This is a genomic window from Pseudomonas sp. ICMP22404, from assembly GCF_006227205.1.
Taxonomy (GTDB): Bacteria; Pseudomonadota; Gammaproteobacteria; order Pseudomonadales; family Pseudomonadaceae; genus Aquipseudomonas.
The window spans coordinates 684,326-741,417 of the sequence record NZ_VCNG01000001.1; the positions used below are offsets into that span (position 1 = coordinate 684,326).

Genomic DNA, 57,092 nt, shown 5'->3' on the forward strand with positions numbered 1-57,092 from the left:
GGGTAAAACACAAGCAAGCCTTGCTCCCACAGGGTAAAACACAGGCAAGCCTTGCTCCCACAGGGTAAAACACAGGCAAGCCTTGCTCCCACAGAGTAAACACAGACCTGTGGGAGCAAGGCTTGCCCGCGATGCTTTTACAGGGCAAAAGGCAGCGGTGTATGAACGTCCTGCCGCTGCGCCAACCGCTGCTGAAACTCCATCGGATCGTGGATCAACACGTCCTGTCCGGCAAAGGATTCGGCGGCGATCAGACGCGACAGCCAGAACCGCACGCACGCCACACGCAGCATGGTCTGCCAAAGTTCGGCTTCGGCGGCGGTGAAGGGGCGCAGCGCCGCGTAAGCGCCCAGCAACGCCCGCGCCCTCGGGCCGTCGAGCACACCGTCGTCATCCGAACACCAATCGTTCAGGGCAATGGCGACGTCATACAGCATCGGCCCGGAGCAGGCGTTGTAGAAGTCGATCAGCCCGGTCAGGTGCGTGCCTTCGAACATGGCGTTATCGCGGAACAGGTCCGCATGGATGTTGGCGCGGGGCAGCGCCAGGATGCCGGTCTTCTGCAGCGAAATTTCGTCCAATGCTGCCTGCAGCAGCCGACGAGGCTCGGTTTCGAGGTGTGACAGCAGCTTTGCGCCCTCCTCTTGCATCCAGTCCAGGCCGCGATCGGTCTTGCGCTTGATCATGTTGTCCCGGGTGGCCAGGTGCAGATGCGCCAGCAACTCGCCAACCTGGGCGCAATGCTGCACATTGGCCTGCTTGATATGTTTGCCGGCCAGGCGCGGTTGCAGCAGCGCAGGTTTGCCGGCCAGCTCCCTGAGCGCAACGCCGTCGGTGGTGCGCAACGCATAAGGCACCGGCAGGTCGGCCTCATGCAGCACGTCCAGCAGTTCGATGAAGAACGGCATTTCCTGCACCGGGCCGCGCTCCACCAGGGTCAGGACGAATTCGCCCTGCTCCAGGCTGATAAAGAAATTGGTGTTTTCGCTGCCAGCGGCGATCCCCTGGAAATCAAGCAGGCGGCCGAGCCCGTAAGGGGCAAGAAAGGTTTCCAGCTCGGGCCGAGCCAGGGGGGTGAACACAGACATGGTTAAAACTGCCAGTACGGGCGCCCTTCAGCGGGCGCCGGTTGAAATTAGGAAACTATTTCCACTCAAAGATCTTCCATGACGGGATCAGCATATCCGGTTGGTCCGAACGGATGAAGTTTGCATCAGTGCCGTCGGCGCGCACCAGGAAATAAGGCTTGCCGTGCTTGGGCGTGACCTTGATCGCATACAGGAAACCGTTTTGCCGGTACTCCTGGATGGTTTTATCGCCTTCCGTGCGAATGGTGACGTCCGGGTCCGCGGAAGGTGCCTCGTCCGCCGCCATGACGGTAAGCGGAGTGATCGCAAACAAGCCAGCCAGTAACAGGCGATTTAGTGTACGCATGATAACCTTGTCCCTTTGTCGTCAACGGTCCCGCTATTCTAGCCCCGGACCCGCCGAAAAGGTTGATCCTGCTCATGAGCCAAGCCCCCCTCGTCCTGGTGGACGGTTCTTCTTATCTGTACCGCGCGTTTCACGCGCTGCCACCGCTGACCACGTCCAAAGGCCTGCCGACCGGTGCGGTCAAGGGCGTGCTGAACATGCTCAAGAGCCTGCGCAAGCAGTACCCGGACAGCCCGTTTGCCGTGGTGTTCGACGCCAAGGGTGGGACGTTTCGCGATGCGCTGTACGCCGAGTACAAGGCCAATCGCCCGAGCATGCCCGACGACATGCGCGTGCAAATCGAGCCGCTGCATGCCAGCGTCAAGGCCCTGGGCTTCCCGCTCCTGTGTGTGGACAACGTCGAAGCCGACGACGTGATTGGCACCCTGGCCCGCAGCAGCGCCGCAGCCGACCGCCCGGTGGTGATCTCCACCGGTGACAAGGACATGGCTCAATTGGTCGACGGGCACATTACCTTGGTCAATACCATGACCGGTAGCTCGCTGGACGTGGCTGGCGTAAAGGAGAAATTTGGTGTCGCTCCGGAGCAGATCATCGATTATCTGGCATTGATGGGCGATTCTTCCGACAACATCCCGGGCGTTCCGGGGATCGGGCCGAAGACTGCCTCCGGCTTGCTGGTGGGAGTCAACGGCGGCCTGACCGAGCTGTATACGCAGCTGGACATCGTTCCCACGCTGCCGATTCGCGGCGCCAAGACCCTGCCCGCCAAGCTCGAAGAACATAAGGAAATGGCGTTTCTTTCCTACGAGCTGGCGACCATCAAGACTGACGTGCCGCTGGATGTTGGCCTCGACGATCTGCAAATGGGCCCACCGGACCACGACAAACTTGCCGAGCTGTACACCCTGCTGGAGTTCAAGAGCTGGTTCGAAGAAAACCAGCGGGACGCCAAGCGTGCCGGCCAGGAGATCGTCGAAGTGGCCGACGAACAACCGGGCGGCGACGAAGCGAAGTACGAAGTCATTCTCGATCAGGCGCGCTTCGATGCCTGGCTGGCCAAGCTCGAGCAAGCGCCGCTGTTTGCGTTCGTCACGGAAACCAACGGTGACGATCCGCAACATGCGCAACTGGTCGGGTTGTCGTTTGCCGTGGCGGCCCATGAGGCGGCCTACATTCCGCTGACCCATTCCTACATGGGCGTGCCGGAGCAGCTTGATCGCGACACGGTACTCAAGGCCCTCAAGCCCCTGCTGGAAAACCCCGACAAGCTCAAGGTCGGTCAGCATGCCAAGTTCGAGACCAATATCCTGGCCAACTGCGCCATTGGTGGCGATCAGAACAACGGCATCCTGGTTCAAGGCATTGCCTTCGACACCATGCTGGAGTCCTACGTGCTGGACTCCACCGCGACCCGTCACGACATGGACAGCCTGGCACTCAAGTACCTGGGCCAAAGCAAGACCGATTTCCAGGACATCGCTGGCAAAGGGGTCAAACAGCTGACTTTCGACCAGATTTCCCTGGAACTGGCCGGCCCGTACGCCGCTGAAGATGCCGACGTAACGTTCCGTTTGCACCAGGCCTTGCAGGAAAAACTGGCGGCGATCCCGAGCCTGGGCAAAGTGCTCACCGAGATAGAAATGCCGCTGATGCCGGTGCTGGCGCGCATCGAGCGCCAGGGGGCATTGGTCGATGCCAACCTGCTGGGCGTGCAGAGCGTCGAGCTGGGCGAGAAGCTGGTGGCCTTGGAGCGTGAGGCGTTTGCCATCGCCGGCGAGGAATTCAACCTCGGCTCGCCCAAGCAATTGGGTGTGATCCTGTACGAAAAGCTCGGTTTGCCGGTGCTCAGCAAAACCGCCAAGGGCCAGGCATCCACGGCCGAAGCGGTGCTCGCCGAACTGGCCGAGCAGGACTACCCGCTGCCCAAGGTGCTGATGCAGTACCGCTCGCTGAGCAAGCTCAAGAGCACCTATACCGATCGCCTGCCGGAGCAGATCAACAGCCGCACCGGCCGCGTCCACACCAATTATCAACAAGCCGTTGCCGCGACCGGACGACTGTCGTCCATCGATCCGAACCTGCAGAACATTCCAATCCGTACCGCTGAAGGTCGGCGGATCCGACAGGCGTTCGTCGCACCGAAAGGCTACAAGCTGCTGGCGGCGGACTACTCGCAGATCGAATTGAGGATCATGGCGCACCTGGCCAAGGATGAAGGTCTGCTCCACGCGTTCCGCAACGACCTGGACGTGCACCGGGCCACTGCCGCCGAGGTGTTCGGCGTCGAGCTGGAGGCCGTCAGCCATGACCAGCGTCGCAGCGCCAAGGCGATCAACTTCGGCTTGATCTACGGCATGAGCGCCTTCGGTCTCGCCAAACAGATCGGTGTTGATCGCAAGCAGTCCCAGGCCTACATCGATCGCTACTTCGCCCGCTATCCGGGTGTGCTGGAGTATATGGAGCGCACCCGCGCCCAGGCCGCCGAACAGGGGTTTGTCGAAACCATTTTCGGCCGTCGGTTGTACCTGCCGGACATCAACGCGAAGAACCCGGCGCTGCGCAAGGGGGCTGAGCGCACGGCCATCAACGCACCGATGCAAGGCACCGCGGCCGACATCATCAAGAAAGCGATGGTGGCCGTGGATCGCTGGTTGACGACCTCAGGGCTGGATGCCCGGGTGATTCTGCAGGTGCACGACGAACTGGTGCTGGAAGTACGGGAAGACCTGGTCGAACAGGTCAGCAAGGACATTCGCCAGTACATGAGCGCCGCCGCCACGCTGGACGTGCCGCTGCTGGTGGAAGTGGGCGTGGGCGACAACTGGGATGAGGCGCACTGAGGCGTGACGAACTTCCGAGGGGCTGCTTTGCAGCCCAGCGGGGATAAATCCCCTCGCCACAATGGAATGTCATTGCCTGCGAGGGGTGAGTAAGAAATTTCCTAAGGGCATTTCAAAAATAATCTGAACTAAACCCATGAAATGCCACTCAGAGATTCTGAATGGCTGGTGAAGCCCTTCAATGCTCCTATGTTGTGTTAAGTGTTGGCAGATATCTGGACCCCGCCCTAGCGGTCCGGAACTTGGACCCCGAACTTCCCCCTCCCCATACGAAGTCCGGGGTTTTTTTTGCCTGCGATTTGGCTTATTCGGCCTCTTCGCTGCCCTTGTCCGCCAGCTCCATCCAATCGGCCAGCACGGTGTAGGCTTCTTCCAGGCCCATGCGCTTGGGTGCCGAGAACAGCTGGATGGTGATTGCGTCGCCCCAGCCTTTGCGGATTTCCGACTGCACTTTGAGCAGCGTGTTCTTGGCCGCACCGTAGGTGAGCTTGTCCGCTTTGGTCAGCAGGATGTGCATGGGCATGCCGCTGGCGACCGCCCAATCGAGCATCAGCGTGTCGAAGTCGGTCATCGGATGGCGGATGTCCATCATCAGGATCAAACCCTTCAAACTCTCGCGGCTGCCCAGATAGGCTTCCAGGTGACGCTGCCAGTGTTGCTTGAGCGGAATCGGCACCTTGGCATAGCCGTAGCCGGGAAGGTCGACCAAACGGCGTTCATCGTCTAGCTTGAAGAAGTTCAACAGCTGCGTGCGCCCCGGGGTTTTCGAGGTACGTGCCAGGCTTGCGTGGGTCAAGGTGTTCAGTGCGCTGGATTTGCCGGCGTTGGAACGCCCGGCAAACGCCACTTCGTAGCCTTCGTCGTCGGGGCATTGATCGACTTTGGCGGCGCTGAGCATGAAGGTGGACTGTTGGCACAGGCCAAGGATGGGGTTCTTCAGTTGCATGGGATTTCCGATGTGGGCGGCGTCGGGAATGGACGCGGCAAGCTGTGTCGTTTCCGTTTCAGTGACGCCAGTATATAATGCCGCAGATTTTGTGTGCGCTTTGTCCCAGCGAAGGATGAGGCTCACGAGAGCGATCGACCTAAATTGCGCATCAGAACGCAGCTTGCTCTCAACCCTGAAAAGGTCGTTTTATGACGAAATGGCTGCTAGCTGCCGGTGTCCTGATACCGCTTTACAGCGCTCAGGCTACACAGGATCCGGAAGCTGTGTACAACCGTGTTTGTGGTGCCTGTCATTCCGGCCAACTCCCAACGGCGCCCCGCAAGGGCGATCAGGAAGCTTGGACGCCGAGGTTGGCGAAAGGTATGGGGACGCTGGTGCAACACGTGACCCAGGGTTTCAAGGCGATGCCGCCGCGTGGTTTGTGCATGGACTGCAGTGCCGAGGATTACCGAGCCATCATCCAGTGGATGAGCGAGTAAACCCGGTCCATAACTCTTTAACCCTTAGCCGTAGTTGGATTAGCTGATGAACAAACTGATCGTGAGTCTGCTGTTGACCTTGGGGATATCCGGCGTAGCCCACGCCGCTGGCGATGCCGCCGCCGGCCAGGCGAAAGCCGCCGTATGCGGGGCCTGCCATGGGCCGGATGGCAACAGCGCAGCGCCAAACTTTCCGAAACTGGCGGGCCAGGGCGAACGCTACCTGACCAAGCAATTGCACGACATCAAGTCGGGCAAGCGTACCGTTCTGGAAATGACTGGCCTGCTGACCAACCTGAGCGATCAGGATCTGTCGGACATCGCCGCTTACTTTGCCAGCCAGAAAGGCAGCATCGGCGCCGCCGACCAGAAACTGGTGGCCCGCGGTGAGAAGCTGTTCCGTGGCGGTGATCTGGACAAAGGCCTGCCGGCCTGCACCGGTTGCCATTCGCCGAACGGTGCCGGTAACGCCGCTGCCGGCTTCCCGCACCTGGGAGGCCAGCATGCCCAATACGTAGCCAAGCAACTGACCGATTTCCGCAAGGAAGAAGGCGGTCGTGCCAACGACGGCGACGCGATGACCATGCGCACCATCGCCCGCAAGCTGAGCGACGAAGATATCGCCGCTGTCGCCAGCTACATCCAGGGCCTGCACTAAGGTCTTTGAGCGGCGTTGCGGGAGCTGTACACCGCTTGTAACGTTAACGCTCGATTAATCTGTCGATGCAAGCATCAAAAGGGTGGCTTTGGCCGCCCTTTTTTGTGGCCGCTGCCGTTACACTAAGAACTTGAACCCGCCGTGGTCTGTCTGAAAGCACACCTCGCGAGGCCACCTATTTGTCCAGGAGTAAAGCATGCGTAATCTGATCATCAGCGCCGCGCTCGTCGCCGCCAGCCTGTTCGGCATCGGCGCTCAAGCCAACGCCGAGGAATCGAAGGCCCCTTACGTCGAATTGAGCAACCCGGTTCCGGTAGCCGTGCCCGGCAAGATCGAAGTGGTGGAGCTGTTCTGGTATGGCTGCCCGCATTGCTACGCTTTCGAGCCGGTGATCAATCCATGGGTCGATAAGCTGCCTTCGGACGTGAACTTCGTTCGCATCCCTGCCATGTTTGGCGGCCCGTGGGATGCCCATGGCCAGATGTTCCTGACCCTCGAGGCCATGGGCGTCGAGCACAAGGTTCACGCTGCGGTGTTCAACGCGATCCAGAAAGAACATAAGAAGCTGACTGACAAAAGTGACATGGCAGACTTCCTGGCAACCCAGGGCGTAGACAAGGAGAAATTCCTGGCGACCTTTGACTCTTTCGCCGTGAAGGGCCAAATCGTCAAAGCCAAGGAGCTGGCGAAGAAGTACGAGATCACCGGCGTACCAACCATGATCGTCAACGGTAAATACCGCTTTGATATCGGCTCTGCCGGCGGCGCTGACGAAGCGCTGCAACTGGCCGACAAGCTGATCGCCAAAGAGCGAGCGACGACCAAGGCTGCTGCCAACTAAGCGCGGCCCACGCCATGGCTCGCTGGAGCACCGAACGCATCGTTGGCCTGCATGAGCCGCGGGTCAACGAGCATCATGTCGCGTCCACTGGCCTGCCCGCCGACAGTCGCTTGCGGCTGCTCAGCTTCAACATCCAGGTGGGTATCAGCACCGAACGCTACCGACATTACCTGACCCGGGGTTGGCAGCATCTGCTGCCCCATCCCGGGCGTGCCGGTAACCTGCAGAAAATCGGCGACCTGTTGAAGGATTTCGACCTGGTGGCCTTGCAAGAGGTCGATGGCGGCAGCCTGAGGTCAGGTTACGTCAACCAGGTGGAGTATCTGGCCCAACTGGGTGCGTTCCCCTACTGGTATCAGCAACTCAATCGCAACCTCGGCCGTCTCGCCCAGCACAGCAATGGTGTGTTGAGTCGCCTGCGGCCCTGGGCGATCGAAGACCATCCGCTGCCGGGCCCCAAGGGGCGCGGAGCGATCCTGGCGCGCTTCGGCGAAGGTCCGGAGGCATTGGTCGTGGTCATGATGCACCTGGCCCTCGGGGCGCGTACCCGGACGATGCAACTGGCCTATATCCGTGAATTGATCGGTGGGTATAAACATCAGGTGCTGATGGGCGACATGAACACCCACGCCAACGACCTGTTGCAGACGTCGCCCCTGCGCGACCTCGGCCTGCTCGCGCCCCAACTCGAAGCGACATTCCCCAGCTGGCGCCCCCAGCGCTGCCTGGACCATATTCTGCTGAGCCCGACCCTGACCCTTGAGCGTGTCGAGGTCCTGGCCCAGCCCATTTCCGATCACCTGCCGGTTGCAGTCGAAATTCGTCTACCGGGTTCGCTCACGGCCGACGCATTTCCTGCGCTGAGTTCTGCCCCTTGCGGACCCGATGAATGAGCGACGACGCCGAACGCTGGAGAGAGAAGTACCTCAAGAGCATTGAGCAACAGGAAAAGCTGGAGCGCCGCTGGGATGCCCGGCTCGACTTGCTGCGCCGTGGCCTGGTGCGCAGCACCCTGGCCGCCGAGGGCACGGACCGGGCCGTTGATCAATGCATGAAAGAGATGCGCGAAGTGGTGCGCACCGATGACATGGATGCCGCCCTCGCCGCCCTGTTGCCACGCTTGGAAAAAGCCGTGCTGGATTCCGAGCAGCGCCGCGAGACCCGGGTCGAACAGATGAGCACCGCATTGACCGCGCTGGTCGCTCAGTTGCAGACCCTGCCACTGCCGAAAGACGTGCGTCGGCCGCTGAAAAAGTTTGCCAAACAACTGGAGGCACGTGTCGACCAGGCCCGGGAAATTCCCCTGTTGCTCAGCGAGTTGAGCAGCTTGCAGGGCAAGGCGCTGGATGCATTGGAGATGCCTGCCGAAGCGAGTCGTCCCGGCCTGCTGCAACGGCTGTTTGGGGGGCATGGTCACGAAGATACGATCCCTCAGTCGCAGGCGGCCGCTCCGGACAAGGGTGTGCTTGTACCCCCGGCGTCCTCGCCCGAAGCGCCCCCGCCCCCGCCCGTGCCGATGCAGCCGACAACCGTTGCTGCCCCCGTCATGCCGACCGTGGAGCAGACCCGGCCCGTCGATGAGCCCCCCGAACCGGTTGCCTTCATTCCGCCAATCCTCGACCCCGTTCCGAAGTCTGGCACCGACATCGCGCCGTCGGCCCCCGAACCAGAGAAAACGGCTGGGCCAGCAACCCCTGTCACGGAGCCCGCGGCTGCCGCGGCTGCGCTGGATAATCCCGATGAGCTGATGCCCGAGGCGCCATCACCCGTACTGGAGGAAGCACCGTCCCCTGACACAGAAGCTGATGAGCCTCCGACCACCGTCGAGCCGTTGCCCGTTGATCCGGATGAGGCCCATTACGCCCTGCCCGACTCCCCGGAGCCCTCCTACAGTTCGGTGGCGAAGCACATCGAAGACACCCTGCTGGGCCTGCTGGGTGACCTCACCCTGCCTGAGCGGCATCGCCCTCAAGCCGAGGCCATGGGGGAACGTCTTCGAAACGGTTTGAACTGGTACGAGTTATTGCCGATTCTCGACGACTTCGCGACGCTCATGTTGGCCATCACCGACAGTGGCCAGCATGAGTTCGAGGCGTATCTGCAGCGCCTCAATGATCGGTTGGAGTCGTTCCAGAGCAGCTTGCGCGCGGCCAGTGAAGGCCACGCCGACAACCTCTCGGCTTCCAGGGTAATGGACACCCAGATTCGTGAGCAGGTCGATGGTCTGCAAAGCAGCATGCAGGAAGCCGACGACCTGGAGGGACTCAAGCAGGTGCTGGAGAACCATCTGGAAGGCCTGCTCGGTACCATGGACCAGCACCAGAAGCAGCGTGACCAGCGCGAGCAAGAGGTTGCCAGCCGCCTCAAGAGCTTGGCCGAGCGCGTCGCGGTGATGGAGCAGGAAGCCCAGGTCGTGCGTGAAAACCTTGAAGAGCAGCGACAAAAGGCATTGATTGACCCGCTCACCGGGTTGCCCAACCGCGCTGCCTGGACCGAGCGGCTTGAACACGAGGTCACCCAGTGGCAGCGACACGGCAACAGCTTGCTGCTGGCGATGCTCGACCTCGATCATTTCAAGCGGATCAATGACAACTACGGTCACCTGGCGGGTGATCGGGTGTTGAAGATTATCGCCACCGTGTTGCGCAAACGTCTGCGGGGCAGCGACTTCATCGCTCGTTTTGGCGGCGAGGAGTTTGTCTTGCTGGTGCCCGATACTCCCCTGGCGTCAGGTGCCAAGCTGGTTGAAGGCCTGCGGGCAGCCATCGAAGCCTGTCCGTTTCACTTCAAGGGTGAGCCGGTGACGATTACCGTATCCGTGGGCATGACCGCATTCAAAGCAGGCGAATACAGCGATCTGGTGCTTAAAAGAGCCGATCAGGCGCTTTATCGGGCGAAATCTGCGGGGCGTAACCGAGTGGAGCTGGGCTGAGGTCAATTGTTCCATTTTGCTTAAATCGGAAGGCAAGCCGGATCCTTGCACAGTGATACGTTACACTGTTGCATTATTCGTCATCCGTAGACGCATGTGCGCCATGAAAATTGTCTCGATCATTGTCTTTTTACTGACCCTGGCCGGTTGTGCCAGCGGTCCACGGCTTGATACCAGCCATCCGTCGGTCAATCAGGACAGCCGCATCCAGTTCGTCGTGGTGCATTACACCTCGGCTTCCCTGGAGCGGTCCCTCGCGCTGTTGACCCATGGCGAGGTCAGCGCCCATTACCTGATCGCCGACGACAAGGACGCGACCATCTATAAGCTGGTGGATGAAAGCCGGCGCGCCTGGCACGCCGGGGAAAGCGAATGGCAGGGGCGGACCTGGCTCAACTCCAGCTCCATCGGCATCGAGATCGTCAATCCGGGCTATGTCGACAGCCCCACCGGGCGTCTCTGGTACCCCTACAGCGAAGCCCAGATCCAGTCCCTGATCGCGTTGCTCAAGGACATCACCCGGCGCAACGCGATCAACCCGATCAACATCATCGGACACAGCGATATCGCCCCCCTGCGCAAACTTGATCCGGGGCCGTTGTTCCCGTGGAAGCGCCTGGCGGAAGCAGGCCTGGGCGTCTGGCCGGACGAACAGGCCGTGGCGCGCCAGCAGGCCTTCTTCCTGACGCAGCTGCCGAGCGCCACCTGGTTCCAGACCGAGTTGGCCCGCCTCGGCTACCCGACGCCCCGGACCGGCGAATGGGACGTGGCCACCCACCATGTGCTGGCTGCCTTCCAGATGCGTTATCGACCGACCCGGTTCGACGGTACGCCGGACGCGCAAAGTGCAGCGATCCTGCAGGTGCTCAACCAGACAAAATAATGACGCCTGTCCGACGGTAAAGGCTAAATCCAAATCAGCGGCTATAACTCATTGGTAACTTTCGGATTATCAATCGATGAAGGCTGCCCGCGAAACCCTGCAAAGCTGGCTGCATCGCCCTCTTTTCCTGGCGACGGTAGCGGCTGCACTGAGTACGGCGCTGTTGCTGGCGGGGAGCCTGTTCGTTGTCATGCAACAGACCCAGCAGCGCGAAAGCGACCAGATGAACGCCCAGGGTGAACGTTTCCTGCAACGGTTGGAACAGCTTTTCGGGCAGTTGCGCGAAAGCCTCGATGACCTGCAAAACCAACCGCTGCGCGGATGCGACGAGGAAATGGTCGCGACCTTGCAGCAGCTCAGCTTCAATTACCGCTTCGTCTACGAGGCGGTGTATGTCGACGGTCGCGGTGCCTGCTCCAGCCGTCCGCGCCAGAGCGGATTATCAGTCGCTCGTGCGCCCGACTTACGGGGGCCGACCTACAGTTATTGGCTCAACACCACCACCGAGCCCGACGAAAACCGCGCTGTATTAATGCTGGGGCGCGGTAACTTTCGGGTCGCCACCTCCAGGGGACACCTGACTGACGTGGTAGACCTGCCGCCCGGCAGCAGCCTGCTGGTGGTCCTGGACCATGGCGAGCGTGCCGTTCCCGTGCTGGGTACCGACCAATATTGGCCGCCCACCGAGCCTTGGCCGCCGAAAAACCGCAATGCCCTGCAAGTGACAGCCACCCGTCTGATCTATCGCATGCAGACCGACAGTCCGGAGTATCAGCTGGTGCTGATTGCCCAGCGCAACGGCTTTCATATTCCAGCCAACGCCTGGTGGATGCTGCCCACCAGCCTGATATTGGGCCTGGCGATCGGCTTCCTGGTGTTTCTCCTGGCGCGCCAGCGTCAATCCATGGATGTCGAGCTGCATGGGGCCATCCGGCGGGGTGAGTTCCAGGTGCTGTATCAGCCGATTTTCGACCTGCGCAACCGCAACTGTGTTGGTGCTGAAGCCTTGTTGCGCTGGCGACGACCGGACGGCACCCTGACCAGTCCGGATCTGTTCATCCCGATGGCGGAAGATACCGGGCAGATCCGCCAGATCACCGACTTTGTCTTGCACCGGCTGTTCGACCAGTTGGGTCAGCTGTTGCGGGCCAATCCGCAGCTCTATATTTCGGTGAACCTGGCGGCATGCGACGTGATGGTGCCACGCATCGGCGAAGTGATCGCCGGCTTGCTGGCGCGGCATCGGGTCTCGGCGCGGCAGATTGCCTTTGAAGTGACGGAGCGTGGGCTGATCGATGTGCTGGTTGCCAGGGATAACCTGCAATCGCTGCGTGATGTGGGCCATCAGGTGCTGATCGATGACTTCGGCACCGGCTATTGCAGCCTGGCTTACCTGCAAACCCTGCCGGTGGATTGTCTGAAAATCGACAAGGCCTTTATCGATGCCCTCGGCCACGATGCCGCCAGCAGCGGCGTGGCCCCGCACATCATTCGCATGGCCCACGCGTTGGAGCTGAAGGTGATTGCCGAAGGGATAGAACACGAGGCCCAGGCGTCATACCTGTGTAGCGAAGGCGTAACGTTTGGCCAGGGTTGGCTGTTTGCCCATGCCCTCAGTGCCGTGCAGCTCATTGAGCTGATTACCCGCGGCCGACGACGGCTCGGACGGCGGCTGGACGATGAGGCTTAGACGCGAACGGCCTCAAACCGTCAGCGCCATGTAGAACTGGGTGCCCTGTCCTGGCCTTGAGTAGACACCCATGCGCCCGCCATGGAGCTGAACGATCTCCTTGCACAGCGCCAGCCCGAGGCCTGCGCCACCTTTCTTGCGTCCGACCTGGACGAACGGTTCGAAGATCCGCCCCTGTTGACCATAAGCAATGCCTTCGCCGTTGTCTTCGACGCTGATAATCACCCGCTCGCCATGGCGCCGGCCCTGCAGGCGGATCTGGCCGTGGTCGCCGGTGTGACGCATGGCATTGTCGATCAGGTTATCCAGCACCCGCTCCAGCTGCGCCGCGTCGGCGTGCAGGCGCGGCAGCGGGCCCTGGATCGCCACGAGCAACTCGATGCCCTTGGCTTGGGCCTGGGCGGCAAATCGCAGGCGGGCCGCTTCCAGCAGGTCTTCGATGGAGCAAGGAGCCAAGGTCAGCTTTTGCAAACCGTTCTGGTAGCGAGAGAAGTTCAGCAGGTCATTGATGAGCTGCATCAACCGCTGCATTTCTTCATTGACGGTGTCGAGCAGGTCCGCCTCGCGGGATTCTTCAGGGAAATGGACGCGCTCGCGCAGCAGGCCGAACGCCATGTGCATGCCGGTCACCGGTGTACGCAGCTCGTGGGAAGCGCGCAGCACGAACTCACTGCGTACCCGTTCGAAGGCGCGCTGTTCGGTGACGTCGTGCAACACCATCACCGCCCCGAGAATATGCCCCTGGGTGTGGCTGACGGGCGTGAGGCTGTAGGTCAACAATCGGGATTCGCCATCGACCTCGATGCTCAGATCGTCTGGTGCTCGCTCCAGCGTTCCGCCGCGTAGCACCAGGTGCAATTCCTCATCCAGCTCAGGGCGTCCAAGCGCCTCGCCCAATCCCTGTCCCAGGCGCTCCTCGTCCCAGCCCAGTTGTCGTTGGGCGACCGGGTTCAGGTGCTCCAGCCGGCCCTGGCGGTCGATCATCAACAAGCCATCGTCGATGCTATCGAGTACCGCTTGCAGGCGCTGCTGGCCGGCCAACAACTCATCGACATTGGTGGCCTGATGCTCACGCAGTGCCTGGGCCATGATTCCGAAACGACGGGTCAGCAGGTTCAGTTCAGGGGCAGAGGAAACCGGCAGCGTCACTTCGAAGTTGCCCTGGCCAATGTCGTCCGCCGCCGAAACCAGCGCTTCGATCGGGGTCCCGAAACGCCGGGCGATGCCATGGGCCGTGATGAATCCGATGACCAGCACCGCCACTCCCACCAGGCCCAGCAGACCGGAAATCAGCAATGCCCGGTCACGGGCGCGGGTCTGGGTTTCGCTGATGTTGTTCAAGGCGTGCCGATAGCCTTCGATCAGCCCGTTGCGCAGTACATTGAATTTCTCAGTGAGGTTCTGGATACCCGTGAGCTGGGATGTCTGTTCACGCGAGTCTGTAAAGGCTTCAAGGAATTCAAGGTAGTCGGCCTTGGCCTGGGTGAAATTCGCGGTTGGCTCCTTCAGGCTCTGCTCGTGGGCGATGCCCTCCTCCAGAAGGCTGAAATATTGCCGCTTGGAGTCTTCGAGCGCGGCCAGGTCAGGTTTGTCATCGAGCATGATCATCAACTGGTCGCCCAGGGTCTGGCGCAGCTTGAGACCCAGGTCCAGCAGGATGAAGTTGTCGCGCACCGATTGTTCCTGGGTGTTGGCCATCTGCATCACACTGACCAAGCCAAGCAGCAATCCCAGCAAAGCCACTGTTATCAGGGCCGAGATACTGAGAAACAGTCGAGTGCGCAGCTTCATCGCCAGTTTCATAAGGTACCGCTCACAGGTTGTATTGCTTGCGTTTGCGATACAGCGTGGAGGCATCGATGCCCAGGGTCTTGGCCGCCTGGTCCAGCGTATCGGCCGTGGCCAGCACGGCACCGATGTGGGCCTTTTCCAGTTCATCCAGGCTCAGCGCGGCGCCGATGCGCGGTGCGTTGTTGACCGGTTGCTCGGCCATGCCCAAGTGACTGATCTCAACTTTTTCCTGGGGACAGATGATGCTGGCGCGCTCCACCACGTTACGTAGCTCCCGGATGTTGCCCGGCCAGCGATAGCCTAGCAGCGCTTCACGGGCCTCATCGCTGAATCCTCGCGCCGGACGGGCATATTCCTTGACGAAGCGGGCCAGGAAGCGGTCCGCCAGGGTCAGGATGTCTTCGGTGCGCTCGCGCAGCGGCGGCAAATGCAGGGTAATGACATTCAACCGGTACAGCAGGTCCTCCCGAAAACGTCCGTCGCGGACCATGTCTTCAAGGTTCAGGTTGGTCGCTGCAAGGATGCGCACATCCGCCCGGCGGGTGACCGGATCGCCGACCCGTTCGTATTCCTTGTCCTGGATGAAACGCAACAATTTCGGTTGCAGTGTGAGGGGAAAATCGCCGATCTCATCGAGAAACAGCGTTCCGCCGTCCGCCTGGCTGACCCGCCCCAGGGTGCTCTCGCTGGCGCCGGTGAATGCGCCACGGCTGTGACCGAACAGTTCACTTTCCATCAGCTCAGTCGTCAGCGACGGGCAATTGATGGTGACGCAGGATTTTTTCGCGCGTTTGCTCCAGCCATGAATCGCCCGGGCCAGTTCTCCCTTACCGGTACCGGACTCACCCAGAATCAGGATATTGGCATCGGTGCTGGCCACTTGACGGGCGGTTTCCAGCACCACTTTCATCGCCGGACTATGGGAGTCGAGGCCGTCCTTGGGTTTGCGTATCTCGCCTTCCAGCGCCTCCAGCCTTGCCGACAACTGGCGGACCTCCAGTTGCTTGGCGGTCGCCAGGCGCAATTGGTCCGGGCTGCATGGCTTGACCAGATAGTCGGCGGCACCGGCCTGGATCGCGTCCACCGCAGTGTCGACCGCCGAGTGGGCGGTGACGATCACCACGCGCATCCACGGTGCCTGAATGCGCATCTGGGCCAGCACATCGAGGCCGTTGTCTTCACCCAGGCGAAGGTCGAGAAAGCACAGGTCGAATACCTGGCGCTGCAACAAGGTATCGGCCTGGGCGGCGCTGTTGGCGGTGGCGACGGTATAGCCTTCGTCTTCCAGGCAATAGCGGAACGTACGCAGGATGGCGGACTCATCGTCTACCAGCAGAATGCGGCCTTGATGCTCGGTGGCTGATTCCATTTTTCCTACGCTCCTTTAATGAATGATGTTGGTTAGTGTCAGAAAAATCGGGCAAGTTGCATGGTCGATTCTGAGCGAATATTACCTATAGAAAGCGTCGTGGTGAGCTGTGGCGTCCTAACGACCTGATTTGCGTATATTTTTTTCAATTCGTCCGGGATGAGTGACCGGACCTGCCCATTCCGACCGCTGTTCACGGTCGGCAATTCAAAAAGAATCCGATCACCTTTCCCCCCTTCAGTCGTGCAATACGCACGACTGCGTTCAAGGCCATCGTGCAGGATGCGCTTTAGAGTTTTTGCATATCAGATGTAACTACCTGATTATAAAAGAGTTTTTCTCGATAAATTTCTGGCATGCCGTCTGCAATGGTCTAGTCATCGTGGCGTTAGAGCGCCTCAACCAGATCACCACCCGGGGTGGGGAGGAATTCCAGGATGAATTTGCAACGTGCCGCCCGATTACCCATCACCTCCCTGCACATTCAGCAGGGGTTGTGGGCCGTTCTGGCATTGCTGGTGACCCTCGTGGTGGGCCAGCAACTGCTCCTCTGGCACTACAGCCAGCAGCCCGAGCCGGCGCCGGTGTCGATTCATCGCGCTCCTCAAACCCACTTCAGTGCCGTCAGCAGCGTCTCGGAAGCATCCTCCTCGATGCGGATGATGGATGTGGATCAGGCTCAGCCGATCACCGACCTGCCCCGCCAGGAACGCTGGGTGTTTTAACCCGGTGACCGTGCGTCCGACGCGTCCGGAACCATTCCAAGCAGTCCCTAACTAAATAGAAAAGCGTAAGGAGAATCACCATGTTGAGCTGGGCAATTACCTTCCTGATCATTGCCATCATCGCTGCAGTCCTGGGCTTCGGTGGTATCGCCGGCACCGCCACGGGCATCGCCAAGATTCTCTTTGTCGTGTTCCTGGTGATGTTCATTGCCTCCTTCTTCTTTGGTCGTCGCGGCCGAGGCTGACCATGAACGCTGCATTAAAAGGACTGGCCGCCGCCCTGCTACTGGGCGGCAGTGCCATGGCAATGGCTGCCAATGACGGACAGATGCGGGTCAATCAACTGCTTGAGGCTGACACGCAATACCGTGAAACCTGGCAACACGTCGTCAAGAAAGAAGAGCGCCTGCCGGAATGGGTAATGAATCTGTCAGGCGATTCGGAACAGATGAATGCTGTCGAGGAAGACGGCGACAAATATCTCGTAGGGCCGCTGTGTGAAACTCAGGCGACGTGCCGCAATGAGCGTTTGTTCGTGGCTTTCAGTTTCGACAAGGACAAGGCCTACGCCTTGCTGGTGGAGGTACCTGCCGGGTTGCCTGCCGACAAGTCGCCAAGTCGTCATGCCAACTACCGCTTCCTCGGCAATCCCGATGAAGGTATGCAAGAACTGTTAATGGAACAACTCAAGAAAGATCCCAACTGGTACTAAGTTCTGGATAACGGGAAAAGCAGCCTTGCTTTTCCCCTGCACAGCCCGAGGAGGGCCGATGCATGACCAGGGGGCCGGGACGTTCTGACCGTTCAGGGTCGGAGTGACCTACGGGCACAAGGGGTGCCTGCGAAAGGGCCGGGTCAGGAAAAAAGCTGCGACGCAGGTTCGCGAAATCGAGACGGCTTGGCGAACCTGCGTAGAGCTTAACGGGCAAGAAGCCTGTTCCAGAGCGGCTGGTTATTCGAGCTTCACAACCGCCCATCCTATGCGGCATTTTGTCCCGTCACCTCTCTCTTTTCCCTGACGTCTGACCGTATATCGGAGAGCTTTCCAGCTCTCGCCGTTGCCCTCGGCTCGTCCGTGGGTATCCGTTTTATCGGTTTTCCCGACAGATGAAATAAAGCCCGGCTACGCTGAAACCGCCGCTTCACGGCATTTATGCCTGCTGAAATGTCGCATTCGAACCGCTTGGGATGCGGGTTTTATTTTGAAAATCTCATGCCGATTCGGCATAGGGTAGGCGTTTACGGCATTAGACGTGCCCCCCTCGCATCGCAATAGTTGCGCCTTTTTTCGCCCGCCAGTAAGCCGCCAGCGCGCGCTCGGGGTGACCTTATACGGGGGCAGGAGCACGATTCGTATCACCATGGGTGGTTCGATTTGTTTCTGTCCGAGTCCAATCGAAGTAAGGGTAACGATATGAAGAAGGCAAAATTAAGCCTCGCCTGGCAGATCCTCATCGGTCTCGTGCTCGGTATTGCACTGGGCGCGCTGCTCAACCACTTCAGTGCCGAGAAGGCCTGGTGGATCAGCAACGTGCTGCAACCGGCGGGCGATATCTTTATCCGTCTGATCAAGATGATCGTGATCCCGATCGTGATTTCCTCGCTGATCGTCGGCATCGCCGGGGTCGGTGACGCGAAGAAGCTTGGGCGGATCGGCCTCAAGACGATCCTCTACTTTGAAATCGTCACCACCATCGCCATTGTCGTCGGTCTGCTGCTGGCCAACTTCTTCCATCCGGGCAGCGGCATCGACATGAGCACCCTGGGCACGGTGGATATTTCCAAGTACCAGGCCACCGCCGCCGAAGTGCAGCATGAGCATGCCTTCGTCCAGACCATTCTCAATCTGATCCCGTCGAACATCTTCGCGGCGCTGACTCGTGGCGAGATGCTGCCGATCATTTTCTTCTCCGTACTGTTCGGCCTGGGTCTTTCCAGCCTGCAATCGGACCTGCGCGAGCCGCTGGTGAAGATGTTCCAGGGCGTGTCCGAAAGCATGTTCAAGGTCACCCACATGATCATGCAGTACGCCCCGATCGGTGTTTTCGCACTGATCGCGGTGACGGTCGCCAACTTCGGTTTCGCCTCTCTGCTGCCGCTGGCGAAACTGGTGATCCTGGTTTATGTCGCCATTGCCTTCTTCGCTTTCGTGGTGCTGGGGCTGATCGCCCGCCTGTTCGGCTTCTCGGTGATCAAGCTGATGCGCATCTTCAAGGACGAACTGGTACTGGCCTACTCCACCGCCAGCTCCGAAACCGTGTTGCCGCGTGTGATCGAGAAGATGGAAGCCTACGGGGCTCCGAAAGCCATCTGCAGCTTCGTGGTGCCGACCGGTTACTCGTTCAACCTCGACGGTTCGACGCTGTACCAGAGCATCGCGGCGATTTTCATCGCCCAGCTGTACGGCATCGATCTGTCCATCAGCCAGCAATTGCTGCTGGTGCTGACGTTGATGGTCACCTCCAAAGGCATCGCCGGCGTGCCGGGCGTGTCCTTCGTGGTATTGCTGGCGACCCTGGGCAGTGTCGGTATCCCGCTGGAAGGCCTGGCCTTCATCGCCGGTGTCGACCGTGTCATGGACATGGCCCGTACCGCATTGAACGTGATCGGTAACGCCCTGGCCGTGCTGGTCATCTCTCGCTGGGAAGGCATGTACGATGACGCCAAGGGCCAGCGCTACTGGAATTCCCTGCCGCACTGGCGCAGCAAGGAACCGCTGCCGGCCGGCGAGCCTTCCAGTCGCTGATCCGAAGTGTTGGTGAGAGCAAAAATACCTGTGGGAGCAAAGCTTGCTCGCGATAGCGATCTGTCAGCCTCATTGAGCCAGCAGACTTTGCGCTGATCGCGAGCAAGCTTTGCTCCCACAGGGAATGCGCTGTGTAACCTGTCTGAACCCCGGAGAAATCCGGGGTTTGTCGTTTCTGCCAGCCCCGCTATCATTCGCGGCATCTTCCGGGGGATTTAACTGATGCTCAATGGCCTGTGGCTTGGCTTCTTTATCGTGGCGGCCGTCTCGGCGCTGATGCAGTGGCTGGTGGGTGGCAACGCCGGCATCTTCGCGGCGATGGTGGAAAGCATCTTCGCCATGGCCAAGCTGTCGGTGGAGGTGATGGTCCTGCTGTTCGGTACCTTGACCCTGTGGCTCGGATTCCTGCGGATCGCCGAAAAGGCCGGCATCGTCGACTGGCTGGCCAAGGCCCTCGGCCCGCTGTTCCTGCGCCTGATGCCGGAAGTGCCGCCGGGCCACCCGGCCATTGGCCTGATCACCCTCAACTTCGCCGCCAACGGCCTGGGCCTGGACAACGCCGCTACCCCCATCGGCCTGAAGGCCATGCGCGCCCTGCAGGACCTGAACCCCAGCCCGACCATCGCCAGTAACGCGCAGATCCTGTTCCTGGTGCTCAATGCCTCGTCGCTGACGCTGCTGCCGGTGACGATCTTCATGTACCGCGCCCAGCAAGGCGCGCCGGACCCGACCCTGGTGTTCCTGCCGATCCTGCTCGCCACCAGTTGTTCGACCCTGGTGGGGTTGCTGTCGGTGGCGTTCATGCAGCGCCTGCGCCTGTGGGATCCGGTGGTGCTGGCTTACCTGATCCCCGGTGCGCTGGCGCTGGGCGGTTTCATGGCGTTGCTGGCAACGCTCTCGGCCACGGCCCTGGCGGGCTTGTCTTCGATTCTCGGCAATCTGACGCTGTTCGGCCTGATCATGCTGTTCCTGGTGGTGGGCGCCCTGCGCAAGGTCAAGGTGTACGAAGCATTCGTCGAGGGTGCCAAGGAAGGGTTCGACGTTGCCAAGAGCCTGCTGCCCTACCTGGTGGCGATGCTGTGCGCGGTGGGTGTACTACGGGCTTCGGGTGCCCTGGATTTCGGTCTGGACGGTCTCCGGCACCTGGTGCAGTGGGCCGGCTGGGACACGCGCTTCGTCGATGCCTTGCCGACGGCCATGGTCAAGCCGTTCTCCGGCAGCGCCGCCCGGGCAATGCTGATCGAAACCATGAAGACGTCCGGCGTGGACAGTTTTCCCGCCCTGGTGGCGGCGACGGTCCAGGGCAGCACCGAGACCACGTTCTATGTGCTGGCGGTGTACTTCGGGGCCGTGGGCATCCAGCGGGCGCGGCATGCGGTGGGCTGTGCGTTGCTGGCGGAACTGGCCGGAGTGCTGGGGGCCATCGGGGTCTGCTACTGGTTCTTCGGCTGACACCGAGTTTCTGTGGGAGCGGGCTTGCCCTAATGCAAGTCTGTCAAGCCACAAACCTAATGTGGGAGCCAAGCTTGCTCGCGATAGCGACAGACCAGTCACATTGTTGCTGACTGACTTACCGCAATCGCGAGCAAGCTTGGCTCCCACGGGTTTTGCGTCGTTTGATTCTTAGCTGACGGGTATCAGGGCTCGTCCTGCTCATTCGGTTACGTTGAAACGCAGCACCCCAATCATCTGTCCGTTCTCTGTCAGTACCCGTACCTGCCATTTGCCCGTCGGGTTATCCGGGAAATTCTGCTTGTGGGTCCAGGCGCGGTAGCCTTCCTTGCGTCCGCCATGGATGTCCAGGGCGATGCGGTCCACTTCTTTGCCGTTGAACTGCCAGACGTGATAGATCCGCTCATCCAGCCCACGCGGCGCATTGATGGCGGTATAGGCATACAGGCCATTGCCGCGGATCTGCGCGGCGCTGACTTCCTTGAGACTGTCACCGGGTGTGCGGTCTTCCAATTGCGTGCTGATCGCCACTTCGGTCATCCACAGCGTGGCCGGTGGTACCCAGGAGCGCAGCACCCACCCGGCGGCGCCAATGCCCAGGGTGATGCACAGGATTGCCAGTGCGTTACGTACGGTGCGGATCGGAAAGATCGAGGCCAGGCTCGGGAACGACAACAGCATGGCGATGCCCAGCGCCAGCTTGAAGCTCTGGTCGGTGGTCAGGTGCATGATGATCGGCAGCGCCGTGAGCAGGGCGGCGAACAGCGTCAGCGTATGCAACGCCAGGAACGCCCAGCGTCGGGGCGCCAGCCATTTGTAATACAGCGGATCGGTGATCGAAATCAGCCCTGACGCCCCCAGCAACCCGGTGAAAACCAACTGGCTGCTGTTCCAGGTGGTGGTAATCAGGAAAAACGGCAGGACAAAGAACAGGCTTTCCTGGTGAATCATCTGCGTGGCGTAACGCAGCAACGGCTGCGGTATTTCCCGCTTGAAAATTCGCGTGAACAGCCGGGTCAGACTGTTTTCCAGCATCAGCCAGAGCCAGCTCACCAGCATCAGGATGGCGATCCAGGTGGCCAGGCCCTGTTGGCGGTCCACCAATATGAAACTGCCGGCGCCGGAGATGAAACCGCCGAGCGCAATGACCCCGGGATAGCGCTTCATCAATTCAAGAATGCGCTGGATGTAATGAGTCAGGGTCTGCATTAGGCGGTTCACAGTAAGTCGTAGGAAATATCCCTGACAGAGTATCGTCCGGACACCTGTATGGCGAGGCTCGCATCCGCCTCTGTGGTCAGGGACTGTGGGAGCAAAGCTTGCTCGCGACGCAGGCGACGCTATTCAGAAAGACTTCATCAACTTCATCGCGGGCAAGCCTTGCTCCCACCGGCCTTGCGTCTTCACGTCTTGTTGTCTCAAACCCGGCGACGCAACCGCCACACCACCAGCCCCAATAGCAACAACCCCAGCAAGCCGCTTACTCCCCACACTAGCTCGTCGTCACTGAGCAACGACCTCTCGATGCGCAGGTAGCCCGGGTCCTTGAGCAGTTCGCGCAGGGCCTGGTTGGCTTGTTCCAGGCTCACCGACTGCAAGCGCACGGCCGGGTTGGCGAAGCGGCCGTCTTCATAGTCGCCCAGGGCGCCCCAGTAATAATCGGCCAGGGCGCTGTTGCCTTGAACCGCCCAGGTCTGGTGGGCGATGGCTGCACGTTTGATGCGCATGAAGCTGTCCGGGTCCAGCCCGTCCTTGAGCAACGTCCTGCGCAATTCTTCGAGGGCCTGTTCGGCTTGCGGCAGGTCTTCGCGGGCGAGGTCCGCGTTCAGGCTGAGAAAGCCGACGCCGCCGAACACCTCACGTTCCACCCACGGGCCATAGGACAGGCTGCGGGCCAGGCGCAGCTGGCGATAGAGGGCCCAGTCCAGATAGTTCTTGAGCAGGTCGAAGGTTTCGTCGTGTTGTTCTTCCAGTACCGGCTCCGGGAACAGCCAGTGCAGCTTGGCACCATCGCCCACCAGGCTGCGGATCAGGTTGCGCTTGGTCACGGCGCTGTAGCGGATCTGCGGCAATGCCTCATGGGCGCTGGGCTCGACCGGCTTGAGTTTGCCGTAGGTGCGCTCCAGGTAGGCCGGCAGCAAGCGGTCGAGGTCGCCGACCACGATCAGCGTCATGTTGTTCGGTGCATACCAGGCTTTGCGAACCTGTTCGAGCCGGGCGAGGGTGTGGTGCTCGACCTCGGCCCGTTCCGCGCAGCGCAGGCCCAACTCCACCGCCAACTGGTTGCTGGCCTTGTGTCCCAGGTCCTGGCGGTCGAGCCAGCGTTGCAGGTGGGTGTAGTGGCCGCCGTCCTCGCGCTCGACCACCCGTTTCGCCGCCTCCAGGGCCTTTTCGTCGATGCGGGTACGGGTCAGCACCGCCAGCAGCAGGTCGAGGATCTTGCGCTGGTTGCTCGCCGGTGCCTCGATGACAAACGTGGTATCGGCGTTGTTGGTGAAGGCGTTCCACTCGCCACCCAGCGCCTGCATCCGCTCTTCCAAGGCACCTTCGCCGCCTTCATCGATCCCGCTGAACAGCGCGTGCTCGAGCAGGTGCGGCAGTTCCTTGTCGGCGCAACTGAAGTCATCCAGGCCTACGCCGACCACCAGCCGGATGGCGACGTGCCCGCGTTCGCTACCAGGCTTGAGCAGCAACTGCATACCGTTGGGCAGCGTGTAGCCTTCGACCTGGAACCGGTCGAGGGCCACCACAGGCAGCGAACCGAACAAGAAAAGAGCGAATAACAGACCACGCATAAACGGCTTCCCGGCGACTGACAGTCCAACCCTACTGACTGAACAATGCGCCAGATGTTCAAGGCGAGTGGGTAATGTCGGACATTTCATCCGCCGCCAGGGCACCGATCTCGGCCGTTTCCAGCACCACGTAGGCGCTGCCGCAGAACAGCGAATTGAGACGCCGCATGTCGGCGATCAGGTCCAGGTGCAGGGAACTGGTCTCCAGGCTTTGTACGATTTTGCGCTGCAAGCGGCTGACGTGGGCATGGGCCATTCGTCTTTCCTGGGCGCGAAAGCGCCGTTTCTCTCGCAGCAACTGGCGGGCGCTTTCCCGATCGGCACTGAGAAACACTGACAATCCCAGCCGCAGGTTGGCGATCAAGTGACTGTGCAACCCCGCCAGCTCCTCCAGGCCGACCTCGGAAAAGGACAGGCGTTGCGAGGTCTTCTGCTGCTGCACCTTGCGCAGCATGCGTTCGATGAGGTCGCTGCCGAGCTTCAGGTTGATCGCCAGCTCGATGATTTCTGCCCATCGACGGCTGTCCTGTTCGCTGAGGTCTTCGCGGGGCATCTGGGCCAAGTACAACTTGATGGCGCTGCACAGGGCCTCGACATCATCGCCCACGCGCCGCACTTCCTGGGTCAGCGCCGTCTGCTGGCCGCGCAGCACGTCGAGCATGGCTTCGAGCATGTTTTCGATCAGGTCGCCGATGCGCAACGTCTCCCGGGCTGCATTGGCCAGGGCCAGGCTCGGTGTGGCGAGGGCTGTGGGGTCCAGGTGCCGGGGTTTGGCTGTGCCATTGGTTTCCGGACGCTCCGGCAGCAGCCAGGCGCACAGCTTGGCCATCGGCGCGACGCTTGGCAGCAGCACCAGGCAGCGCACGGAGTTGTAGAACAGGTGAAAGCCGATGACGGTTTCCTGGGGGCTGAAATCCAGGCCGTCCAGCCACCGTACCAAGGGATCGAGCGCTGGAATGATCAGCAACAATCCGATCAGCTTGTACAGCAGGCTGCCCAGCGCCACCTGACGTCCGGCAGCGTTTTGCATGCTGGTGCTGAGGAACGCCAGCACGCCGCTGCCAATGTTGGCGCCGATCACCAGGCCAATGGCTACCGGCAGGCTGATCACGGCTGCGCCGGCCAGTGTGGCGGTCAGCAGCACGGCGGCCAGGCTCGAATAGGAAATCATGGCGAACAGCGCACCCACCAACGCATCGAGCAGGATGTCACCGGTCAGCGAGGCGAAGATCACCTTCACGCCTTGGGCCTGGGTGATGGGCGTAGCCGCTTCGACGATCAATTGCAGCGCGAGAATGATCAGGCCCAGGCCGATGGAGACGCGGCCCATTTGCCCGACGCGGGTCTGTTTGCGCGACAGGAAAAAAATCACCCCGAGGAAAATCAGCAACGGCGACAGCCATGACAGGTCGAGGGTCAGTACCCGGGCCATCAACGCCGTGCCAACGTCGGCGCCGAGCATGGTCGCCAGGGCAGGGGTCAGCGCCATCAGGCCCTGGCCGACAAACGAGGTGACCAGCATGGCCGTGGCGTTGCTGCTCTGGACCATGGCGGTGACCATGATGCCGGCGACAAAGGCCAGCCAGCGCCGAGACATGTTCTGGCCGATGACGTGGCGCAGGTTGGAGCCGTAGACCCGCAGGATGCCGGTACGGACGATGTGCGTGCCCCAGATCAGCAGGGCCACGGCAGAGAGTAGATTCAGCAGGGTCAGCATGAGAGGCCCCCTGTTAGCGTCTCAAAGAGACAAGTTGACGATGCCACATCGTTCTTCTTTGTACTTAAGCTGTAGTTGGCGAACGGTTCGGACGCCAGCATTGCACAGCTAAAGAATTGATTGAAACAAAACTGTCATGAAAAGCACCGCAAACCCTGTGGGAGCGAGCCTGCTCGCGATAGCGGTGTGTCAATCGATACTGTTGTGACTGAAAGGACGCTATCGCGAGCAGGCTCGCTCCCACAGGTCCGGGGTCCAGGGCAACTTTCCTGCGGGCATGAAAAAGGGGCTCCAAGAGCCCCTTCGTTCATTGCTCCGTCCAATTACTGACCCGGAACGTCCTTGCGCAGTTTCACCGGATCCTGCTGCTTGCGCTTGCGTGCAATCGCGGTGCGCATCTTGATGTTGATCGCCTCCACGGCCAGGGAGAAGGCCATGGCGAAGTAGACGTAGCCTTTCGGTACATGGACGTCGAACGACTCGGCGATCAGTACGGTACCGACCACCAGCAGGAACGACAGCGCCAGCATCTTCAGCGACGGATGCTTGTCGATGAACTCACTGATGGTGCCCGAGGCCAGCATCATCACCAGCACGGCCACGATGATCGCCGCCACCATCACCGGCACATGGGAGACCATGCCGACAGCGGTGATGACCGAGTCCAGGGAGAACACGATGTCGATGATCGCGATCTGGATGATGGTGTAGAGGAAGTTGCCACCCTTGCCCGACGGTTGATCGTCGCTTTCATCGTCGCCTTCCAGTGCGTGGTACATCTCCTGGGAGCTTTTCCACAGCAGGAACAGGCCACCGAAGAACAGGATCAGGTCGCGACCGGAGATGCCCTGGCCGAACACTTCGAACAAATCGGCGGTCAGGCGCATGACCCAGGTGATGGACAGCAGCAACAGGATCCGCGTGATCATGGCCAGGGCCAGACCGAAGATCCGGGTACGCGCCTGCATGTGCTTGGGCATGCGGCTGACCAGGATCGAGATCATGATGATGTTATCGATGCCCAGGACGATTTCCAGGGCGGTCAGGGTAAAGAAGGCAACCCAGATTTCCGGGTTGGTCAGCCATTCCATGTGAGTTCCTTTGAACGAGTGTTAGGCCGCGCCGCGCTTCGGGATAACCAGGAGCGCGGCGCCGCGGGTATTGCTTTTATAGAGTGCTGAACAGCGGAAAGATCCCCATCAGCAAGGCGGCGAACATTATGCACAGGCAAACCAGCACTGCCCACTTCAGGGTGAAGCGCTGGTGATCGCCGAACTCGATCCCGGCCAGTGCCACCAACAGGTAAGTGGACGGAACCAGCGGGCTCAACAGGTGGACGGGCTGGCCGACGATCGAGGCACGGGCCATTTCCACCGCCGTGATGCCGTAATGGCTGGCGGCTTCGGCGAGAACCGGTAACACCCCGTAATAAAATGCGTCGTTAGACATGAAGAACGTGAACGGCATGCTCGCCAGCGCGGTAATCACCGCCAGGTACGGGCCGAGGAAGTCCGGGATCACCGCCAGCAGGCTCTTGGACATGGCGTCGACCATGCCGGTGCCGGACAGGATGCCGGTGAAGATACCCGCCGCGAAAATCAGCCCGACCACCGCCAGTACGCTGCCGGCGTGTGCCGCAACGCGGTCTTTTTGCTGTTGCAGGCACGGGTAGTTGACGATCATCGCGATACTGAAGGCCACCATGAACAGCACCGGCAGCGGTAACAGGCCGGCGATCAGGGTGCACATCAGGGCCAGGGTCAAGGCACCGTTGAACCAGATCAGCTTCGGACGGCGAGCGTCCGGGAACTGGGACACGCTGATTTCGCTGTGGTCGATTTCATCGTGGGCCAGGTGCAATTCACCCAGGCGCGCACGCTCGCGTTTGCCGTACATGTAGGCAATCGCCAGGATCGCCACCACACCGAACGCCATCGCAGGAATCATCGGTACGAAGATGTCGGACGGATCCACGTGCAACGCACTGGCCGCACGGGCCGTCGGGCCGCCCCAGGGGGTCATGTTCATCACGCCACCGGCGAGGATGATCAGGCCGGCCATGATCCGAGGGCTCATGCCGATGCGGCTGTAGAGCGGCAGCATCGCGGCCACGCAGATCATGTAAGTGGTCGCGCCGTCACCATCGAGGGAAACGACGAGCGCCAGAACGGCGGTACCGACCGAAACTTTCAGCGGGTCACCCTTGACCAGCTTGAGGATCTTGCGCACGGCCGGGTCGAACAGGCCGGAGTCGATCATCAGGGCAAAATAGAGAATCGCGAACATGAGCATCACCCCGGTCGGGGCGAGCTTGGTGATGCCTTCGAGCATCATCGGGCCGATCTTCGGCGCAAAACCACCGAACAGGGCGAACAGGATCGGGATGATGATCAGGGCGATCAGCGCGGACAGGCGCTTGGTCATGATCAGGAACATGAACGTGATGACCATGGCGAAGCCAAGGAAAGTCAGCATGGGAAATACTCCAGGCGTGGCGCGGCGAGGTTAAGGCGAACCGGACGGGTCAGCGCAGAACGTGAGTCACGAGGCGGACGGATGGAGTGGGTGCAGCAGGACGGGTAGCAGCGGACATCAGAATCACCATTGTTGTTGTTAAAACGGCCAAACGGGTCGTGGAGATCCGTTTCTGGCCACCGGTCTTTTGCCGGTAGTGAGGCGATCCTAATCGCGCAAGCTTTCAGCCAGCTTTCGCCGCAGGCAATGGTTTTTTCCGCTGGTCGGAGTCTGTGGGAGCAAGGCTGTGGGAGCAAGGCTTGCCCGCGATGAAGCTGACGCGGTCGTCCTGCATATCGAGTGCCCCTTGTCGCGAGCAAGCTTTGCTCCCACAGGTCGTTCTGTCTCAGTACATTTCAGAACACCGAAAGATCCAACGGTCGCATCGCCCCCATCCAGATCGCATGGTCGGTGTGGTCCGCCAGCTCATCGCCGGTGTTCGGGTGCAGAAAGATCACCAGCCCTTTGCGATAGAGCGCCAGCCACGGTAGTACCACCCCGATGTACTGCGGATCGAACGACAGCTGACAACTCCAGTCCGGATGGGGCCCGACCGGGCGCTCGTGAACGCGGCCCATTTTCAGCGGAAACAGGCGCGACGCTTCCTCACACAGTGCCCGCGCCTGGTCGATGGTGCTGGCATCGAAATAAACATGGGCGTGGTAGCCCTTGATCCGTTGCAATTGTCACTCCTTGCGAACCCTCGCCGTTTCCCGCAGGTCAGAGGCTTATACGCGGTAAAAAAGGGAAAAACAGCCATGAAAAACGCCGAAACCCCGGTGATCAAAGTGGTGCTCTATGGTGCCATGAGCAGCCTCGGCAGTGCGTTGATGGCTGAAATGCTGCGACGCCAGCATGAAGTCATTGCCGTTCTCGATGATCTCACGGCCCTGGCGCCGCGTCCGGGCCTGCGGACCAAGACCGGCGATCTCTATGACCCCGAACGGGTCAAGCAAAGCGTGGCCGGTGCCGATGCAGTGATCTGCCTACTTAACTCGCCGGGGTTGCCGATGAACAGCGAGCACGTGGAACGCACGCTGATTCCGGGTCCGGTGGAACAGGTCCTGGCGGTGGATGCGCTAATTGTCGGCATGCAGGCGGTGAACATTCCCCGGCTGTTTCTGGTGGGGGACTTCGCCGTGCTCGACGAAGACGAGGGCGAAGATGACTTGCAGCGGCATGCCGCCGAGGAAATCCTCGATGCCCTGCGCAACAGCCCATTGCGATGGACCCTCGTCAATGCGCCCTATGCTGCCGCTGGGTTGAGTATCGAGCATTTCACCCAGGTCAGTACCAGCCTGGAGCCGGGTATGGCCGAGTCCCTGGAACGGCTCAACCGGGTGGCCGTCGGCATTGCCGATGAGCTGAGCTTGAATCTGCATGTGGGCCAGCATGTCAGCTTCGTAGCCGCCACCTGACGACCGTGCAACATTGCGGCAAGAATCGCTGTTGTGGCGAGGGGATTTATCCCCGCTGGGCTGCAAAGCAGCCCCAAAAAAGCAGGGCCGCTTCGCAGCCCAGCGGGGATAAATCCCCTCGCCACAGGGTTTTTCTTTGATCATGAAAGTGCCTTCACCCGCACATCTCAAACAGCAATGGACGGCAACGGCAACCCCGTGAGCGACTCGCCGCTGGTGGCCTGTTCTTCCATCAGCCAGTCCACAAACTGCCGGATCAGTGCCCCACGCCGTTTACGCTGGGGCAGGACCACGTAATACCCCAGGCGCGACAGCACCGTCTCGGCGATGGGACGACACAACAGGCCTTGAGCCAATAAGTTATCCACAAGGTGGCGCCAGCCGATGGCAACACCTTGTCCGCCAATCGCCGCTTGGATCAGCAGGGTGTAATTGTCGAAACGCAATTGCCCCGGCGCTGGCGGCGAGGTGATGCCCAGTTCGCGGAACACGCCATTCCAGTCGAACCAGTGACTGCTGTTGCCGCCGCGCAGGTGCAGCAGTGGAAACTCCAACAAGGCCTGGGCCGGCAGAGGCAGGGGACGCTCCTTGAGCAGCAACGGGCTGCACACTGGAAAAACTTCTTCACTGAACAGCCAGCGACTTTCGCCCTGTTTGAAGCGACCGTCGCCGAACAGCACGGCAACGTCGATGTCGGTGCGCAACATGTTGTGGTTCCGCTCGCTGGTCACCAGGCTGACGTCCACCTGCGGGTTGGCAGCGTGAAAACGATGCAGTCGCGGCATCAGCCAGTAGGCGGCGAAGGCGAAGTCGGTGGCGACCTGCAACACCTCGTGCTGATGTTGAGCGGTGATCGCGCTCAATCCTGCGTCGATGTTCTGTAAACCGGCCTGTACTTGTTCGAACAACGTCGTCCCGGCCTCGGTCAATTCGATGCCACGGTAAATGCGATCGAACAACCGCGTGCCGAGCTGTTCCTCCAGGCGTTTGATTTGCTGGCTGATGGCCGGCTGTGTGGTGCCCAGCTCAATCGCCGCCGCCGTAAAGCTTCGTTGTCTGGCCGCAGCTTCAAAGGCCCGGAACAGATCCAGAGACAGGTCACCCAAGGCGTCATACATAAGCTGTGCTTATCCTAGTCATTATCCTGCATGGGCTTTACCCCAATAGGTTGGGGGAACATGCTCAATCGCAGCAATTTCGCATAACCGCTCACTATGGAATGCCGCGATTACATGAAGCGCAAGAACATTCTTTTCATCATGGCCGATCAGATGGCCGCGCCAATGTTGCCGATCTACGGTCCTTCGCCCATCAAGCTGCCGAATCTGTCGCGCCTGGCCGAGCAAGGCGTGGTGTTCGACGCCGCTTATTGCAACAGTCCACTGTGCGCGCCGTCGCGTTTTACCCTGGTGAGCGGCCAGTTGCCCAGCAAGATCGGCGCTTATGACAACGCTGCGGATTTTCCGGCCGACGTCCCGACGTATGCCCATTACCTGCGGCGCCTCGGCTACCGCACGGCGTTGTCCGGCAAGATGCACTTCTGCGGGCCGGACCAGTTGCACGGCTACGAAGAGCGCCTGACCAGTGACATTTACCCGGCCGATTACGGCTGGGCCGTGAACTGGGATGAGCCGGATGTGCGGCCGAGCTGGTACCACAACATGTCTTCGGTGTTGCAGGCCGGGCCGTGCGTGCGCACCAACCAGTTGGATTTCGACGAAGAAGTGGTGTTCAAGGCGCAGCAGTACCTGTTCGACCACATCCGTGAGGACGGCGACCAACCGTTCTGCCTGACCGTATCGATGACTCACCCACACGACCCGTACACCATTCCCAAGGCTTTCTGGGATTTGTATGACGACAACGACATCCCGCTGCCGCAAACCCCGGCGCAAACCGATCTCGATCCCCACTCCCAGCGATTGCTGAAGGTCTATGACCTGTGGGACAAGCCGTTGCCTGTGGATAAGATTCGCGACGCGCGCCGTGCCTATTTCGGCGCTTGCAGCTACATCGACAGCAACGTGGGCAAGCTGCTGCAAACCCTTGAGGACACCGGCTTGATGGACGACACGATCATCGTGTTCTCCGGCGATCATGGCGATATGCTCGGCGAAAAAGGGCTCTGGTACAAAATGCACTGGTTCGAGATGTCCGCGCGGGTGCCGCTGCTGGTCAGTGCTCCGGGTCAATTCGCCAGTGGCCGAGTCAGCGCCGCGGTGTCCACCGCCGACTTGTTGCCCACCCTGGTGGAACTGGCCGGCGGTACGCTGGAGCCTGGCTTGCCGCTGGACGGTCGTTCGTTGGTGCCGCACCTGCAAGGGCAGGGCGGGCACGACGAGGTCTTTGGTGAATACATGGCCGAAGGCACCATCAGCCCGTTGATGATGATCCGCCGCGGCCAGTGGAAATTCATCTACAGCGAAGATGACCCGTGCCTGTTGTTCGATGTCCGTAACGACCCCAAGGAATTGGAAGATCTCAGCCAGTCACCGGAGCATCAAGCCCTGTTCGCCGAATTTCTCGCTGAAGCCAGGGCCAAGTGGGACATCCCAACCATTCATCGACAGGTGCTCGCCAGCCAGCGACGCCGTCGTTTCGTCGCCCAGGCGCTGACCCTGGGCAAACTCAAGAGCTGGGATCACCAGCCGCTGGTGGATGCCAGTCAGCAATACATGCGCAATCACATCGACCTCGACGATCTGGAGCGCAAGGCCCGTTATCCACAACCCTGCCAAAATCAATAACGAACGTAAGGGGAAGCACATGCAAAAGTTATCCACAGTACTGGCCGCTGGGCTGTTGGTGTTGAGCAGTGCCTCGGCGTGGGCCGAGCAGAGCTGCGAGACGGTCAAGATGGCTGACCCGGGTTGGAGCGATATCGCGGCGACCAATGCCATCACCGGTTTTCTGTTGGAAGGCATGGGCTACAAGCCCAAGGTCGACACCCTCGCGGTGCCGATCACGTTTGGCGGCCTCAAGGATGGCCAGGTCGATGTGTTCCTGGGCAACTGGATGCCGGCGCAGCAAGGGTTCTATGACAAATTCGTGGCGAACGGGGATGTCACGCAACTGGCCAAGAACCTGGACGGCACCGAATTCACCCTGGCCGTCCCGGACTACGTCTGGGATGCCGGTGTGCATAACTTTGCCGACCTGAACAAATTCGCTGACAAGTTCGAGAAGAAAATCTATGGCATCGGTTCCGGCGCCCCGGCGAACCTTTCCTTGAAAGAAATCATCAAGACCAACGACTTCGGCATGGGCGATTGGAAACTGGTGGAGTCCAGCGAGCAGGCGATGCTGGCGGAAGTGTCCCGGGCCGTGAAGAAGCAGAAGTTCGTGACCTTCCTCGGCTGGACGCCGCACCCGATGAACGTGCAGCTGAAAATGCATTACCTCAAGGGCGGCGAGAAGTACTTCGGCGATACGGGCAGCGTCTATACCCTGACCCGCAAAGGTTATGCACAGGCCTGCCCGAACGTGGGCAAGCTGTTGACCAACCTGAGCTTCACCCAGGAAATGGAAAACAGCATCATGGCCGAGGTGGTGAACAACAAGGTCACCAACGCCGAGGCGGCCAAGGCCTGGATCAAGGCCAACCCGGCGGTGTTGGACAAATGGCTGGACGGCGTGAAGACGGCGGATGGGCAAGAGGCGTTGGCTGCGGTGAAGGCCAAGCTCTGATGACCCGTGTGCTCCGGATAAGCCCTCAGAAGGTGATCCGGAGCACTTTTGTGGCGAGGGGATTTATCCCCGCTGGGTCGCGAAGCGGCCCTAATGTGTCGACTCGGTGTGTCAGATCATTTGGGTTCAGCTGTTTGGGGCCGCTCCGCGACCCCGCGGGGATAAATCCCCTCGCCACAGGGAGAACGCTGCTTGGTCCTGATACTCTTGTTCTCAACCCCCATCCTTGAGGCCCCATGGCAATCCCCACCCGCCATTCACTGTTCCCCTTCCTGAGCTGGCTGCCCCGGCAGACCCGGGCCAGTGTCGGCCGTGACCTGATCGTGGGTTTGAGCGGCGCGATCCTGGCGTTGCCGCAGTCCATCGCCTACGCCCTGATTGCCGGTTTGCCCCCTGAGTACGGCTTGTACGCCGCGATCGTGCCGGTGCTGATTGCCTGCCTGTGGGGTTCGTCATGGCATTTGATCTGCGGACCTACGGCGGCGATCTCCATTGTCCTGTACGCCAGTGTCAGTCCCTTGGCCGTGCCCGCGACCCAGGACTACATCACCTTGATTCTGTTGCTGACGGTGCTGGCGGGCATCTTCCAATGGCTGTTGGGCCTGCTACGTTTTGGTGCCTTGGTGAACTTCGTCTCGCACTCGGTGGTGCTCGGTTTCACCCTGGGAGCGGCGGTGGTGATCGCACTGGGGCAGTTGCCGAACCTGATGGGGCTCGATCTGCCGAACGAGGCCACGGCCTTGAAGGGCGTGCTGATGTTGCTCAGTCATCTCGGGGCAGTGGATAAGCCGTCGTTGCTGTTGGGTTTGGGGACGCTGGCCCTGGGTGTGCTACTCAAGCGGCTGTTGCCGCGCTGGCCGAGCCTGTTGATAACGTTGGTCATCAGTAGCCTGGTGGTCTGGTTGTGGCCGGCCATGTTCGGGCATGTGGCGCTGGTCAGCGCCTTTGCCGGGCGCCTGCCGCCGTTCACTGCGCTGCCACTGGACCTCGACCTGATCCTGCGCCTGCTCCCCGGTGCCGTTGCGGTGGGCATGCTCGGGCTGGTCACCAGTCTGTCCATTGCTCGTTCGTTATCGGTGCGCTCCGGGCAATTGCTCGACGCCAACCAGGAGGTCAGGGCGCAGGGGCTTTCCAACATCGTGGGCGGATTTTTCTCCGGCTCCCTGTCAGCCGGTTCTTTTACCCGTTCCGGCCTCAGCTACGACGCGGGGGCCTGTTCCCCCCTGGCCGGGGTGTTCTCGGCATTGTGGGTGGCCTTGTTTGCGGTCGCCGGTGCGAAACTGATCTCGCACATCCCGATTCCGGCGATGGCCGGCAGTATTCTGCTGATCGCCTGGGGGCTGGTGGACCACCGCGGCATCCGCGCGTTGTATCGGGTGAGCCGGGCGGAATTCGTGGTGATGAGCCTGACGTGCCTGGCCACGTTGCTGCTGGAGCTGCAGACGGCCATCTACGCCGGTGTGCTGGCGTCGCTGTTTTTCTACCTCAAGCGCACGTCACAGCCGCGGGTGCACCATGCCCACGAAGGCGAGGCGGATGTGCTGCGGGTCGGCGGTTCGATCTTCTTCGGCGCCAGTCATTACCTGCAGGTGCGCCTGCAACGCTTGCAAGGGCAACGGGTGGTGATCGATGCCCAGCAAATCAACTTCATCGATTACTCAGGGGTGGAAATGTTGCACCAGGAAGCCCGCCGCCTCGGTGCCCAAGGGCGCAGCCTGACCTTGCGCAAGGCCCGGCCCCATGTAGTGGAGGAGTTGAAGAAGCTGGAAGGGCCGGAGAGGTGCCCGATTCACTTCGAGGATTGATACGGTCAGCACTGTGGGAGCAAAACTTGCTCGCGATGAAAGCGACCCGGTCTGTTGGAAACCGAGGTGCTTGTCTCGCGAGCAAGCTTTGCTCCCACAGTGGTTTAGAGCGCCAGCTGTCGGCGTAATTCGGCCAGCACCGGCGCGGTGTCCGGGCGCACGCCGCGCCACAGGTAGAACGCTTCGCCCGCCTGTTCCGCCAGCATGCCCAGGCCGTCCATCGCCACCGCGGCGCCCTGTTCGCTGGCCCAGCGGCAGAACGAAGTAGGCTCCTTGCCGTACATCATGTCGTAGCAAACGGTCTTGCCGGGTTCGATCAGGCTGCCTGCAATCGGCGGTACATCCCCTGACAGGCTCGCGGACGTGGCGTTGATGATCAGGTCCACCGGCTCGCGCAGCCAATCGAAACCACTGGCCGAGACCGGGCCCAGGTCCGCGAACAACTCGGCCAGCAATTCGGCTTTTTCCACGGTACGGTTGGCGATGATCACCGAAGCCGGTGCCTCGGCCAGCAGCGGCTCCAGGGCGCCGCGTACCGCGCCTCCGGCCCCCAGCACCAGGATGCGTTTGCCCTTGAGGCTGAAACCGGCATTGACGGTCAGGTCCCGCACCAGCCCGGCGCCGTCGGTGTTGTCGCCCAACAGACGACCATCGGCCAACTTGCTCAGGGTATTGACCGCCCCGGCCCGCTGCGCCCGCTCGGTCAGGCTGTCAGCCAGTCGGAAAGCGTCTTCCTTGAACGGCACGGTGACATTTGCCCCACGTCCCTCGCGGAAAAATTCCCGCGCGCAACCGGCGAAATCATCCAGGGGGGCCAGAAGGGTGCTGTAGTCCAGTGTCTGCCCGGTCTGTTCGGCAAACAGGCGATGGATCAACGGCGACTTACTGTGGCCGATGGGGTTACCCATTACAACGTAGCGGTCCATGGTCATCGGGTCAGTCTCCGTTCAGGCCTGCGCCAGCCAATCGCGATCCTGCAGGAAGTACTCGGTCAGGCGCGCTTCTTCGCTGCCCGGCTCGGCTTTCCAGTCGTAACCCCAGCGTACCTGCGGCGGCAGGGACATCAGGATCGACTCGGTCCGTCCGCCCGATTGCAGCCCGAACAGGGTGCCGCGGTCGTAGACCAGGTTGAATTCCACGTAGCGCCCGCGACGGAATTCCTGGAACTCCCGTTGCTTCGCGGTGAACGGCTCGTGTTTGCGCCGGCGCACGATGGGCAGGTAGGCCTCGATGTAGGCATCGCCGATGGCACGGATGAAGGCGAAGCAGGTGTCGAATCCCCACTCGTTCAGGTCATCGAAAAACAGGCCGCCGATACCCCGGGGTTCGTTCCGATGCTTGAGGTGGAAATAGCTGTCGCACCAGGCCTTGTAGCGCGGATACACCTCTGGGCCGAACGGGGCACAGGCCTGTTCGGCCACGCGGTGCCAGTGCACGCAGTCTTCGGCGACACCGTAGTACGGCGTCAGGTCGAAGCCACCGCCGAACCACCAGACCGGCTCTTCGCCTTCCTTTTCCGCGCTGAAGAAGCGCACGTTGGCGTGGGAGGTCGGAACGTGGGGGTTGTGCGGGTGGATCACCAGCGACACGCCCAGGGCTTCGAAGCCGCGTCCGGCCAGCTCCGGCCGATGGGCGCTGGCCGACGGTGGGAGACCGCTGCCGAAGACGTGGGAAAAGTTGACACCGCCCTTTTCAATGACCGTACCGTTCTCCAGCACCCGGGTGCGACCGCCACCGCCGGCAGGCCGGGTCCAGGCGTCTTCGACGAAGCGAGTGCCGCCGTCCTCGGCTTCCAGTGCAGCGCAGATGCGGTCTTGCAGGTCGAGCAGATAGGCTTTCACGGCCTCGGTGCGAGTGGTCATGACACCCCCTTTGATCAGGACTGGGCTACGCGGCGTACAGCGGGCCGGTGGCCAATGGGCGCACAGGATACCACCGCACTTGCCCACGCCACAGTTGACGAAGGTCAAGCTTAGGAGTCCGATGTCAGGCTTGGTAAAAAGTCCTGCGACAAGGAGAAAGTGAAGATGGCCAAACGTATCCAGTTCAGTTCCCACGGCGGCCCCGAAGTGCTTGAGTACGTGGATTACCAACCTGCCGAACCAGGCCCGCAGCAGGTGCGCGTGGGCAACCGGGCCATCGGCCTGAATTTCATCGACACCTATTACCGCAGTGGTCTTTATCCTCCGCCGGCCCTGCCTTCGGGCCTGGGCGCCGAGGGTGCGGGCGTGGTCGAGGCGGTCGGCTCAGACGTCACCCGGTTCAAAGTGGGCGATCGGGTGGCCTATGGCAGCGGCCCGCTGGGGGCCTACAGCGATGTGCATGTGTTGCCCGAGGCCAACCTGGTGCACCTGCCTGAGTCCATCAGTTTCGAACAGGCTGCCGGCGTCATGCTCAAGGGCCTGACGGTGCAGTATCTGCTGCGCCAGACCTATGAGCTCAAGGGTGGCGAAACCATCCTGTTCCATGCCGCTGCCGGTGGCGTCGGCTCCCTGGCCTGCCAATGGGCCAAGGCTTTGGGCGTGAAGCTGATCGGTACCGTGAGCTCGGCGGAAAAAGCGGCCGTCGCCAAAGCCCATGGCGCCTGGGAAACCATCGATTACAGCAAGGAAAACGTCGCACAGCGGGTGCTGGAGTTGACTGACGGCAAGAAAGTCCCGGTGGTGTACGACGGGGTTGGCAAGGACACCTGGCTGACCTCGCTCGATTGCGTCGCGCCCCGTGGCCTGCTGGTGAGCTTCGGCAATGCCTCGGGAGCGGTGGACGGGGTGAACCTGGGGATTCTGTCGGCGAAAGGCTCGCTGTACGTAACCCGGCCGACCCTGGCGACTTACGCCAACAACGCCGAAAACCTGCAACGCATGGCCGACGAACTGTTCGGGATGATCAGCAGCGGCAAGCTTACGGTGGATATCAATCAGCGTTATCCATTGGCGGAAGCGGCCAAGGCCCAGGCCGAATTGTCGGCGCGGCGCACGACGGGCTCGACGATCCTGCTGCCTTGAGCCTGCGCTAAACCCTGTGGGAGCGAGCCTGCTCGCGATGGCGGTGCATCAGCCAACACCATTTGTCTGGCCCGACGCTATCGCGAGCAGGCTCGCTCCCACCTTTGAACGGTGGTGTGCATAAGTTCTGTATTCAACACAAAACTTTTGTGGGAGCGAGCCTGCTCGCGATGGCGGTGTATCAGACAACACTCATTCGTCTGACCCGGCGCTATCGCGAGCAGGCTCGCTCCCACATTGGATAGGTATTGAATCCGGAGGTTGGGGCCGGGCTCAGTCCGGCCGTACCACTTTCCCGGTGGCCAGGTCGCGAATCACGCTGGGGTTCTTGCGCCCGCCCAGGTTGCCGCCGAGCACCAGGTCGATCTGCCCGCGGAAGTACTGCTCGACGCGAATCCGCGTGCGCGCTGCCGGGCGGCCTTGGGGGTTGGCCGAGGTGGACACCAGCGGCCCGACCAGCGAGCACAGGTCCCGCACGGTAGGGTGATCGCTGACCCGCAGCGCCACCGTATCGTGCACCCCGGTGATCCATTCCGGCAGCAGGTTCTGGTGCGGTACCAGCCAGGTGTTGGGCCCCGGCCAGGTGCTGGCCATGCGGTCCATCCAGGTGTCGGGGAAGTCTTCAAACAGGAAGTCGAACTGATGGATGTTGTCCGCCACCAGGATCAAACCCTTGTCGGGCAACCGCGACTTGATCGCCAGCAGGCGCTCCACCGCTTCCTCGTTCCATGGATCGCAACCCAGGCCCCAGACCGCTTCGGTTGGATAGGCAATCACCGCCCCGGCGCGAATTTCTCGCGCGGCTTGTTGCACACGCCAACTGTTGACCATGAAAGATTCTCCGCAACACAAGATAAGGCTGTGCGCAGTTTACCGATCTTCCCCATAAAACCTAGCGCGTGCGCGCAAACCAGCGGCCGTTGTCGCAGGTGGCACGTCCTTCCATCTCCAGTTCGGTCAGCGCCGCCAGCACTTTGGGCAATCCCCAGCCACTGGCCTCGGCCAACGCTTCGCTGGTGAGCGGCGCGGCATGGAGCAGGCGCAACAGCGGATGGCTGACAGGCGCCGGCTCCAGGGCCGGCGGCAGGCGTTGCCACCCGCGCAAGGCTTCGAGAATGTGCTCCACGGTTTCCACCAGCGCCGCACCGTCACGGATCAATTGATGACAACCCCGGGCACCCGGGTGATGGATCGATCCCGGAATGGCGTACACCTCGCGCCCCTGTTCCGCCGCCAGGCGCGCCGTGATCAGCGAACCGCTGGCGACGCTGGCTTCAACCACCAGAACACCGAGGGACAAACCGCTGATGATCCGGTTGCGGCGCGGAAAATGGCTGGCGTGGGGTGGGGCGTCCAACGGAAACTCCGAGAGCACCGCGCTGCCTTGGGCAATCATCGCGTCCGCCAAGCGGCGGTTGCGCTGTGGATAAAAATTTTCCAGGCCGGTGCCGAGCACCCCGACGGTTTGCCCGCCGACATCCAGTGCCGCCTGATGGGCCGCTGCGTCGATGCCCAGGGCCAGGCCGCTGGTGATGACAAAACCGGCGCTGGCCAGGCTGCGGGAAAACGCCGCGGCCGTGTCCACACCCGGACGCGAGGCGCGGCGACTGCCCACCATCGCCAGCTGCGGTTTTTCCAGGATGGTGGGGTCGCCAGCGGCGAACAGCAGCGGTGGCGGATCGCTGATCTGTGCCAGCAGTGCCGGGTAGTCAGGCTGGTCCCACATCAGCAAATGCTGGCCCGAACCCTCCAGCCAGGCCAATGCGTGGGCGGCGCCGTCGCGCACATCCGGGTTGCGCCGGGCTTCGGCGCTCGCCACGGGCAACCCCAGCGCCCGCCATGCGCTGGCCGGCGCGCTGAGGGCTTTGGAAGCCGAGCCGAAGGCTTCCATCAGGGTCATGAAACGTTTGGGTCCCAGCTCCGGCAAGCGGTGCAGGCGCAGGCGAGCCTCCAGTTCCGCAGGGGAAACCGGGGGGCATTCAGGCAATGTCATGTGATCAATCCTTGATCGTCATATATCCCGTTCAAACGGGAACAAGCTGTGGATAACTCTGTTGGTAAGTTGTGAGACCCGTTATGGATTGCGCACCTTGTCGAGCACCGCCAGCGAGCGCGAGGCATACAGCACCAGGCCGTAGCTGAGCTTGTCGTAGGTGCGGAACACCATCAGCAGGCCGGCCCGTTCGTCGGGGATCTTCACCGGTTCGCCGGTGACGCGGTCGCGCACGGTTTCACCGGTCTTCATCACTGCCAGGACATTGCCCTCGGCCAGCCCGTCGCGCCGGCCCTTGTTCAGGGTGACCACATCCAGCGCGCCGATCTGGGTTACGCCCCGTGGCACGTCGAGGATCAGCCCGTTGATGTCCGTTTTCGGCGCGCTGGGCATGAATGTCGAATTGATCGAGCGTTCTTCGCCGCTGAACAGTCGATCGCCGAGGCGTACTTCCTGGGTGGTGCGTTGCAGGGTGAGGGTGGTGACGTCGCCCTCGGCCGCCACGACTTCGGCGCTGCCGATGTCGTCGGCGTTGATGCCCAGTAACTCCTTGGTCTGCGGATCGGTGTAGACCTTGCCCTGGCGGAAGATGCCGTAGGCCGACTGGTCGGTGTCGAATGCCCCACGGGCGAAGATCTGGTCCCCGGCGCCGCTGAGCACCCGTTCGGCGTTGCCGGCGACGACGTAGGGCGCCTTGTTGAAATCCGCCGCCGTGTCGACGATGCGGTTGCTCAGCAGGAAGCTGTTGATGGCCTGCAACGGGATGCTCGGGATGGCATCAGCCACCGGCGAGCTGCGGATCCGCGGCGACAGCTTGATGGTGCCCCGGGAGGCGCCGCGATTGAGGGTCAGCCGTGGCTGGCCATTGACGTAGACCAGTGACAGGGTATCGCCGGGGTAAATCAGGTTCGGGTTCTCGATCTGCGGGTTGGCCTGCCAGAGTTCGGGCCATTTCCACGGTTCGCGCAGGTATTTGCCAGAAATGTCCCACAGCGTGTCGCCAGCGACCACGGTGTATTGCTGCGGGAAACCTTCCCGAAGTTGCACTTGCCCGTGCGCGATACCGGCCGAGGCCAGGAGCAGCAGGGCGAGTAGTGATTTCCTCATGCGGTGAATCCCTTTATCATGTGCGTTCGCGTAAAACGCCAGAGCCCCCGTGGCTCGCTCCGTATCAAGAGCAACGTTTTACAACGGTAGCCTGCATCCCAATACACGCCAGGCCAGCCACCCGACTTTATCTCACACGTGCATTTATCAAGCTTATGGCCATTTTGAACATTCTCGAATTTCCGGACCCGCGCCTGCGCACGATTGCCAAACCGGTGGCCGTAGTGGACGACGAAGTGCGTCAGTTGGTCGATGACATGTTTGAAACAATGTATGAAGCGCCAGGCATCGGCCTCGCCGCGACCCAGGTCAACGTGCACAAGCGTATTGTCGTCATGGACCTCTCCGAAGACCGCAGCGAGCCACGGGTGTTCATCAACCCCGAGTTCGAAACCCTCACCGACGAGATGGACCAATACCAGGAAGGCTGCCTCTCGGTACCGGGCTTCTACGAGAACGTCGACCGTCCACAGAAAGTCAGAATCAAGGCTTTGGACCGTGACGGCCAGCCATACGAACTGGTCGCCGAAGGGTTGCTGGCGGTGTGCATCCAGCATGAGTGTGACCACCTCAACGGCAAGTTGTTCGTGGATTACCTGTCGACCCTCAAGCGTGACCGGATCAAGAAGAAGCTGGAAAAGATCCATCGCCAGAATGCTTGATGCCCCCTTCAAAGGCTTGCCGCGGCAAGCCTTTTTTCTTTATGCGACTGTTGTTGATTGAGAGCTTCCATGACTGAGCCACTGCGCATCGTCTTTGCCGGCACTCCCGAGTTTGCCGCCGAACACCTCAAGGCCCTGCTGGCCAGCCCCCATGAAATCATCGCGGTCTACACCCAGCCGGACCGGCCGGCCGGCCGCGGGCAGAAACTGATGCCCAGCCCGGTCAAGCAACTGGCCCTGGAAAACGGTTTGCAGGTGTTGCAGCCGCCGACCCTGCGTGATGGGCAAGCCCAGGCCGAACTGGCCGCGCTGAAGCCGGACCTGATGGTGGTGGTTGCCTATGGCCTGATCCTGCCCCAAGTGGTGCTGGACATCCCGCGCCTGGGCTGCATCAACAGTCACGCCTCGCTGCTGCCGCGCTGGCGCGGTGCGGCGCCGATCCAGCGCGCCGTGGAAGCGGGCGATGCCGAGAGCGGCGTGACCGTGATGCGCATGGAGGCGGGCCTGGACACCGGGCCGATGCTGCTCAAGGTCGCCACCCCCATCAGCGCCGAAGACACCGGTGGCAGCCTGCACGACCGCCTCGCACTGATCGGCCCGCCGGCCGTGGTCGAGGCCATTGCCGGCCTGGCCGCCGGTACCCTGGAAGGCGAAGTGCAGGATGACAGCCTCGCCACCTACGCGCACAAATTGAACAAGGACGAGGCCCGCATCGACTGGAGCCGTCCGGCGGTCGAGCTGGAGCGGCTGGTCCGCGCCTTCAACCCGTGGCCGATCTGCCACAGCACCTTGAACGGCGAAGCGGTGAAGGTACTGGCCGCCCAGTGCGCCGAAGGGAAGGGCGCTCCGGGGCAGATCCTCGAGGCCAGCAAGGACGGCCTCGTCGTGGCCTGTGGCGAACAGGCACTGTGCCTGACCCGCCTGCAACTGCCCGGCGGCAAGGCGCTGAACTTCAGCGACTTGTTCAACAGCCGGCGTGAGAAATTTGCCGTTGGCAGCGTCCTCGGCCAAGCGGTGGAGGCTTCATGAACCCGCGTCTGGCCGCCGCCAAGGCGCTTGCCGCCGTGCTCAGCGGCAAAGCGTCGCTCAACAGTTCCTTGCCGACCCAGTTGGACAAGGTCGAGGACCGTGATCGCGGTTTCACCCAGGACCTGGCGTTCGGCACCGCTCGCTGGCAGCCTCGGCTGTCGGCGCTTGCGGCCAAGCTGTTGCAGAAACCATTCAAGGCCGCCGACGCCGACGTCGAAGCGCTGCTGTTGGTGGGACTTTACCAATTGCTCTACACCCGTGTGCCCGCCCACGCCGCGATCGGCGAAACCGTGGGCTGCGCCGACAAACTGAAGAAACCCTGGGCCAAGGCCTTGCTCAATGCCGTGTTGCGCCGTGCCCAACGGGAAAGCGAAAGCCTGCTGGCCGAGCTGGAACATGACCCGGTGGTGCGCACCGCACATCCGCGTTGGTTGCAGAAAGCCTTGAAGGCGTTCTGGCCAGAGCAATGGGAAGCCATCTGCGCGGCCAACAATGCCCATCCGCCGATGATCCTGCGGGTCAACCGTCGCCACCATACCCGCGATGCCTACCTGGCCTTGCTGGGCGAGAATGGCATTCCGGCCCGGCCATGCGTGTACAGCCGCGACGGCATCCTGCTGGAAACCCCGGGCGATGTGCGCGCCCTGCCGGGCTTCGCCGACGGCTGGATCAGCGTCCAGGACGAAGCCGCCCAACTGGCCGCCGACCTGCTGGAGCTGGCGCCTGGGCAACGGGTGCTGGACGCCTGCTGCGCACCGGGGGGCAAGACCTGCCACATCCTCGAAGCCGAGCCGAAACTGGCCGGCGTGGTGGCGGTAGACCTGGAAGCCAAACGCCTGGTGCGCGTGAAAGAAAACCTCGAGCGCCTGGGCCTGGACGCCGAGCTGATCGCCGCCGACGGTCGCGACACTGCAGCCTGGTGGGATGGCAAGCCATTCCAGCGCATCCTGCTGGACGCGCCGTGTTCGGCCACCGGCGTGATCCGTCGTCACCCGGACATCAAGCTCACCCGCCAACCGGACGACATCGCTGCCTTGGCGCTGCTCCAGGGCGAGTTGCTCGACGCCCTGTGGCAGACCCTCGATGTCGGCGGCATCCTGCTCTATGCCACCTGCTCGACCTTGCCGACCGAGAACACCGAAGTGATCGAAGCGTTCCTCGCCCGCACCCCCGGCGCCCGGGAACTGGACATCGCCACCCAGGCCGGCCTGAAACAGCCCCACGGCCGCCAGTTGCTGGCCCAAGAGGGCGGGCACGATGGGTTCTACTACGCCAAGCTGATCAAGATCGCCGCCGCACGCGGCTAAGACCGATTCGATAGGAGTGAACGGATGAAAATCATCATCCTCGGCGCAGGACAGGTCGGCGGTTCGCTGGCGGAGCATCTGGCCAGCGAGGCCAACGACATCACGGTGGTCGACACCGACGGCGAACGCCTGCGCGACCTCGGTGACCGTCTCGACATCCGTACCGTGCAAGGGCGGGGTTCCCTACCGACCGTGCTGCGCCAGGCCGGCGCCGACGATGCCGACATGCTGGTGGCCGTCACCAACAGCGACGAAACCAACATGGTCGCCTGCCAGGTCGCCCACACCCTGTTCCACACCCCGACCAAGATCGCCCGGGTGCGGGAAGCGGCCTACCTGACCCGCGCCGACCTGTTCGACAACGAAGCGATCCCGGTGGATGTGTTGATCAGCCCCGAGCAGGTGGTGACCAACTACATCAAGCGCCTGATCGAGCATCCCGGTGCCCTGCAGGTGATCGACTTTGCCGAAGGCAAGGCGCAGCTGGTGGCGGTCAAGGCCTACTACGGCGGACCGTTGGTGGGGCAGCAGCTGCGTCAGTTGCGCGAGCACATGCCGAACGTGGAAACCCGGGTCGCGGCGATCTTCCGCCGTGATCGTCCGATCCTGCCCCAGGGCGATACGGTGATCGAGGCGGACGACGAGGTATTTTTCATCGCCGCCAAGGCGAATATTCGTGCGGTGATGAGCGAAATGCGCCGTCTCGACGAGAACTACAAGCGCATCGTCATCGCTGGCGGCGGGCAGATCGGCGAGCGCCTGGCCGAAGCCATTGAAAGCCGCTACCAGGTGAAGATCATCGAGATGAACCCGGCCCGCTGCCGCTACCTTTCGGACACCCTCGACAGCACCGTGGTGCTGCAGGGCAGTGCTTCGGACCGCGACCTGCTGCTGGAAGAAAACATCGCCGACGCCGACATCTTCCTGGCCCTGACCAACGACGACGAAGCCAACATCATGTCGTCATTGCTGGCCAAGCGCCTGGGGGCGCGGAAAGTGATGACCATCATCAACAACCCGGCCTACGTCGACCTGATCCAGGGCGGCGACATCGACATCGCCATCAGCCCGCAACTGGCAACCATCGGCACCTTGCTCGCGCATGTGCGTCGCGGTGACATCGTCAGCGTGCACTCCCTGCGCCGTGGCGCGGCCGAAGCCATTGAGGCCATTGCCCACGGCGATGCCAAGTCCAGCAAAGTGATCGGCCGCGCCATCCGCGACATAGGCCTGCCTCCGGGCACCACCATCGGCGCGATCATCCGTGACGAAGAAGTGCTGGTCGCCCATGACGACACCGTGATCCAGACGGGCGACCATGTGATCCTGTTCCTGGTGGACAAGAAGCACATTCGCGATGTCGAGAAGCTGTTCCATGTGGGGTTGAGCTTCTTCTGACCCTGGATGTGCCGATCGTTCCCACGCTCCGCGTGGGAATGCAGCCAGGGACGCTCTGCGTCCCCTCAAGAGCCGAACGCAGAGCGTCCGTAGAGGCATTCCCACGCAGAGCGTGGGAACGATCCTGACCCAACCAACAAGGAAGCCCCCAATGCTCGAATCCCTGGAAAAAATGCTCGCCAAGGGTGTGGATAACCCACTGCTGCGCTTCGGCCTGGGCAAGGGCTATCTCGACCTCGGCGAATTCCCCCGCGCTGCCGAACACCTGCAACGCTGCGTCGAACTCGACCCCAAGTATTCGGCCGCCTGGAAACTGTTGGGCAAGGCTCACCAGGGCCAGGGTGACTTAGCGGCTGCGCGCAGTGCCTGGGAACAAGGCCTGGAAGCCGCCCGCGCCCATGGCGACAAACAGGCCGAAAAGGAAATGACGGTGTTTCTCAAGAAACTGGACCGCCATTCCTGATACACCCCACAACGCCTTCAAAGGCCAACTGCCCGCGGCGAGGGCGTTTTCTTCAGCGGTGTGAGCTGGTAGCAGAGGCCGCTGTTGCCTCGGTTGTGCTCACCGGCGGCATTGGCGTGGGCAGCCATGCCGCCCAATGCGAGGGCAAAAGCGGTCAGGTAGGTCTTGAGTTTCTTCATAGTGACTCCTGTTTGCACGATGATTGCGGCTTTAATGAGGGCCGTGAAGCTCAGCTCCCTTCGTTGTTGCAGGTGTCTGCCTGCTTGAGGTACGTCAGGGACCGCTGCTCACCCATCGAATCGAGGTAGTTGATCTGCGCATTTACCAAGCCGCAGGTCTGGCCGCCGTCCTCAGTTAGCGAGACCACTCGCTTGATGTCCAGGTGCGTGCCGTAGGTGTAGGTCTCGCTGGCGGCTTTGTCCTGGGCCAAGGCGGGTAATGCGGCGGCGCTCAGGGCAGTGATCAGGCAAGCGGTAGCGATGGTTTTCAGTTTCATGGTCGTTTTCCTTCAATGAGTTCGATGGTTTCATCGAGGCGATTCATGTTGTCTCGATGGAGCTCATTTAAGGCCCGTGAGGTATCTCGGCTGTGTCGAGAAACACCTCGGTTGGATGCGTTACGTATCTGAGGTGGGTTGCGATACAGAGCGATACAATCGCTGCTGTTTTGGCTGGGCTCTGGCTTAATCTCGGGCTGGAAAAGCAGAACCGCGCTGCCCTGCCAACCGGCAACCGGGCATCGTCACACTGCGCACTCGATGCGCGTATTTCGGAGAGCAGGGCATGGAACATGTCGATCACGTATTGATCGTGGATGATGATCGCGAGATCAGGGAACTGGTCGGCAACTACCTGAAGAAGAACGGTCTGCGCACCACCGTGGTCGCGGATGGCCGGCAGATGCGGGCCTTTCTCGAAACCAACCAGGTAGACCTGATCGTGCTCGACATCATGATGCCGGGGGACGATGGGCTGCTGCTGTGCCGCGAACTGCGCGCCGGCAAGCATAAGGCGACCCCCGTGCTGATGCTGACGGCGCGCACCGACGAGACCGACCGCATCATTGGCCTGGAAATGGGCGCCGACGACTACCTGGCCAAGCCCTTCGCCGCCCGGGAGCTGCTCGCGCGTATCAATGCCGTGCTGCGGCGTACCCGCATGCTGCCGCCCAACTTCGTCGTCACCGAAAGCGGTCGCCTGCTCAAGTTCGGCCGGTGGCGCCTCGACACCACCGCCCGCCATCTGCTCGATGAAGACGACACCCTCGTCTCGCTGAGCGGCGCCGAATACAGGTTGCTGCGGGTGTTCCTCGATCATCCTCAGCGGGTACTGAGCCGCGACCAGTTGCTCAACCTGACCCAGGGCCGTGACGCGGACATCTTCGACCGTTCCATTGACCTGCTGGTCAGCCGCGTGCGTCAGCGCTTGCTGGATGACGCCCGGGAACCGCTCTACCTGAAGACGGTGCGCAATGAAGGCTACGTCTTTACCTTCGCCGTCGAAATGCTCGAGGAGCAGGCATGAAGCTCGCGTTGCAATGGCCCCGCACGCTGGCCTCGCGGCTGTGGCTGGTGTTCCTGGTCGGTCTGATACTCGCCCAGTCCCTGACGTTCGCAGCCCAGTACTACGAACGTTACCAAAGCACCAAGACGGCCATGTTGGGCAACTTCGAACACGACACGGCGACCTCCATTGCCATCCTCGACCGTCTGCCTGCCGACGAGCGCCTGGCGTGGACCAAGCGTCTGCAGCGGCGTAACTATGATTACTTGCTGCGCGAACATGACCCGGGCATTCCACTGGCCTCGAACGATCTCGCGGCGACAGCGGCGCAATCCCTTCAGGTCTCGCTGGGCAGCAACTATGACCTGACCTTCGTCGAGATCCCCGGGCCGCAGCAGCATTTCCAGGCCCAGGTGCGACTGGCCGACGGCAGCCCGGTCACCATCGACGTGCGCCCCTCGGTCAAGCCGTTGTCGCCCTGGTTGCCCTTTGTCCTGGTTGGTCAGCTGGTGTTGCTGATCGGCTGCACCTGGCTGGCCGTGCGGATCGCGATACGCCCCCTCAGCCGCCTGGCCGAGGCCGTGGAGAACCTCGACCCGAACGCACACCCCGTGCAGTTGGATGAAAGCGGCCCACGTGAGGTGGCCTACGCCGCCCGGGCCTTCAACAGCATGCAGGCGCGGATCGCCGCTTACCTGAAGGAGCGCATGCAACTGCTGGCGGCCATTTCCCATGACTTGCAGACGCCCATCACGCGCATGAAGCTGCGCGCCGAGTTCATGGACGACTCGCTGGAGAAAGACAAACTGGGCAACGACCTGAACGAAATCGAGCACCTGGTGCGCGAAGGCGTGGCTTATGCGCGCAGCGTCCATGGGGCGACCGAGGCCAGTTGCCGCATCAGCCTGGACTCCTTTCTCGACAGCCTGGTGTGCGACTACCAGGACACCGGCCGGGAGGTCAGCCTGCGCGGCACGAACGGCGCGGTCATCGAGACACGGCCCCATGCCCTGCGCCGTATCCTGGTGAATCTGGTGGATAACGCGCTGAAGTACGCCGGCACCGCCGAAGTGGAGATCAGCGGCGACGCGAGCACGGGCGTTACGATCAGCGTGCTCGACCGGGGCCCGGGCATTCCCGAGGAAATCCTCGCCGAGGTGGTCAAACCGTTCTATCGGGTGGAAAGTTCACGCAACCGCAGCACCGGCGGCACCGGCCTGGGTTTGGCCATCGCCCAGCAGTTGACTGTCGCGATTGGTGGGGCACTGAGTCTGCGCAACCGCGACGGTGGCGGTCTTTGCGTGACCCTCGACTTCGGCCTCAATCGGTAGGCCATGCTGGCTGCACATCAAGTGCAGCCGCTACCGGCGGGACGCATAGACGTGCGTTTGTAAGCCATTGTATCTAGCGCATTCGCGTACTCAAAAGAACGTATAACCGCCGGTTGTCGAACATAGGCGGTATACATCTCCTTGCAAGAATTTTCCCCATCGAATCGCCATCAGGCCCCCTGAATGGCGAACCCATACGACAGGAGATCTTGCCATGCATACCCCATCCTACCGCCCCCAGGGCTGGCAGCTGTTCGGCCTGGTCGCAGCCCTGGTGGTGGCGATGAGCATCACGGCAGTCGCTGTCCAACCCGACCTGGTCGAGGGACTGCGCAGCGCCATCCGCGCCACCGCCCGTTCCTCCTTCGCACTGTTCCTGATCGCGTTCACCGCGTCGGCCTTCGCTGTACTGGTGCCTTCGCCGCTTTCCAAGGCACTGGTTCGCGAACGACGCTTCATCGGCCTCGCCTTTGCCTTCTCGCACCTGGTGCATGCTGTGCTGATCTACGCCTATGGGCAGCTCAATACCGAGTTCTGGCCGGCCCGCACCGTGGCGAACAACATTCCAGGCGGGACCGCCTACACCTTCATCCTGCTGATGGCGCTGACCTCATTCAAAGCACCCGCCCGGCTGCTGGGCCCCAAGGCATGGAAGACCTTGCACGTCACTGGCATGTGGGTCATCGCCGCCGTATTCGCCCTCTCCAACTTCAAGCGCATCCCGATGAGCGACTGGTACGTGCTGCCCTTCGGCATCACCTGCGCCGCCGTGGCGATCCGACTGGTCGGCAAGCTGGCCCAGGCCAATAAACGCAGCCAGGCCAGGCAGGCCTCGATACGCCGGGCGGCGGTGATCTCCTGAGCTCGCAGCCAGCAAAGCGGCCTTCTCAGACACGACATATTTCTCCAATACATTTCTCAGAAGCAGTCATCCCGACTGCCTAAAACAAGGAAGCAAAAAATGAGCACCAGCATCCCTACCCAGAACGGCAGCTATATCACCACCCAGGACGGCGTACAGCTCTACTACAAGGACTGGGGCCCGAAGGATGGACAAGTCGTCACCTTCAGCCATGGCTGGCCGCTGAATTCGGATAGCTGGGAATCACAGATGCTGTTCCTGGCTGACCAAGGCTACCGGGTGATCGCCCACGACCGCCGCGGCCATGGCCGCTCCAGCCAGCCGTGGGAAGGCAACGACATGGATCACTACGCCGATGACCTGGCCGCTGTGATCAACGCCCTGGATCTCAAAGACGTCACCCTGGTGGGCTTCTCCACCGGTGGCGGCGAAATCACCCGCTACATCGGTCGCCACGGTACCGCTCGGGTGAAGAAGGCCGCATTGATCAGCGCCGTGCCGCCAATGATGCTCAAGACCGCAGACTACCCGGGCGGCCTGCCGATCGAAGTGTTCGACGGCCTGCGCCAGGCCTCACTGGACAACCGCTCGCAGCTGTATCGCGACATCGCCTCGGGCCCGTTCTTCGGCTTCAACCGCGACGGGGCGAAGGTCTCCCAGGGGCTGATCGATTCGTTCTGGGTGCAGGGCATGCAAGCGGGCCACAAGAACACCTACGACTGCATCGCGGCGTTCTCGGCAACGGACTTCCGCGCCGACCTGGCCAAGTTCGACGTGCCGACCCTGATTGTGCACGGCGACGACGACCAGATCGTCCCGATCGCGGCCTCCGCCCATGCCGCCGCCGAGCTGGTGCAGAACGCCGAGCTGATCGTCTATCAGGGTGCGCCCCACGGGCTGACCGACACCCACAAGGACCGCCTGAATCAGGACCTGTTGAATTTCCTCGGCAAGTAAGCCCATCGCCGGGCTCATGTGCCGCCCAGCGCCGCACATGAGCCCGGCATCCCTATAAAAGAAAAGGAATGATCATGCTCAGTCTCAAATCGCTCTTGGCCGCCGCCATCACCGCAGCAATGGCGCTGACTTCCCTTCAGAGCACAGCCGCCACGCAACCCGACGCCGCCAAGCCCACCGTCGTGCTGGTGCATGGCGCCTTCGCCGAATCGTCCAGCTGGAATGGCGTCGCCACCCGGTTGCTGAGCCAGGGCTACCCGGTGGTGGCAGCCGCCAACCCGCTGCGCGGCGTGAAGCAAGACGCCGACTATGTCGCTGACATCGTCGAGCACACCGCCGGCCCGGTGATCCTCGTAGGCCACTCCTACGGTGGCGCCGTGATCACCAACGCCGTACATGACAACCCGCGGGTCAAAGCGCTGGTCTACGTCGCGGCCTTCGCCCCGGACAAAGGCGAAACCGCCATCGAACTGTCCGGCCGTTACCCGGGCGGCACCCTCGGGCCGACCCTGGCCGCACCGGTGCCACTGGACGACGGCAATAAGGACCTCTACATCCAGCAGGACAAATTCGGCCAACAGTTCGCCGCCGACGTTCCAGCGGCTGAGTCCGCACTGATGGCCGCCACCCAACGGCCCATCAGCGAGGCGGCCTTGAAGGAAGCTTCTGGCGATCCGGCCTGGAAAAAACTGCCGTCCTGGTTCATCTACGGTTCGGCGGACAAGAACATCCCCGAGGCTGCCCTGAAGTTCATGGCCGACCGTGCGGGCTCGAAAAAGACCGTCACCGTCCCCGGCGCCTCCCACGTGGTGATGACGTCCAACCCGGAGAAAGTGGCGGATCTGATCGTTGAAGCGGCGCAAGCCAGTTCCAAATGATGATCGCGTACTGACTAAAAAACCCGGCGCAGGACGCCGGGTTTTTTATTGCAAAGCGCCCCCAAAAAGCGCCGCTCAATTAAAGATCAAATCCCATTCCCCCTGTGGGAGCGAGCCTGCTCGCGATGGGGCCCTGCCAGCCTACACTTCGTCAACTGACAGACCGCTATCGCGAGCAGGCTCGCTCCCACAGGTTATGGGCCAGTCGATCAACCGCTTAGAACCTCATCCTGAAAACAAGCGGGCAATGGTCAGAACCCTTCATCGGCACAGGAAACTCCGATAACGAACCGGCCACATAGCGCTTTCTTAACTCGCGAGTTATCAATGCGTGGTCAATGAACCATTTGGAGCCTCCGCCCCGGCATTCGGGAAGGGCCTCATAACCTTCGGTTGGGCGAAACAACCTGGCAGCAGAAGGCTCGCCATCTGAAAGCTCAGCAAAAAGACTCACTTCTGGCGCTGTTTCGTGTTCAACCTCCGCGTCAAATCGACGATTGAAATCGCCGATAATCACTGCGGAAGCGCCAGACTGGATTGCCTTATCGAGCCAGGCTTCCAGAGCTGGTGCTTGCCTTCTAAGCACGTCGCAGGTGACGACCCCGTTAGCTTTATCACGCTTGGTCGCATACCCGCTGTTCAATGCCTGGTCAAAACAGCCACTTTTGAGGTGTACGGATAAAAGCTTGAGGGTCATGCCCTTGATCGTCACGGGTAACTCCGCGCCATGGCGAGCATGACTCTTGAAGGCCTCTCCAAGCGGGCGAACATCGCCGAGCCTCCCGACCTCAAGCCTGCTGGATTTGCGGACAACAAACCCCGTGCGCTGTATCCAAGGGCTCTGCATGTTGACGTAGAAATCGTACTGATCCTGCGGCCAGATCTGCTGAAGCGCCTCAGGACTCTCGACTTCCTGCACGGCAATCACATCAGCATTCAGCTGTGCCGCCACGGCCTTCATGTCCGCTATCTGCGCCGGCGATTTGCATTCCCACCGGTAGGGGTGTGTTTCTTCAAGTCGCTCGCGATCAGCGGCCTTGATTTGGGAGCACTCCTCGAACTCTCGCTGGCTGAGCGGAGCCGACCGCTGCCACTCCAGGTTCCATGTTGCGAAGGTGAGGGTTTCGGCCAGGGCAGGGTGTGAGAGGCAGGTAAGCGATAAGGCCAAATACAGTGGTTTCATGGCGGGAGAGTTCCAAGCGCGATGGCGGTGGGAGTCCAGGAAACGGCACTGCTTTTAGCCGCTGTTTGAGCGTAGCAGCCCATCGTGTTGCTACAGAGTTGTATCCAATGAAATCCTACCCACCTACCATGCGGGCTACGTATTGGTCAGCGTCGGGGCACCGGTCAACGGCGGTATCGGCCCGCGACGCACCTTCTCGATGTTGATCATCAAGACCTGACTGGAGACGTACATGCCCGTAATTATTCAGGTGTTCATTGCAGGTCCGGCGCCAACTGATGAATGACGCAAGCGCCTGACTCATAGGTTTGAGCAAGTTGGCTGAAAGGAAAAGCAAGTGGCAAAAACGGTCAGTCGTGATTGCCTGTTTCGGCTGGCGCAGAGCATGGCAGGCCCTCGCTTTTTCGCAGACAAGTGACGAAATCTGTAATGTCCGACTTACTCGGCAAGAAGGGACAATCAATTGGCGCGATTTTCAATCTACAGCGGACCGGTTTTGGTGGGCTATTCAGCCCTGGAGAATGGAGATCCTCCAATGGGCGTTGCTTTCGGTCAATTCGTCCCAGCCGATGGGTACCAGGCTATCCAGCAAGAATGCCGCGTAAATCACCTTGATCAATCGGCTTTAGCGCTTTGTGCTCAAACCGAAGCGGGCTTGGTTATTCCATGTGCTGGCATTGGCATTCTGGACTACTCGGAAGAGCTTCTGCTCGAATTGATCGAGATAAACATTCTCGGCATTCCTCGTCCTCTTTACGAAGAGTTGTTTCCTGAAAAGGTCGCGAGATATAAGGGCCAGTTTGATTAGGCGAATCAATTGAGAGGCAAGCAGAAATCAGACCGCCGCCTCTGACACCACAAAGCCATAGCAACCCAACCCCGTGGAGAGGGAGTTTGCCCCCGTTTGAGTGCGAAGCGCTCATAAACCCTCCACCTCGGCGACGCTTCACTACACCGACAAACTGCGCACCATAGAGCTGACTATATCGATATGCCACAGCCGGCCTTGATGGTCGAAGAGCACCCATTCATCGCCCACGCAACGCAATTTCGCATCCTGCAGCGGCCAGTCCAAAACGGTACATAACCGCTGACTATGGCGGTGGATAAAGTGCCAACGTGCGTCATCGTCGCCGGTTGCGTAGCAGACCACCAGCCACTGCTCGAACGAATAGATGTGCAACGGATCGGTACACCCCTGAATCAGATCGGGCAAGGGATAGCGCGTGCTCGTGCCGCCCTCGTAGGCCCTCAGCATGGGATCGCTGTTGGCTTCATGCTCGATCCAGAATTCAGTGGTCCGACCGGCCGCGTTATACACCTGCCAACTGCGCTCCTCACGCCGGGCGGGCATGGATTCGCGGCTGAGCAATCGGCGGTCAGGCAGGCGGTAATGCCAGAGTTGGAAATCGTGAGGGGTGTCCAGCAATACGGATTCGTTGCGCTCGTCATCCCGAAGGAAGGCAACCTGTCCAGGAAGATCGCCAACATGCCAGAGAGTGTCGAACCGGCGATCCACATCCACAACACGCAATTGCGAGCCTCGGCCGATGGTCCAGGCCGTGCCGTCGAAATGCTTGGCGAAAGCGTCCAGCATCAGCACGCCCAGATCGCTGGCGCTGCGATTGACCAGATCCAGCTTGCAGATGCGCCAGACGTCGCCGCGACGCGCCAGCGCCAGCGCGACCCGTCGGCTGTGGCCCAGCACGATGGTCTGGGTGGGCACCGGAAAGTGGAAGACTGTATTGCCGTTAGCCTCGACCACCAATGCGCCAGCTTCGCCCAGTGCCAGCAGGTAACGTCCGTCGGTCAAGGGCACGGCATCGCAGATAGTCCGGTTGCCTCTTTCCGGCGCCGTGAACGACAAAGGGGTGCTTACCCGCTCAAGGTTCTGATTGAGGACTTTGTTCCGGGGCAGGGCGCTACCGGGCAGGTCCGCTTGGAGCAGTTTGTCCTTGCTCATTTTCACCAGCGATTGAAGCTGGTTCTGAGTGAGATAAGCTTGTTGATTGGTCTGGTCACAGATCATCGCCCGCACGGTCGCGGCAGCCAGCCAAGCCAGGGCGGGACTGTGGGCCTTGTGTGCCAGCAGCGCCTGGGCCAGGGCGGCGCGTTCCATGACCCGCTCGGGTTCGTTGCGCAGTTTTTCGACCCAGCTGTCGTATGTCGAAAGGGTGTCGGGAAGCAGGATTGCCCGTTTCACCAGTGAGTTGATAGCCAGGCTACCTCCCGCAGCCTCGGCGGCCAGCAGCCATTGCGTGGCGCGTTCGCGCTCTGCCGGCAGACTCCAGACCACGTCCACCGCCTGCAACCACAGACCTTTTTCAGTCAGGGCCAGCGCCCATTCCAAGCGCAGACGCGCGGCGGCTTCCGGCCATTTCTTTTCGAGCATGAGGACGGCATCGGCGAACGCGTTGTCGCGCCGCGCCACTTGCAAAGCTCGCTGCCAATCCCCTGCCAGGCACAGCAGACGTACGATGGTCGAGGTGGGCATATCCCAGGCCAGCGCAAGGTCAGCCGCCTGTTGATAGCGCTGGTGCTTTTCCAGATAGTCGAGCGCTTCGTGGCGTGCCCTCAACAGCTCGGCCAGGACAAACACGGCCTCCTCGATGCGCCCTTCGCGATCCAGTCGCTCAAAGGACTGCCGGTAGATCTGCTTGAGATGGGTCTCAAGACCTGCCTCAAACAGCATGCTGGTGCGGGGCCCTGAATGCTGGCTAAGCGTCAGATCCTGGCGCCTGTTAGGCGTGCCGAAGGCCTGACCTGCATTGCCCTGGCCGCCGCCCAGCGGGATGGCATGGCGCAATGCTTCTTCCAAGTCGCCGTTTTCGAACATCTCCAACATGCGCTGCATGTAAGCGGCCTGACGCTTCCCGTAGAGTGCTGACAGACGCGAATTCTGGGTCAGGCGCGTCAGCCAGCGCCGCCATCTGGCCGGGCCTCGTGGTTGGCCCGACGCCCGTGGCGGCATCGGCGGCTTCGATGGTCGGGCGGCGTTGGCGGCAGCGGCAGGGGGCGCATGGCTTGCTGCCGAATGGGTGCCGTTGCGTCGCATCCAGGCACGCATCGCCATCAGTATCAAGGTGAAAAGTACCGCGCCAATTACTGTCCAGATCAAGACGCTGCCCAGATCGAACGTGGAGGGATCCACAGAGCGTGGCGGCTTGGCTGTCTCAGCAGCACGGGTAGCGGCTGGTAACTGCGGGCCGTTGAGGGAAAGCATTTGGTAAAGGCCAATACCCACTGCCAATGCAATGAGACCCCGCAGGAAGTGTAACGAGCCGGTACTCTGCGGATTATTCGCGGGGCTGTGACGCGCCGTAGGTACGCCAGGAGTAGCGGTCTGACGCTGGCGTTCTAGCAGGGCTTGCATCACCGCCTCTCGCTCGGGACTGACCGGCGCAAGCGAGTCACCCAGGATTTCCCGTATGTCGGTCTGTACCGCCAGCGGATCGGCTTGCGGCTCCGGCAATACGTCCTGACAGTTGTAAGTGTCGAGCAAGGCGTACTGGTTGACGTCGATCCATTGGCTGGGAGCCAGAATATTGGCTTCCCGCAGGTGCAGGGTATTGACCTGCGTGCCGCGTACCAACCAGACATCGGCGTGGGCCAGACGCTGCATTTCTTCAGGGCTCAGCCGCGCTGAGCAAAGCGTTCCGCCTTGGCGGATCAGTGGCCAGCCAGCGAGTCCTTCACACAGCATGGCGCGCGCCTTGGGAAAGCGCAGCAAGTCGCCGTCGGCAAAGCGATAGGCCCTGGCGTCGGTTTGCCAGTGGCTGAGTATCAGCCGCGCCCGTTCCTTCTCGCTGAAGCGTTCGACGGGGAACCACAGCGCCTCGATCGGCTGATAACCGCTCAATGCTGGACGGCGAATCATGACTGCTTCAAGTCCGGACATGGGCGTCGCTCTCCGACTGCGTTTGGGCCTGATTGCACATGACCTGCAATATCCTGAGCTCGTCCCGCACCGAATACACCACTAGTTCCCGAGCATTGGTCAAAGCGGCGATCAGCCCGCTCATCGGGCAAAAGCTGATTCTGGCAATGGTTTCGCTGGTAGTGAACAGCACATCTTGCTCACCCCGGCAGTACAGGGCGACGGTCTGCTGGTTAGGGCCGAGCAGGACCATGGAAAACTCCTCGTCCTCTCCTATCAGCAATCCCAGCCCTTTCCAGCCGGGTGCCAGGTCCACCTGTCTGGTCTGAAGGTCGGAGGCCACCATCTGCCACTTCTGTTGCCCGTCGACCAGACGCATCCATGCGCAACCGTAGAAGGCTTTGTTCCAGCGCGGACTTGCCGGGAACAGCACCTGGTCGACCTTGTCCGTGGTGCCTACCACATGGCCGGGAGATTGGCTGATCCAGGGATTGATCCGGTGGACGTACAGTCGACCGGCATCATGGCGCAGATAGGCCAGCATACTGAGATCGACCTGCGCCATACCCACCACCTTATCGGCCATCGGGTGGGTGACACCAGGCTGGTGCGGAGTAGGCAGCTTTTGGTTCTCGACCACCCAGAAGGCCAGATGACCTTGGCTGTCGAGCAGGAAAACCCTGCCGTAGGTGCCGTTGTGCAGCCACACCGCGGGCAGCAGTGTGGCAGTGCCCACGGGTAGTTGCAGTTGGTCACGTTCAGGTCGGGCGACGGGTTTGAGGCCGGTCATGTTCCAGAAAACCAGCTGCT

Annotated in this window: 51 protein-coding genes (1 of these 51 cut by a window edge); 29 read left to right on the top strand and 22 right to left on the bottom strand. The window is 61.4% G+C overall.

Annotation, left to right across the window (positions count from 1 at the left end; translation table 11 throughout):
- Positions 1-137: 137 nt before the first annotated feature.
- Positions 138-1,088 carry a homoserine kinase gene (locus FGE05_RS03135; RefSeq protein ID WP_139641453.1) on the bottom strand — a complete coding sequence of 317 codons (951 nt, stop codon included), beginning with the start codon at positions 1,086-1,088 and terminating at the stop codon, positions 138-140.
- A 55-nt stretch (positions 1,089-1,143) separates the two neighbouring features.
- Entirely contained in the window at positions 1,144-1,434 is a 291-nt protein-coding gene (locus FGE05_RS03140) for a DUF2782 domain-containing protein (RefSeq protein WP_139641455.1), read from the bottom strand.
- 74 nt (positions 1,435-1,508) lie between these two features.
- Between FGE05_RS03140 and polA the strand changes: the two genes are divergently transcribed.
- Positions 1,509-4,277, top strand: a complete 2,769-nt coding sequence (gene polA, locus FGE05_RS03145; RefSeq protein ID WP_139641456.1) for a DNA polymerase I — start codon at positions 1,509-1,511, stop codon at positions 4,275-4,277.
- 304 nt (positions 4,278-4,581) lie between these two features.
- On the opposite strand, the gene yihA is transcribed toward polA, so the two are convergent.
- Complete coding sequence (yihA, locus tag FGE05_RS03150) at positions 4,582-5,223, bottom strand: ribosome biogenesis GTP-binding protein YihA/YsxC (protein WP_041020741.1); 642 nt, start codon at positions 5,221-5,223, stop codon at positions 4,582-4,584.
- 191 nt (positions 5,224-5,414) lie between these two features.
- Here yihA and FGE05_RS03155 point away from each other — a divergent pair, with 191 nt between their 5' ends.
- The 7 genes from FGE05_RS03155 to FGE05_RS03185 all read left to right on the top strand — a co-directional run bounded on the left by FGE05_RS03155 (position 5,415) and on the right by FGE05_RS03185 (position 12,709).
- The gene (locus FGE05_RS03155; protein ID WP_139641458.1) at positions 5,415-5,705 is read left to right on the top strand and encodes a cytochrome c5 family protein; all 291 of its coding nucleotides are present in this window, start codon (positions 5,415-5,417) and stop codon (positions 5,703-5,705) included.
- Between the two features lie 46 nt (positions 5,706-5,751).
- Positions 5,752-6,363: a cytochrome c gene (locus FGE05_RS03160; RefSeq protein WP_139641460.1), complete on the top strand. Its 612-nt coding sequence runs from the start codon at positions 5,752-5,754 to the stop codon at positions 6,361-6,363.
- Positions 6,364-6,559: 196 nt separating this feature from the next.
- A complete protein-coding gene (locus FGE05_RS03165) occupies positions 6,560-7,204 on the top strand; it encodes a thiol:disulfide interchange protein DsbA/DsbL (RefSeq protein ID WP_139641462.1) in 645 nt (214 codons plus the stop codon).
- 14 nt (positions 7,205-7,218) lie between these two features.
- A complete protein-coding gene (locus FGE05_RS03170; RefSeq protein ID WP_139641464.1) occupies positions 7,219-8,097 on the top strand; it encodes an endonuclease/exonuclease/phosphatase family protein in 879 nt (292 codons plus the stop codon).
- A complete protein-coding gene (locus tag FGE05_RS03175) occupies positions 8,094-10,136 on the top strand; it encodes a diguanylate cyclase (protein WP_139641466.1) in 2,043 nt (680 codons plus the stop codon). The genes FGE05_RS03170 and FGE05_RS03175 overlap by 4 nt, the downstream gene beginning before the upstream one ends.
- 103 nt (positions 10,137-10,239) lie before the next feature.
- Complete coding sequence (locus FGE05_RS03180; protein ID WP_139641468.1) at positions 10,240-11,019, top strand: N-acetylmuramoyl-L-alanine amidase; 780 nt, start codon at positions 10,240-10,242, stop codon at positions 11,017-11,019.
- A 76-nt stretch (positions 11,020-11,095) separates the two neighbouring features.
- On the top strand, positions 11,096-12,709 hold the full coding sequence (locus FGE05_RS03185; protein WP_139641470.1) for an EAL domain-containing protein: 1,614 nt from the start codon (positions 11,096-11,098) through the stop codon (positions 12,707-12,709).
- Positions 12,710-12,721: 12 nt separating this feature from the next.
- Here FGE05_RS03185 and FGE05_RS03190 read toward each other — a convergent pair whose 3' ends face one another.
- The gene (locus FGE05_RS03190) at positions 12,722-14,512 is read right to left on the bottom strand and encodes an ATP-binding protein (RefSeq protein ID WP_139641472.1); all 1,791 of its coding nucleotides are present in this window, start codon (positions 14,510-14,512) and stop codon (positions 12,722-12,724) included.
- 10 nt (positions 14,513-14,522) lie between these two features.
- Positions 14,523-15,869: a sigma-54-dependent response regulator transcription factor AlgB gene (gene algB, locus FGE05_RS03195; RefSeq protein ID WP_139641474.1), complete on the bottom strand. Its 1,347-nt coding sequence runs from the start codon at positions 15,867-15,869 to the stop codon at positions 14,523-14,525.
- A gap of 437 nt (positions 15,870-16,306) precedes the next feature.
- Here algB and FGE05_RS03200 point away from each other — a divergent pair, with 437 nt between their 5' ends.
- The 5 genes from FGE05_RS03200 (at position 16,307) to FGE05_RS03220 (ending at position 20,792) form a co-directional block, all read left to right on the top strand.
- Complete coding sequence (locus tag FGE05_RS03200; RefSeq protein WP_139641476.1) at positions 16,307-16,594, top strand: hypothetical protein; 288 nt, start codon at positions 16,307-16,309, stop codon at positions 16,592-16,594.
- Between the two features lie 80 nt (positions 16,595-16,674).
- Positions 16,675-16,839 (top strand): DUF1328 domain-containing protein, encoded by a 165-nt coding sequence (locus FGE05_RS03205; RefSeq protein ID WP_003177151.1) that lies wholly within the window; start codon positions 16,675-16,677, stop codon positions 16,837-16,839.
- 2 nt (positions 16,840-16,841) lie between these two features.
- Positions 16,842-17,306, top strand: coding sequence for an inhibitor of vertebrate lysozyme family protein (locus FGE05_RS03210; protein ID WP_139641478.1), 465 nt, complete (start codon positions 16,842-16,844; stop codon positions 17,304-17,306).
- 702 nt (positions 17,307-18,008) lie between these two features.
- Entirely contained in the window at positions 18,009-19,340 is a 1,332-nt protein-coding gene (gene gltP, locus FGE05_RS03215) for a glutamate/aspartate:proton symporter GltP (RefSeq protein ID WP_139641480.1), read from the top strand.
- Positions 19,341-19,562: 222 nt separating this feature from the next.
- Entirely contained in the window at positions 19,563-20,792 is a 1,230-nt protein-coding gene (locus tag FGE05_RS03220) for a nucleoside recognition domain-containing protein (RefSeq protein ID WP_139641482.1), read from the top strand.
- A 201-nt stretch (positions 20,793-20,993) separates the two neighbouring features.
- Here the strand turns inward: FGE05_RS03220 and FGE05_RS03225 are convergent, their stop codons facing one another.
- The 6 genes from FGE05_RS03225 to FGE05_RS03250 all read right to left on the bottom strand — a co-directional run bounded on the left by FGE05_RS03225 (position 20,994) and on the right by FGE05_RS03250 (position 28,501).
- Entirely contained in the window at positions 20,994-22,001 is a 1,008-nt protein-coding gene (locus FGE05_RS03225; RefSeq protein ID WP_139641484.1) for a DUF5924 family protein, read from the bottom strand.
- Between the two features lie 209 nt (positions 22,002-22,210).
- Positions 22,211-23,587, bottom strand: a complete 1,377-nt coding sequence (locus FGE05_RS03230; protein WP_139641485.1) for a pitrilysin family protein — start codon at positions 23,585-23,587, stop codon at positions 22,211-22,213.
- 58 nt (positions 23,588-23,645) lie between these two features.
- On the bottom strand, positions 23,646-25,304 hold the full coding sequence (locus FGE05_RS03235) for a Na/Pi cotransporter family protein (protein ID WP_139641487.1): 1,659 nt from the start codon (positions 25,302-25,304) through the stop codon (positions 23,646-23,648).
- Between the two features lie 323 nt (positions 25,305-25,627).
- Entirely contained in the window at positions 25,628-26,395 is a 768-nt protein-coding gene (locus FGE05_RS03240; protein WP_024778426.1) for a TerC family protein, read from the bottom strand.
- Positions 26,396-26,471: 76 nt separating this feature from the next.
- Positions 26,472-27,779, bottom strand: a complete 1,308-nt coding sequence (locus FGE05_RS03245; protein WP_139641489.1) for a CitMHS family transporter — start codon at positions 27,777-27,779, stop codon at positions 26,472-26,474.
- 395 nt (positions 27,780-28,174) lie between these two features.
- On the bottom strand, positions 28,175-28,501 hold the full coding sequence (locus FGE05_RS03250) for a DOPA 4,5-dioxygenase family protein (protein ID WP_024778428.1): 327 nt from the start codon (positions 28,499-28,501) through the stop codon (positions 28,175-28,177).
- Between the two features lie 75 nt (positions 28,502-28,576).
- Between FGE05_RS03250 and FGE05_RS03255 the strand changes: the two genes are divergently transcribed.
- Positions 28,577-29,236 (top strand): NAD(P)-dependent oxidoreductase, encoded by a 660-nt coding sequence (locus FGE05_RS03255; RefSeq protein ID WP_139641491.1) that lies wholly within the window; start codon positions 28,577-28,579, stop codon positions 29,234-29,236.
- Positions 29,237-29,403: 167 nt separating this feature from the next.
- Here FGE05_RS03255 and FGE05_RS03260 read toward each other — a convergent pair whose 3' ends face one another.
- A complete protein-coding gene (locus FGE05_RS03260) occupies positions 29,404-30,354 on the bottom strand; it encodes a LysR family transcriptional regulator (protein WP_139641493.1) in 951 nt (316 codons plus the stop codon).
- A 114-nt stretch (positions 30,355-30,468) separates the two neighbouring features.
- Here FGE05_RS03260 and betC point away from each other — a divergent pair, with 114 nt between their 5' ends.
- From betC to FGE05_RS03275, 3 genes are all read left to right on the top strand, one after another.
- A complete protein-coding gene (gene betC / locus FGE05_RS03265) occupies positions 30,469-31,983 on the top strand; it encodes a choline-sulfatase (RefSeq protein ID WP_139641495.1) in 1,515 nt (504 codons plus the stop codon).
- A 19-nt stretch (positions 31,984-32,002) separates the two neighbouring features.
- Positions 32,003-32,923, top strand: a complete 921-nt coding sequence (gene choX / locus FGE05_RS03270; RefSeq protein WP_139641498.1) for a choline ABC transporter substrate-binding protein — start codon at positions 32,003-32,005, stop codon at positions 32,921-32,923.
- Between the two features lie 236 nt (positions 32,924-33,159).
- Positions 33,160-34,728, top strand: coding sequence for a SulP family inorganic anion transporter (locus tag FGE05_RS03275; protein ID WP_139641500.1), 1,569 nt, complete (start codon positions 33,160-33,162; stop codon positions 34,726-34,728).
- 104 nt (positions 34,729-34,832) lie between these two features.
- On the opposite strand, the gene aroE is transcribed toward FGE05_RS03275, so the two are convergent.
- Positions 34,833-35,654 (bottom strand): shikimate dehydrogenase, encoded by an 822-nt coding sequence (gene aroE / locus FGE05_RS03280; protein WP_041023175.1) that lies wholly within the window; start codon positions 35,652-35,654, stop codon positions 34,833-34,835.
- A gap of 21 nt (positions 35,655-35,675) precedes the next feature.
- The gene (gene hemF / locus FGE05_RS03285; protein WP_024778435.1) at positions 35,676-36,590 is read right to left on the bottom strand and encodes an oxygen-dependent coproporphyrinogen oxidase; all 915 of its coding nucleotides are present in this window, start codon (positions 36,588-36,590) and stop codon (positions 35,676-35,678) included.
- A 165-nt stretch (positions 36,591-36,755) separates the two neighbouring features.
- Between hemF and FGE05_RS03290 the strand changes: the two genes are divergently transcribed.
- Positions 36,756-37,733, top strand: a complete 978-nt coding sequence (locus FGE05_RS03290) for an NADPH:quinone reductase (RefSeq protein ID WP_139641502.1) — start codon at positions 36,756-36,758, stop codon at positions 37,731-37,733.
- 273 nt (positions 37,734-38,006) lie between these two features.
- Here FGE05_RS03290 and FGE05_RS03295 read toward each other — a convergent pair whose 3' ends face one another.
- The 3 genes from FGE05_RS03295 to FGE05_RS03305 form a co-directional block, all read right to left on the bottom strand.
- Positions 38,007-38,564, bottom strand: coding sequence for an L-threonylcarbamoyladenylate synthase (locus tag FGE05_RS03295; RefSeq protein ID WP_003196294.1), 558 nt, complete (start codon positions 38,562-38,564; stop codon positions 38,007-38,009).
- Positions 38,565-38,625: 61 nt separating this feature from the next.
- The gene (gene dprA / locus FGE05_RS03300) at positions 38,626-39,726 is read right to left on the bottom strand and encodes a DNA-processing protein DprA (RefSeq protein WP_139641504.1); all 1,101 of its coding nucleotides are present in this window, start codon (positions 39,724-39,726) and stop codon (positions 38,626-38,628) included.
- A gap of 81 nt (positions 39,727-39,807) precedes the next feature.
- Positions 39,808-40,833, bottom strand: coding sequence for a LysM peptidoglycan-binding domain-containing protein (locus FGE05_RS03305; protein ID WP_139641506.1), 1,026 nt, complete (start codon positions 40,831-40,833; stop codon positions 39,808-39,810).
- 155 nt (positions 40,834-40,988) lie between these two features.
- On the opposite strand from FGE05_RS03305, the gene def reads away from it, so the two are divergent.
- The 5 genes from def (at position 40,989) to FGE05_RS03330 (ending at position 45,692) form a co-directional block, all read left to right on the top strand.
- Positions 40,989-41,495 (top strand): peptide deformylase, encoded by a 507-nt coding sequence (gene def, locus FGE05_RS03310; protein ID WP_041023908.1) that lies wholly within the window; start codon positions 40,989-40,991, stop codon positions 41,493-41,495.
- Positions 41,496-41,564: 69 nt separating this feature from the next.
- Positions 41,565-42,524, top strand: a complete 960-nt coding sequence (gene fmt / locus FGE05_RS03315; RefSeq protein WP_139641508.1) for a methionyl-tRNA formyltransferase — start codon at positions 41,565-41,567, stop codon at positions 42,522-42,524.
- Entirely contained in the window at positions 42,521-43,831 is a 1,311-nt protein-coding gene (gene rsmB, locus FGE05_RS03320) for a 16S rRNA (cytosine(967)-C(5))-methyltransferase RsmB (RefSeq protein ID WP_139641509.1), read from the top strand. Before fmt ends, rsmB begins: the two co-directional genes overlap by 4 nt.
- A gap of 24 nt (positions 43,832-43,855) precedes the next feature.
- On the top strand, positions 43,856-45,229 hold the full coding sequence (trkA, locus tag FGE05_RS03325; RefSeq protein WP_139641511.1) for a Trk system potassium transporter TrkA: 1,374 nt from the start codon (positions 43,856-43,858) through the stop codon (positions 45,227-45,229).
- A gap of 151 nt (positions 45,230-45,380) precedes the next feature.
- On the top strand, positions 45,381-45,692 hold the full coding sequence (locus tag FGE05_RS03330; protein WP_139641513.1) for a tetratricopeptide repeat protein: 312 nt from the start codon (positions 45,381-45,383) through the stop codon (positions 45,690-45,692).
- 17 nt (positions 45,693-45,709) lie between these two features.
- Here the strand turns inward: FGE05_RS03330 and FGE05_RS29760 are convergent, their stop codons facing one another.
- Positions 45,710-45,871: a hypothetical protein gene (locus FGE05_RS29760; RefSeq protein ID WP_154673559.1), complete on the bottom strand. Its 162-nt coding sequence runs from the start codon at positions 45,869-45,871 to the stop codon at positions 45,710-45,712.
- 50 nt (positions 45,872-45,921) lie between these two features.
- Entirely contained in the window at positions 45,922-46,188 is a 267-nt protein-coding gene (locus tag FGE05_RS03335) for a DUF2790 domain-containing protein (protein WP_041023913.1), read from the bottom strand.
- A gap of 286 nt (positions 46,189-46,474) precedes the next feature.
- Here FGE05_RS03335 and FGE05_RS03340 point away from each other — a divergent pair, with 286 nt between their 5' ends.
- The 5 genes from FGE05_RS03340 to FGE05_RS03360 all read left to right on the top strand — a co-directional run bounded on the left by FGE05_RS03340 (position 46,475) and on the right by FGE05_RS03360 (position 51,222).
- The gene (locus tag FGE05_RS03340; protein ID WP_139641515.1) at positions 46,475-47,215 is read left to right on the top strand and encodes a response regulator; all 741 of its coding nucleotides are present in this window, start codon (positions 46,475-46,477) and stop codon (positions 47,213-47,215) included.
- A complete protein-coding gene (locus FGE05_RS03345) occupies positions 47,212-48,525 on the top strand; it encodes an ATP-binding protein (RefSeq protein ID WP_139641517.1) in 1,314 nt (437 codons plus the stop codon). The genes FGE05_RS03340 and FGE05_RS03345 overlap by 4 nt, the downstream gene beginning before the upstream one ends.
- 214 nt (positions 48,526-48,739) lie before the next feature.
- A complete protein-coding gene (locus FGE05_RS03350) occupies positions 48,740-49,387 on the top strand; it encodes a ferric reductase-like transmembrane domain-containing protein (RefSeq protein ID WP_218938862.1) in 648 nt (215 codons plus the stop codon).
- A gap of 99 nt (positions 49,388-49,486) precedes the next feature.
- Positions 49,487-50,344: an alpha/beta fold hydrolase gene (locus tag FGE05_RS03355; RefSeq protein ID WP_139641519.1), complete on the top strand. Its 858-nt coding sequence runs from the start codon at positions 49,487-49,489 to the stop codon at positions 50,342-50,344.
- 68 nt (positions 50,345-50,412) lie between these two features.
- Positions 50,413-51,222 carry an alpha/beta fold hydrolase gene (locus FGE05_RS03360; protein ID WP_139641521.1) on the top strand — a complete coding sequence of 270 codons (810 nt, stop codon included), beginning with the start codon at positions 50,413-50,415 and terminating at the stop codon, positions 51,220-51,222.
- Between the two features lie 217 nt (positions 51,223-51,439).
- Here FGE05_RS03360 and FGE05_RS03365 read toward each other — a convergent pair whose 3' ends face one another.
- A complete protein-coding gene (locus FGE05_RS03365; protein ID WP_139641522.1) occupies positions 51,440-52,405 on the bottom strand; it encodes an endonuclease/exonuclease/phosphatase family protein in 966 nt (321 codons plus the stop codon).
- A gap of 535 nt (positions 52,406-52,940) precedes the next feature.
- Here FGE05_RS03365 and FGE05_RS03370 point away from each other — a divergent pair.
- Complete coding sequence (locus tag FGE05_RS03370; RefSeq protein WP_139641524.1) at positions 52,941-53,213, top strand: hypothetical protein; 273 nt, start codon at positions 52,941-52,943, stop codon at positions 53,211-53,213.
- Between the two features lie 141 nt (positions 53,214-53,354).
- On the opposite strand, the gene FGE05_RS03375 is transcribed toward FGE05_RS03370, so the two are convergent.
- Positions 53,355-56,303: a bpX6 domain-containing protein gene (locus FGE05_RS03375; protein WP_139641526.1), complete on the bottom strand. Its 2,949-nt coding sequence runs from the start codon at positions 56,301-56,303 to the stop codon at positions 53,355-53,357.
- Positions 56,290-57,092, bottom strand: partial view of a hypothetical protein gene (locus FGE05_RS03380; protein WP_139641528.1) — the 3' portion only. It continues 1,027 nt past the right edge of the window; only the last 803 of its 1,830 coding nucleotides appear in the window; its start codon lies beyond the right edge, outside the window; it ends in the stop codon at positions 56,290-56,292. Before FGE05_RS03380 ends, FGE05_RS03375 begins: the two co-directional genes overlap by 14 nt.

Bases quoted from the DNA above. Each gene is read 5' to 3' on its own strand.
- FGE05_RS03135 (WP_139641453.1), bottom strand. From the start codon at position 1,088: ATGTCTGTGTTCACCCCCCTGGCTCGGCCCGAGCTGGAAACCTTTCTT.
- FGE05_RS03140 (WP_139641455.1), bottom strand. From the start codon at position 1,434: ATGCGTACACTAAATCGCCTGTTACTGGCTGGCTTGTTTGCGATCACT.
- polA (WP_139641456.1), top strand. From the start codon at position 1,509: ATGAGCCAAGCCCCCCTCGTCCTGGTGGACGGTTCTTCTTATCTGTAC.
- yihA (WP_041020741.1), bottom strand. From the start codon at position 5,223: ATGCAACTGAAGAACCCCATCCTTGGCCTGTGCCAACAGTCCACCTTC.
- FGE05_RS03155 (WP_139641458.1), top strand. From the start codon at position 5,415: ATGACGAAATGGCTGCTAGCTGCCGGTGTCCTGATACCGCTTTACAGC.
- FGE05_RS03160 (WP_139641460.1), top strand. From the start codon at position 5,752: ATGAACAAACTGATCGTGAGTCTGCTGTTGACCTTGGGGATATCCGGC.
- FGE05_RS03165 (WP_139641462.1), top strand. From the start codon at position 6,560: ATGCGTAATCTGATCATCAGCGCCGCGCTCGTCGCCGCCAGCCTGTTC.
- FGE05_RS03170 (WP_139641464.1), top strand. From the start codon at position 7,219: ATGGCTCGCTGGAGCACCGAACGCATCGTTGGCCTGCATGAGCCGCGG.
- FGE05_RS03175 (WP_139641466.1), top strand. From the start codon at position 8,094: ATGAGCGACGACGCCGAACGCTGGAGAGAGAAGTACCTCAAGAGCATT.
- FGE05_RS03180 (WP_139641468.1), top strand. From the start codon at position 10,240: ATGAAAATTGTCTCGATCATTGTCTTTTTACTGACCCTGGCCGGTTGT.
- FGE05_RS03185 (WP_139641470.1), top strand. From the start codon at position 11,096: ATGAAGGCTGCCCGCGAAACCCTGCAAAGCTGGCTGCATCGCCCTCTT.
- FGE05_RS03190 (WP_139641472.1), bottom strand. From the start codon at position 14,512: ATGAAACTGGCGATGAAGCTGCGCACTCGACTGTTTCTCAGTATCTCG.
- algB (WP_139641474.1), bottom strand. From the start codon at position 15,869: ATGGAATCAGCCACCGAGCATCAAGGCCGCATTCTGCTGGTAGACGAT.
- FGE05_RS03200 (WP_139641476.1), top strand. From the start codon at position 16,307: ATGAATTTGCAACGTGCCGCCCGATTACCCATCACCTCCCTGCACATT.
- FGE05_RS03205 (WP_003177151.1), top strand. From the start codon at position 16,675: ATGTTGAGCTGGGCAATTACCTTCCTGATCATTGCCATCATCGCTGCA.
- FGE05_RS03210 (WP_139641478.1), top strand. From the start codon at position 16,842: ATGAACGCTGCATTAAAAGGACTGGCCGCCGCCCTGCTACTGGGCGGC.
- gltP (WP_139641480.1), top strand. From the start codon at position 18,009: ATGAAGAAGGCAAAATTAAGCCTCGCCTGGCAGATCCTCATCGGTCTC.
- FGE05_RS03220 (WP_139641482.1), top strand. From the start codon at position 19,563: ATGCTCAATGGCCTGTGGCTTGGCTTCTTTATCGTGGCGGCCGTCTCG.
- FGE05_RS03225 (WP_139641484.1), bottom strand. From the start codon at position 22,001: ATGCAGACCCTGACTCATTACATCCAGCGCATTCTTGAATTGATGAAG.
- FGE05_RS03230 (WP_139641485.1), bottom strand. From the start codon at position 23,587: ATGCGTGGTCTGTTATTCGCTCTTTTCTTGTTCGGTTCGCTGCCTGTG.
- FGE05_RS03235 (WP_139641487.1), bottom strand. From the start codon at position 25,304: ATGCTGACCCTGCTGAATCTACTCTCTGCCGTGGCCCTGCTGATCTGG.
- FGE05_RS03240 (WP_024778426.1), bottom strand. From the start codon at position 26,395: ATGGAATGGCTGACCAACCCGGAAATCTGGGTTGCCTTCTTTACCCTG.
- FGE05_RS03245 (WP_139641489.1), bottom strand. From the start codon at position 27,779: ATGCTGACTTTCCTTGGCTTCGCCATGGTCATCACGTTCATGTTCCTG.
- FGE05_RS03255 (WP_139641491.1), top strand. From the start codon at position 28,577: ATGAAAAACGCCGAAACCCCGGTGATCAAAGTGGTGCTCTATGGTGCC.
- FGE05_RS03260 (WP_139641493.1), bottom strand. From the start codon at position 30,354: ATGTATGACGCCTTGGGTGACCTGTCTCTGGATCTGTTCCGGGCCTTT.
- betC (WP_139641495.1), top strand. From the start codon at position 30,469: ATGAAGCGCAAGAACATTCTTTTCATCATGGCCGATCAGATGGCCGCG.
- choX (WP_139641498.1), top strand. From the start codon at position 32,003: ATGCAAAAGTTATCCACAGTACTGGCCGCTGGGCTGTTGGTGTTGAGC.
- FGE05_RS03275 (WP_139641500.1), top strand. From the start codon at position 33,160: ATGGCAATCCCCACCCGCCATTCACTGTTCCCCTTCCTGAGCTGGCTG.
- aroE (WP_041023175.1), bottom strand. From the start codon at position 35,654: ATGGACCGCTACGTTGTAATGGGTAACCCCATCGGCCACAGTAAGTCG.
- hemF (WP_024778435.1), bottom strand. From the start codon at position 36,590: ATGACCACTCGCACCGAGGCCGTGAAAGCCTATCTGCTCGACCTGCAA.
- FGE05_RS03290 (WP_139641502.1), top strand. From the start codon at position 36,756: ATGGCCAAACGTATCCAGTTCAGTTCCCACGGCGGCCCCGAAGTGCTT.
- FGE05_RS03295 (WP_003196294.1), bottom strand. From the start codon at position 38,564: ATGGTCAACAGTTGGCGTGTGCAACAAGCCGCGCGAGAAATTCGCGCC.
- dprA (WP_139641504.1), bottom strand. From the start codon at position 39,726: ATGACATTGCCTGAATGCCCCCCGGTTTCCCCTGCGGAACTGGAGGCT.
- FGE05_RS03305 (WP_139641506.1), bottom strand. From the start codon at position 40,833: ATGAGGAAATCACTACTCGCCCTGCTGCTCCTGGCCTCGGCCGGTATC.
- def (WP_041023908.1), top strand. From the start codon at position 40,989: ATGGCCATTTTGAACATTCTCGAATTTCCGGACCCGCGCCTGCGCACG.
- fmt (WP_139641508.1), top strand. From the start codon at position 41,565: ATGACTGAGCCACTGCGCATCGTCTTTGCCGGCACTCCCGAGTTTGCC.
- rsmB (WP_139641509.1), top strand. From the start codon at position 42,521: ATGAACCCGCGTCTGGCCGCCGCCAAGGCGCTTGCCGCCGTGCTCAGC.
- trkA (WP_139641511.1), top strand. From the start codon at position 43,856: ATGAAAATCATCATCCTCGGCGCAGGACAGGTCGGCGGTTCGCTGGCG.
- FGE05_RS03330 (WP_139641513.1), top strand. From the start codon at position 45,381: ATGCTCGAATCCCTGGAAAAAATGCTCGCCAAGGGTGTGGATAACCCA.
- FGE05_RS29760 (WP_154673559.1), bottom strand. From the start codon at position 45,871: ATGAAGAAACTCAAGACCTACCTGACCGCTTTTGCCCTCGCATTGGGC.
- FGE05_RS03335 (WP_041023913.1), bottom strand. From the start codon at position 46,188: ATGAAACTGAAAACCATCGCTACCGCTTGCCTGATCACTGCCCTGAGC.
- FGE05_RS03340 (WP_139641515.1), top strand. From the start codon at position 46,475: ATGGAACATGTCGATCACGTATTGATCGTGGATGATGATCGCGAGATC.
- FGE05_RS03345 (WP_139641517.1), top strand. From the start codon at position 47,212: ATGAAGCTCGCGTTGCAATGGCCCCGCACGCTGGCCTCGCGGCTGTGG.
- FGE05_RS03350 (WP_218938862.1), top strand. From the start codon at position 48,740: ATGCATACCCCATCCTACCGCCCCCAGGGCTGGCAGCTGTTCGGCCTG.
- FGE05_RS03355 (WP_139641519.1), top strand. From the start codon at position 49,487: ATGAGCACCAGCATCCCTACCCAGAACGGCAGCTATATCACCACCCAG.
- FGE05_RS03360 (WP_139641521.1), top strand. From the start codon at position 50,413: ATGATCATGCTCAGTCTCAAATCGCTCTTGGCCGCCGCCATCACCGCA.
- FGE05_RS03365 (WP_139641522.1), bottom strand. From the start codon at position 52,405: ATGAAACCACTGTATTTGGCCTTATCGCTTACCTGCCTCTCACACCCT.
- FGE05_RS03370 (WP_139641524.1), top strand. From the start codon at position 52,941: ATGGGCGTTGCTTTCGGTCAATTCGTCCCAGCCGATGGGTACCAGGCT.
- FGE05_RS03375 (WP_139641526.1), bottom strand. From the start codon at position 56,303: ATGTCCGGACTTGAAGCAGTCATGATTCGCCGTCCAGCATTGAGCGGT.